General features: G+C 58.8%; 53 protein-coding genes (2 of these 53 only partly in view). 16 read left to right on the top strand and 37 right to left on the bottom strand.

The window, feature by feature from the left end:
- Both R6254_RS15545 and R6254_RS15540 read right to left on the bottom strand, forming a co-directional pair.
- Positions 1-403 carry the start of a glycosyltransferase family 2 protein gene (locus R6254_RS15545; protein WP_318408126.1) on the bottom strand. 416 nt of this gene lie to the left of the window's left edge, so 403 of the gene's 819 nt are visible here — the first part of the coding sequence; it begins with the start codon at positions 401-403; its stop codon lies beyond the left edge, outside the window.
- Positions 393-1865 carry a hypothetical protein gene (locus R6254_RS15540; protein ID WP_318408124.1) on the bottom strand — a complete coding sequence of 491 codons (1473 nt, stop codon included), beginning with the start codon at positions 1863-1865 and terminating at the stop codon, positions 393-395. The genes R6254_RS15545 and R6254_RS15540 overlap by 11 nt, the downstream gene beginning before the upstream one ends.
- Before the next feature lie 196 nt (positions 1866-2061).
- On the opposite strand from R6254_RS15540, the gene R6254_RS15535 reads away from it, so the two are divergent.
- The gene (locus tag R6254_RS15535) at positions 2062-3159 is read left to right on the top strand and encodes an acyltransferase family protein (protein WP_318408123.1); all 1098 of its coding nucleotides are present in this window, start codon (positions 2062-2064) and stop codon (positions 3157-3159) included.
- A gap of 96 nt (positions 3160-3255) precedes the next feature.
- On the opposite strand, the gene R6254_RS15530 is transcribed toward R6254_RS15535, so the two are convergent.
- From R6254_RS15530 to R6254_RS15430, 21 genes are all read right to left on the bottom strand, one after another.
- A complete protein-coding gene (locus R6254_RS15530) occupies positions 3256-3444 on the bottom strand; it encodes a hypothetical protein (protein ID WP_318408122.1) in 189 nt (62 codons plus the stop codon).
- Positions 3445-3715: 271 nt separating this feature from the next.
- Entirely contained in the window at positions 3716-4516 is an 801-nt protein-coding gene (locus tag R6254_RS15525) for a DUF5672 family protein (RefSeq protein ID WP_318408121.1), read from the bottom strand.
- Positions 4513-5154, bottom strand: a complete 642-nt coding sequence (locus R6254_RS15520; protein ID WP_318408119.1) for a LicD family protein — start codon at positions 5152-5154, stop codon at positions 4513-4515. The genes R6254_RS15525 and R6254_RS15520 overlap by 4 nt, the downstream gene beginning before the upstream one ends.
- A gap of 9 nt (positions 5155-5163) precedes the next feature.
- A complete protein-coding gene (locus R6254_RS15515) occupies positions 5164-6696 on the bottom strand; it encodes a hypothetical protein (RefSeq protein WP_318408117.1) in 1533 nt (510 codons plus the stop codon).
- 58 nt (positions 6697-6754) lie between these two features.
- Positions 6755-8566 carry an aminotransferase class I/II-fold pyridoxal phosphate-dependent enzyme gene (locus R6254_RS15510; RefSeq protein WP_318408116.1) on the bottom strand — a complete coding sequence of 604 codons (1812 nt, stop codon included), beginning with the start codon at positions 8564-8566 and terminating at the stop codon, positions 6755-6757.
- A 102-nt stretch (positions 8567-8668) separates the two neighbouring features.
- On the bottom strand, positions 8669-9505 hold the full coding sequence (locus tag R6254_RS15505; RefSeq protein WP_318408114.1) for a class I SAM-dependent methyltransferase: 837 nt from the start codon (positions 9503-9505) through the stop codon (positions 8669-8671).
- A 91-nt stretch (positions 9506-9596) separates the two neighbouring features.
- Positions 9597-10640 carry a pseudaminic acid synthase gene (gene pseI / locus R6254_RS15500; RefSeq protein ID WP_318408113.1) on the bottom strand — a complete coding sequence of 348 codons (1044 nt, stop codon included), beginning with the start codon at positions 10638-10640 and terminating at the stop codon, positions 9597-9599.
- On the bottom strand, positions 10640-12223 hold the full coding sequence (gene pseG, locus R6254_RS15495; RefSeq protein ID WP_318408112.1) for a UDP-2,4-diacetamido-2,4,6-trideoxy-beta-L-altropyranose hydrolase: 1584 nt from the start codon (positions 12221-12223) through the stop codon (positions 10640-10642). The genes pseI and pseG overlap by 1 nt, the downstream gene beginning before the upstream one ends.
- 16 nt (positions 12224-12239) lie before the next feature.
- Entirely contained in the window at positions 12240-14267 is a 2028-nt protein-coding gene (locus R6254_RS15490) for an aminotransferase class III-fold pyridoxal phosphate-dependent enzyme (protein WP_318408111.1), read from the bottom strand.
- A gap of 51 nt (positions 14268-14318) precedes the next feature.
- Positions 14319-14858 carry a GNAT family N-acetyltransferase gene (locus tag R6254_RS15485; RefSeq protein ID WP_318408110.1) on the bottom strand — a complete coding sequence of 180 codons (540 nt, stop codon included), beginning with the start codon at positions 14856-14858 and terminating at the stop codon, positions 14319-14321.
- Position 14859: 1 nt separating this feature from the next.
- Positions 14860-15654, bottom strand: coding sequence for an imidazole glycerol phosphate synthase subunit HisF (gene hisF / locus R6254_RS15480; protein ID WP_318408108.1), 795 nt, complete (start codon positions 15652-15654; stop codon positions 14860-14862).
- A gap of 3 nt (positions 15655-15657) precedes the next feature.
- Complete coding sequence (gene hisH, locus R6254_RS15475; RefSeq protein WP_318408107.1) at positions 15658-16284, bottom strand: imidazole glycerol phosphate synthase subunit HisH; 627 nt, start codon at positions 16282-16284, stop codon at positions 15658-15660.
- Positions 16285-16314: 30 nt separating this feature from the next.
- Positions 16315-17505, bottom strand: a complete 1191-nt coding sequence (locus R6254_RS15470; protein ID WP_318408105.1) for an N-acetyl sugar amidotransferase — start codon at positions 17503-17505, stop codon at positions 16315-16317.
- Entirely contained in the window at positions 17502-18374 is an 873-nt protein-coding gene (locus R6254_RS15465; RefSeq protein ID WP_318408103.1) for an aldo/keto reductase, read from the bottom strand. The genes R6254_RS15470 and R6254_RS15465 overlap by 4 nt, the downstream gene beginning before the upstream one ends.
- Positions 18367-19569: a UDP-4-amino-4,6-dideoxy-N-acetyl-beta-L-altrosamine transaminase gene (pseC, locus tag R6254_RS15460; RefSeq protein WP_318408102.1), complete on the bottom strand. Its 1203-nt coding sequence runs from the start codon at positions 19567-19569 to the stop codon at positions 18367-18369. Before pseC ends, R6254_RS15465 begins: the two co-directional genes overlap by 8 nt.
- Positions 19566-20564 carry a UDP-N-acetylglucosamine 4,6-dehydratase (inverting) gene (gene pseB / locus R6254_RS15455; protein WP_318408101.1) on the bottom strand — a complete coding sequence of 333 codons (999 nt, stop codon included), beginning with the start codon at positions 20562-20564 and terminating at the stop codon, positions 19566-19568. The genes pseC and pseB overlap by 4 nt, the downstream gene beginning before the upstream one ends.
- 36 nt (positions 20565-20600) lie before the next feature.
- Entirely contained in the window at positions 20601-22436 is a 1836-nt protein-coding gene (locus R6254_RS15450; RefSeq protein ID WP_318408099.1) for an ABC transporter ATP-binding protein, read from the bottom strand.
- A gap of 52 nt (positions 22437-22488) precedes the next feature.
- The gene (gene fcl / locus R6254_RS15445) at positions 22489-23472 is read right to left on the bottom strand and encodes a GDP-L-fucose synthase (RefSeq protein ID WP_318408098.1); all 984 of its coding nucleotides are present in this window, start codon (positions 23470-23472) and stop codon (positions 22489-22491) included.
- A 6-nt stretch (positions 23473-23478) separates the two neighbouring features.
- A complete protein-coding gene (gene gmd, locus R6254_RS15440) occupies positions 23479-24600 on the bottom strand; it encodes a GDP-mannose 4,6-dehydratase (protein WP_318408096.1) in 1122 nt (373 codons plus the stop codon).
- A 3-nt stretch (positions 24601-24603) separates the two neighbouring features.
- A complete protein-coding gene (locus R6254_RS15435; RefSeq protein ID WP_318408094.1) occupies positions 24604-26025 on the bottom strand; it encodes a mannose-1-phosphate guanylyltransferase/mannose-6-phosphate isomerase in 1422 nt (473 codons plus the stop codon).
- A gap of 65 nt (positions 26026-26090) precedes the next feature.
- The gene (locus R6254_RS15430) at positions 26091-26450 is read right to left on the bottom strand and encodes a MarR family EPS-associated transcriptional regulator (RefSeq protein ID WP_318408092.1); all 360 of its coding nucleotides are present in this window, start codon (positions 26448-26450) and stop codon (positions 26091-26093) included.
- A 464-nt stretch (positions 26451-26914) separates the two neighbouring features.
- Between R6254_RS15430 and R6254_RS15425 the strand changes: the two genes are divergently transcribed.
- Positions 26915-27475, top strand: a complete 561-nt coding sequence (locus R6254_RS15425) for a sugar transferase (RefSeq protein ID WP_318408090.1) — start codon at positions 26915-26917, stop codon at positions 27473-27475.
- Positions 27476-27511: 36 nt separating this feature from the next.
- Positions 27512-29485 (top strand): polysaccharide biosynthesis protein, encoded by a 1974-nt coding sequence (locus tag R6254_RS15420; protein ID WP_318408089.1) that lies wholly within the window; start codon positions 27512-27514, stop codon positions 29483-29485.
- On the opposite strand, the gene rfbC is transcribed toward R6254_RS15420, so the two are convergent.
- The 5 genes from rfbC to R6254_RS15395 all read right to left on the bottom strand — a co-directional run bounded on the left by rfbC (position 29466) and on the right by R6254_RS15395 (position 34977).
- Complete coding sequence (gene rfbC / locus R6254_RS15415; RefSeq protein ID WP_318408088.1) at positions 29466-30005, bottom strand: dTDP-4-dehydrorhamnose 3,5-epimerase; 540 nt, start codon at positions 30003-30005, stop codon at positions 29466-29468. The genes R6254_RS15420 and rfbC overlap by 20 nt on opposite strands.
- Before the next feature lie 2 nt (positions 30006-30007).
- A complete protein-coding gene (rfbA, locus tag R6254_RS15410) occupies positions 30008-30889 on the bottom strand; it encodes a glucose-1-phosphate thymidylyltransferase RfbA (RefSeq protein WP_318408087.1) in 882 nt (293 codons plus the stop codon).
- A 9-nt stretch (positions 30890-30898) separates the two neighbouring features.
- Complete coding sequence (rfbD, locus tag R6254_RS15405) at positions 30899-31795, bottom strand: dTDP-4-dehydrorhamnose reductase (protein WP_318408085.1); 897 nt, start codon at positions 31793-31795, stop codon at positions 30899-30901.
- Between the two features lie 8 nt (positions 31796-31803).
- Positions 31804-32868: a dTDP-glucose 4,6-dehydratase gene (rfbB, locus tag R6254_RS15400; protein WP_318408084.1), complete on the bottom strand. Its 1065-nt coding sequence runs from the start codon at positions 32866-32868 to the stop codon at positions 31804-31806.
- A gap of 111 nt (positions 32869-32979) precedes the next feature.
- Entirely contained in the window at positions 32980-34977 is a 1998-nt protein-coding gene (locus R6254_RS15395) for an SDR family oxidoreductase (protein ID WP_318408083.1), read from the bottom strand.
- A 225-nt stretch (positions 34978-35202) separates the two neighbouring features.
- On the opposite strand from R6254_RS15395, the gene R6254_RS15390 reads away from it, so the two are divergent.
- From R6254_RS15390 to R6254_RS15375, 4 genes are all read left to right on the top strand, one after another.
- Positions 35203-35715, top strand: coding sequence for a phasin family protein (locus R6254_RS15390; protein ID WP_318408082.1), 513 nt, complete (start codon positions 35203-35205; stop codon positions 35713-35715).
- 112 nt (positions 35716-35827) lie between these two features.
- On the top strand, positions 35828-37105 hold the full coding sequence (locus R6254_RS15385; RefSeq protein ID WP_318408081.1) for a patatin-like phospholipase family protein: 1278 nt from the start codon (positions 35828-35830) through the stop codon (positions 37103-37105).
- A 95-nt stretch (positions 37106-37200) separates the two neighbouring features.
- Positions 37201-37860, top strand: a complete 660-nt coding sequence (locus tag R6254_RS15380) for a TetR/AcrR family transcriptional regulator (protein ID WP_318408080.1) — start codon at positions 37201-37203, stop codon at positions 37858-37860.
- Between the two features lie 33 nt (positions 37861-37893).
- Positions 37894-38667: a tetratricopeptide repeat protein gene (locus R6254_RS15375; protein WP_318408078.1), complete on the top strand. Its 774-nt coding sequence runs from the start codon at positions 37894-37896 to the stop codon at positions 38665-38667.
- A gap of 78 nt (positions 38668-38745) precedes the next feature.
- Here the strand turns inward: R6254_RS15375 and R6254_RS15370 are convergent, their stop codons facing one another.
- From R6254_RS15370 to R6254_RS15345, 6 genes are read right to left on the bottom strand one after another with little or no spacing between them, the layout of a single operon-like run.
- Positions 38746-39843, bottom strand: coding sequence for a M14 family metallopeptidase (locus tag R6254_RS15370; RefSeq protein ID WP_318408077.1), 1098 nt, complete (start codon positions 39841-39843; stop codon positions 38746-38748).
- A complete protein-coding gene (locus R6254_RS15365; protein ID WP_318408076.1) occupies positions 39840-41036 on the bottom strand; it encodes a M20 aminoacylase family protein in 1197 nt (398 codons plus the stop codon). Before R6254_RS15365 ends, R6254_RS15370 begins: the two co-directional genes overlap by 4 nt.
- 34 nt (positions 41037-41070) lie before the next feature.
- Positions 41071-41721: an HAD family hydrolase gene (locus R6254_RS15360; protein ID WP_318408074.1), complete on the bottom strand. Its 651-nt coding sequence runs from the start codon at positions 41719-41721 to the stop codon at positions 41071-41073.
- Positions 41718-43286 carry an ArnT family glycosyltransferase gene (locus R6254_RS15355; RefSeq protein WP_318408072.1) on the bottom strand — a complete coding sequence of 523 codons (1569 nt, stop codon included), beginning with the start codon at positions 43284-43286 and terminating at the stop codon, positions 41718-41720. Before R6254_RS15355 ends, R6254_RS15360 begins: the two co-directional genes overlap by 4 nt.
- A gap of 9 nt (positions 43287-43295) precedes the next feature.
- The gene (locus R6254_RS15350; RefSeq protein ID WP_318408070.1) at positions 43296-44225 is read right to left on the bottom strand and encodes a lysylphosphatidylglycerol synthase transmembrane domain-containing protein; all 930 of its coding nucleotides are present in this window, start codon (positions 44223-44225) and stop codon (positions 43296-43298) included.
- On the bottom strand, positions 44222-45076 hold the full coding sequence (locus R6254_RS15345) for a decaprenyl-phosphate phosphoribosyltransferase (protein ID WP_318408068.1): 855 nt from the start codon (positions 45074-45076) through the stop codon (positions 44222-44224). The genes R6254_RS15350 and R6254_RS15345 overlap by 4 nt, the downstream gene beginning before the upstream one ends.
- 334 nt (positions 45077-45410) lie before the next feature.
- Here R6254_RS15345 and R6254_RS15340 point away from each other — a divergent pair, with 334 nt between their 5' ends.
- From R6254_RS15340 to R6254_RS15305, 8 genes are read left to right on the top strand one after another with little or no spacing between them, the layout of a single operon-like run.
- Entirely contained in the window at positions 45411-47519 is a 2109-nt protein-coding gene (locus tag R6254_RS15340; protein ID WP_318408066.1) for a molybdopterin-containing oxidoreductase family protein, read from the top strand.
- A 5-nt stretch (positions 47520-47524) separates the two neighbouring features.
- Positions 47525-48601, top strand: a complete 1077-nt coding sequence (locus R6254_RS15335; protein ID WP_318408065.1) for an aminopeptidase — start codon at positions 47525-47527, stop codon at positions 48599-48601.
- Positions 48602-48625: 24 nt separating this feature from the next.
- Positions 48626-48958 carry a polyhydroxyalkanoic acid system family protein gene (locus tag R6254_RS15330; RefSeq protein WP_318408064.1) on the top strand — a complete coding sequence of 111 codons (333 nt, stop codon included), beginning with the start codon at positions 48626-48628 and terminating at the stop codon, positions 48956-48958.
- 6 nt (positions 48959-48964) lie between these two features.
- A complete protein-coding gene (locus R6254_RS15325; RefSeq protein WP_318408063.1) occupies positions 48965-49906 on the top strand; it encodes a LysR family transcriptional regulator in 942 nt (313 codons plus the stop codon).
- Positions 49907-49943: 37 nt separating this feature from the next.
- The gene (locus tag R6254_RS15320; RefSeq protein WP_318408061.1) at positions 49944-51152 is read left to right on the top strand and encodes a CaiB/BaiF CoA transferase family protein; all 1209 of its coding nucleotides are present in this window, start codon (positions 49944-49946) and stop codon (positions 51150-51152) included.
- Entirely contained in the window at positions 51149-52093 is a 945-nt protein-coding gene (locus tag R6254_RS15315) for a hydroxymethylglutaryl-CoA lyase (protein ID WP_318408060.1), read from the top strand. Before R6254_RS15320 ends, R6254_RS15315 begins: the two co-directional genes overlap by 4 nt.
- Positions 52090-52482 carry a VOC family protein gene (locus R6254_RS15310; RefSeq protein WP_318408059.1) on the top strand — a complete coding sequence of 131 codons (393 nt, stop codon included), beginning with the start codon at positions 52090-52092 and terminating at the stop codon, positions 52480-52482. Before R6254_RS15315 ends, R6254_RS15310 begins: the two co-directional genes overlap by 4 nt.
- A 59-nt stretch (positions 52483-52541) precedes the next feature.
- Positions 52542-53528 carry a Bug family tripartite tricarboxylate transporter substrate binding protein gene (locus R6254_RS15305; RefSeq protein WP_318408057.1) on the top strand — a complete coding sequence of 329 codons (987 nt, stop codon included), beginning with the start codon at positions 52542-52544 and terminating at the stop codon, positions 53526-53528.
- A gap of 517 nt (positions 53529-54045) precedes the next feature.
- Here the strand turns inward: R6254_RS15305 and R6254_RS15300 are convergent.
- Positions 54046-55572, bottom strand: coding sequence for a wax ester/triacylglycerol synthase family O-acyltransferase (locus R6254_RS15300; RefSeq protein ID WP_318408056.1), 1527 nt, complete (start codon positions 55570-55572; stop codon positions 54046-54048).
- 208 nt (positions 55573-55780) lie between these two features.
- On the opposite strand from R6254_RS15300, the gene R6254_RS15295 reads away from it, so the two are divergent.
- A complete protein-coding gene (locus tag R6254_RS15295; RefSeq protein WP_318408055.1) occupies positions 55781-56035 on the top strand; it encodes an acyl-CoA-binding protein in 255 nt (84 codons plus the stop codon).
- Between the two features lie 146 nt (positions 56036-56181).
- Here the strand turns inward: R6254_RS15295 and nadA are convergent, their stop codons facing one another.
- Entirely contained in the window at positions 56182-57300 is a 1119-nt protein-coding gene (gene nadA / locus R6254_RS15290; RefSeq protein ID WP_318408054.1) for a quinolinate synthase NadA, read from the bottom strand.
- An 8-nt stretch (positions 57301-57308) separates the two neighbouring features.
- Positions 57309-57671 carry the end of a carboxylating nicotinate-nucleotide diphosphorylase gene (nadC, locus tag R6254_RS15285; RefSeq protein ID WP_318408053.1) on the bottom strand. It continues 510 nt past the right edge of the window, so the window shows 363 of its 873 coding nt (coding positions 511-873); its start codon lies beyond the right edge, outside the window — the gene reads right to left on this strand; its stop codon occupies positions 57309-57311.

Genomic DNA, 57671 nt, shown 5'->3' with positions numbered 1-57671 from the left:
GTAACTCAGGCCTTCGCCGGCCCAACAACGCCACAGCTTGGCTGAACCCCTCCGGCAGAAGGTGGTCGTCGCCATTGAGAAACAAGGTGTAGTCGCCGGAGGCGAGCGCGGCGCCCTTGTTCATCGCATTGTAGATACCACTGTCTCGCTCCGAAACCAGAATATCCACGATATCGTCATACCGTGCGAGGATTGCCGGCGTCGAATCCGTCGAAGCACCGTCAATCACGATGTACTGGATGGCCGGCGTCTTGATGCGCCGCACGGATGCAAGCGTCCGTTCCAGCGTAGCCTCGCAATTTCGGGTCACAGTGACAATCGACAACAACGGCCGTGAGCCTTGATCCGAGCCAGTCATTCGCGACGACACATCAGCCGGCGAGCCAGGCACCTCAGACGGCATAACGTGCTCCAACACATTCAAGTTCAACAGCGCCATCTTCGGGCAACCACCTTGACAGTAAAAAGGGAATGAAAAATATCCATAAGTATTCGACAGACAAGATATAGGCGTTGGATGCAGAGCAGATCACGAAGAAAACACTTCCGCACAAAAGGGGCACGGTCATCTGGCGGGGCAGCAACGGCGAAAGCGCCTTTTTCACCCAGCGCAGGTATACGAGCGCAAAAATGGAGATGCCCACAAGCCCGATATGCAGCGCCATGCCCAGGTAAGTCAGCTCAAACCGCCAAGGCTGCTGTTCGGATCGGATGCAGTCCACGGTCACGTATCCCAACCCCTTACCGAACCATGGCTTGATAGCAACTTCCTTGACCAGCGTGGTGATCTGAGCCTGTCGGACAACGGCGCCCAACTTGTCCGAAGCGAGCCCCGTACCCAGGTAGTTTTCCATTGCACAGGCGTTGCTGCGCAATGCGTACAAATTCGCGAATGCGCCTTGCTGTTTCAACATCGGATCAAATGGCATCTGCCTATCCCTGCGCTTGACCGAATCGCCCAGTTCTGGAAAGGAGTTGAACATGGCCTGAACATAAGTGGCCCGTTCAAAAGCTGCGATCTGCGGAAATATCACTAAGGCTAGAGCCCATGGCGCCACCAATTTTGCCGCAGCCCTCAGGTCGCGATGGCGAAATACATGGCAAAGCAGGGTGCACACGCTCAAGGCGGTAAAAAGAACGAGGATGGCCTTTCGCCCCGACAGCAGCGCCATGAGCAAGGCCGCCGTGAACAGCAAAAAGTTGACCCACGACTGCTTGAAGTAATAGTAAGCCGCCATGACGGGAAGCAGAAAAATCAAGGGCGTAATCTGCAAGGTGTAGACCTTGGTGTAGCCATCGGGAAATTGAATGCGAAAAAGGGTCGCGGCCTCCAGCAGCGCGCGCAAACTGCCGCTCTCGGTGAAAAATAAGAAATAGAACACCAGCAGGTTCGCCGCGCATATGGCCTTGAGGGCGGGCTCCATGTATTTCAGCGAAAGCAATGCGAACGCAGGCCGATGAAACACGAGCAAATAGACAATCGGAGCCATCACAAAGAGCGCAAACTCGCTCCTGGCACCAATGTTTCCGCTGGAAAAGCCGTAAATGGCCCCCCATAGCCCCGGAACTATGATCAGCCAGTTAAGCGGCCAGTAACGGTCCCGGCCGAAGCGCTCTAGAAAAATCCTTACTACGCTGATGGCGAGCAAGGCTTTCAGGCAGTAGAAGAACAGTGTCGTACTGGTGTAAAGCAGTGACAAAACCAGCAGCGCCAGCTGCAACATCACAACCCCACGGAGCAGGTATTGGTAATATTTACTTGCGACTATTCTGGCGGCAAACTTGTTGCTTTTCTCGAAAATCTCTTGTACCGAAGCGTGCATATTGAAAATCACTGTTTTTATCGTCTTCGCCGCATCGAACAAGGAGCATATTCAGGGATCGAGAGCGGGTTGCCTCCACTAAAAGCGTATTGATGATGTTACCCCACTGAAGCCCTGGCAACTCGCTCCCGAGTATCAGTTTGGACGCGTCACTCAAACACCTGGGACATCGGCGCGGCCGAGCAAACATCACGCCCCGGGCGATAGAATCGCCGCACTATACAGATCAAGGGTCACCATGGTGAAGGAATGCGCTACTGACACAGCAAAAAGTGGGCAGCATGCAAACAATTTTGATGGTGTGAGATTGCTCGGCGCCCTGTTTGTGCTGCTGAGCCACCAATTCGCGTTGTCGGGGCGCCATGAACCCGAGATCATAGGCTCACACACTTTCGGCAACCTGGGGGTGCTGATGTTTTTCTCCATCAGCGGCTTCCTCATCATGCAAAGCTGGCAGCGGGACCCCCATCTGCCGAGATTCATGGCTCGCCGGCTGCTGAGGATATGGCCTGGCCTTGCGGTCGTAACCCTGCTCACGGCCTTCGCTCTCGGGCCGCTGGTTTACCAGCTGGGGCCGATCCAATACTTCAGGTCTTCTGAATACCGGCAGTATCTGCACGAACTGTACTTCGGCCTCTCCCGCGGCATGCTCTTTCCGAGCAATCCGTTTGTGAGTTCAAACGGATCACTGTGGACCATCCCCATTGAAGTGTGGTGTTATCTGGCGCTCGGCACCGCCGGGGTACTCGGGGTTTTCCGCCGCCGGGAAGCGCTGCCCCTGATCATCGCTTCAAACGTTGTGTACTTCCTGTTCTTTTTCGGAGGACAAGCGGCGGGCACCGCCTATGCAGCCGGATCGCATCTCTTTCCCAGCCTGGTCGCATGGCTGTACTTTGCCGCGATATTTTTCCTGGGCGCGACCATCAATATGTACCGCCCGACGCTTCTCACGACCCATAACAAGCTGGTTATCGCCATTGCATTGACATTGGGGCTGCTTGCAATTGTTTTTGTTGAGTACAGCACTGCGCTCTTCTTCATCGTTCCCATCGTGACAATCAGCATTGCCGTTCGCTCATGGCCGTGGCTGAAGGATGCCGGTTGCTATGGCGATCTTTCTTACGGCATCTACCTCTATGCCTGGCCGGTACAACAAGTCGTCATACTCCTGCTCGGAAAGGACGCTCCCTATTGGCTCTTGGCCGCTTGTTCGTTGACAGGAGCCGTAGCCCTCGCTTTTTTGTCATGGCACCTGGTTGAAAAACGCGCGCTCCTGATCAAGCCGCGAGGCGCACTCCAACGCAATCCCACATTGAATGCGTCGCCCGCCGGTTAGACGCCTGCATCTGCAAGTGACGCGCTCCCTGCCGATTCAACGGCGGCGCCATCAGGTTCGCGGCTTCGACCGACAGACCGACAGGGACAGCCAGCTTCAAATGATGGGCCGACGACCAAAAGTCAAAGCGACAATCCGCTTGATCGCCTTGTCCACTGTGCAATACCCGGTCGTCGGCTCGATTTCATCAAGCTGGGTTCGCATCTGTATCGCCTGCGTCGTGAGGCCCCAGATGAAAATGAACTGCTCCGCATTTCCCGCGCGCTCAACAGAAGGAATGGTCACCTTCTCGGCGACCGGCGTGGTCCTCTTCAGCGCAGTCTGGCACAGGGTGAGCGCCTGAATCTACTGGAAACGTCCAGCTTTATCCGACTGCACCACCATCCCCAGGACGCAGATGGCCGTCACGACGAACACCGTTGCCCCCAAAAACCCATCGTTCTTTTTTTCACGTTCATTGAACCCTCCTAAGACTGCGCAGAACAAGCAGCGCCAAAGCAAACATGCGGAAGTTTCAACGCAGCGTTCACCGAACAACCAACTATGCCGCCGGCATTCAGGCAATGTCCATCTTGAAAGAGCCAAGCAACTCAGACATCGACGCGTCAATCAGATCCGGCTCAAGCTCCCGCATCTGGGCCAGAAGCGGCCTCATCAGCTTTGCATAAAATGCCTGATGGTACTTAGGTAGGCCATGGCAGCCGAAGGGCACATTCTGGCCCGTCATCTCGTAGAGGATGTCAGGATGGGACTCGAACGAAAACCGGGCTGCGGTTTCAAGCGGGCAGCTGCGAAAAACCCGACTACGCAGCCCCCAGTATCCAAAAAACGCATCTTCATTGACGGCCCAACCCGCGGCAGACCGGCTTTCAGTGGTGAGCAGCGCGATGGTGGGCGCCAACCGCCTCAAAGAGAGTCCACCGTTGCCAACACTCACCTGTGTCCCGAATAATTTGAGCAAATAGCCCTTATTTATCTGAGGATGGACCCATTGGCCGGGCACCCAAGGCGCTCCAAAATAGTCAAACGGCATGGCGCAAAAAGATTCAAGGTCGCCATGAAAAAGGAAAGCATCTAACTGATGTATGAGCATCCACTCATACCTGGTCGCAAAAGACTCGTAAAACCGAGGGTCAAGCATCAGCTTGTTGTAGGTTTTTACACTGGCAAAGTAAGCCGGGTCAAAGTTCTTGACCTGGAGTTCAGGCCACAGGCTCAAATAAGCATCCAGACATAAACCCTGAGGCGCAGCCAGGTAGACGTCAGCACGAAAAAAATGCCTCAGGCGCAGTAGGCAGAGCTGCTCAAGGGGAGACAGCCACGTGCGGTACACGGGCACAACGATTGCGTAGCTCACGTAATGATGTCCTTAACATCAAGCCGCCAGTCACCCTTCACCTGCTTGGGAATGGTCCAGTCGTCACCATAGTGCTCCTTGAGCCACTGCTTGATGTTTGCATGAGTGGGGTAGCGTTTTCCGCGAAAGGTCACATAGTCGTGCGAATCGCAATAGTGGTCATGCTGCCTGCGTCCCATTTTGAGTTCGGGCACGAACTGGTAGCCATAACCGTCGCCCTTCTTGTGCCAGAAACATATATCGAAAATGACATGCTCGGCCGAGTAAAAAATCAGCTGTTGGATGACTCCGCGATAGTACAGCTCACGCCCCACCGAGAATCCACGGGCCAAAAAAGCGGCTTTGACAGGCTGCACATCCACTGTCCCGAGGACGCAAACGTCGATGTCGTTGTCGTGCGGAATCAGGCGGTCGTCCCTCACGATCCCGAGAATGCTCCCATCGCAGAGAAAATAGCCGATGCCCAGGGATTCGAGCAAATTGCAGCCCATCTCGAGCGTCTTCTCGGCATGCTCGTTCAGAGGATCTGAGACCTCGAAAGGAAACGAGTAGAAGTCGTTGAAGCCGCGGTATCGCAGCACCAATCGTGACCAAACCGAGTGCACGGAGCGTTTAAGCCGGCGAAGTAGGGAAATCATGTGCGTGCTTCAGTATTCTTGGGGAGATGAGCGCAACGCGCTAAACCCGGGGGCCCCAACCACGGCGATGTACTTCCGGAGTTCGATCGCGATCAATTCTTCATATTCTTCCGCGTGCGCGTCAATCTTGGCGAAGTAGGCATCCCCATGCTGGAGCTCGCGGCTTTCAGCGTGCGACAGATTGAGGAATGCGTGCATGGGAACCCGCGACAGTCTGTGGATGAACATGAACGTGGCTTTGGCCTTCTTGAATGCCTCATCATCCAGCTTAGGCAGAGTGTCAAGATTTTTCAACACGTCAAAGTACCCAGCCCGGGTTTGCGGGTAGATCGCAAAGCCGGCTTCCACATAGGGATTGTCACCCGCCGTGATCGTCGGGATTCTCGCCAACGCACCGAACTCGAAGCCCGCCGAACCCAGGCAAGTAATGGTCGCATCGCCGACGTGACCGATGCTTCGAGAGTCAAAATCTACGCCTTGGGGCATAAAAATCAGGTTGCCTGAGGTGTACTTGCGAACCAAGGCATCCCAGTCAACATCCACAACCGGATAAAAATGAGCGGACGGGTGCTGCTTGAAAATCCAGTTGACGTTCTTGTGCCTGGACGCGAACTCAAGTGTTTCAAGAAACCAGTCGAGAAAGTCGGCGAACAGCATTCCATTGAAATGCGAATGCGGGTAGTCCGTAAAGGCATGCAGCATGACAAAAATGTTTTTCTTCGCTGCATCAAGACAGAAGGTGGACGCGAATGCCTGGCGATCGGAAAACAGTTTGTTGGCAAAGGCCAGTTTGGAATCGGCGTTGTACGAGCCTTTGAACAATTCTTGCTGGATGGACTCAAATATTCCGTCGAACTCCTGCTGGGGAAGGTTCAGCAAAGGTTCAAGATCCGCCACGGTTGTCCGATATTCGTACGACTTTCTTGTTTGGGAGACGATCATGGTTCCGTACTCCCCCCCCCCAAATGAGTACATCGGTATGGATTGCTGTTGACACAGAACCGCCAGCGGTGCGGAGTTGAGTCCGACCCGGTGAGAAAGAAGCACCGCAGCCGGCTTGATCTTCTCGAGCAGCCTGCGATCACGCTCAACCGCCCTCAAGGTGATGTAGATGTATTTGACGAGGCGGCCATCGAGATAATCGACGGTTCCTTTTTGGGAGCCCGCAAGGTACTGGTCATAAACAATGTCGCCCACCAACTCCCCTCGCCAATGAAGACTGACCAGGTCTCTGCGAAAAAACTGATAAAGCCAAAGTGCGGCCGAGATCACGAACAGCCACAGACGCGAACCGGCCGACAGCTTCACGTCTTCAACAATCTGATATTTCTCGAAGTAGCGCGGCAAGACCTCTTTCAGGGTCGACGCCTGCCCAATCCGATTGATAAAAACGGGAAGCAACTGCTTGGCACAAGAGATGATGTGCGTATAGACACACAGTTCATGGAGAGAAACATTGCTTTGGGTCGATTCAACGAGCAAAACGCCTTTGACGTCTTCTGAAGAGGACGCCATGATCGATTTACGCCAGATACTGATCATTGGCAACTCACTCTCACGAGGCCCATACACACGTTGCGAATATGTTCTTCTTCGTAAATCACGCAATACCTTCAACTAAATATTCCCGAATCGCATCCGTCACCCGGAGATTCTGTTCTCGCATGCGTACGGCAATGCGATAGTAGGTCCCGCTCAAGCCCGCTCTGCCCACGATCTTCTTAACAAGCAGCCCCTTTTTATAGCAGTACTCCTCAAAGCCGCGATTCGGTTTTTCCGGTAGCTGGAAAAAAACGAAATTTCCCTGCGATGCGAAATAACGAACATCCATTTCTTCCAGCTGCGACTCAAAATACTCCCGCTCCCGCCGAAGGCTTGCCAACGCGCGCTGGTATTCCTTTTTGTATCTGGGCAGCAGGTCCAGGAAGACCTCAGCACTTGAAGAAACGTTCCATATAGGCAGCCTGCTACGAACCTTCTCGATCAACTGCAGATCTGCCGAGACTAGTACGCCCAAACGCACACCGGGGACACCGAAGCTTTTTCCAAAGCTTTTGATGATTAGAAGGTTTTTGTGCTCATTGACGATGGCCTCGGTGAGCAGCGTCGCATTAACGCTGGAGAAATCAACGAACGACTCATCAACGATCAACTTGCGGCCTTGTTTGGCGAGCTTCGGCAGCACTTCAAGAAGTTTTCCCGATTTGCAAAGCTCTCCCGTCGGATTGTTAGGATTCACCAGAATAATGTCAGCGGCAGATTCGTTGACCATGCCATCAAGCGCAGTTTCCAGGCTGGTGGCCGGAAACTCGCGCTCATAGACTGACAGCCGTCCACCGATGAGGCGCTGATACTCCAGAAAGAAGGGCGGAGCAATGATGAATTGACGATCTTTCAGCTCATCAAAAAGGGCAAGCATGATCTCGGATGCGCCATTGCCAACGACAATTTGCTCCGATTCACAGGGCAAAGACTTCGCGACAATTCGCGAAATGACCGAAAGTTTTGAGGGGTATTCGCGAAGGGCACCGCCAAGCTCGTTGCACAACTCGTTCATCATCCCTTGCGTAGGGAAGAACGGGTTCACCAACAGGGTCAAGTCGTCGACAAACCTGTATTTCCAAAATCCTCCAAAACGCTGGACCAAATTCCGGGCAGCATCGCCGGATGACGTCGCAATGAGTTCGGCTCTTGACAGATCTTCTTCGTCGTCAATCTCCGCCCAGTGCCTTTCGTCAATGACGTAGGACACGAACAAGCCCGGCGTGACCGGAGCAATGACCTTGAGCACATCCTCGTAGTAAGCATTTTTTCCAAATGCATCAACATATGCGTTGATGAAATGCGAGTAGATATCTCGCAGAAATTTGCCTGAGAACTTGTACCAGTTGACTGTTTTGAACAACTGATCGATGGGGTAAAGATGTACGTCGGCTTTTGCCACAAACCCGCTTATTTCCTGCTTGTCTGCCCCGACAGTGACACAGGTGCCATCCATCCAATAACGAAATGGGCTAACCAGCACGATGTTTTCCCGTGTATCCCGCAGGAAGTCGACGGCAACCGAACGCTCAATCCACAGGTCACTCTCAACCAACACAACTTCTTCGTAATCTCCCAGGACGGGAATCGCGAGTTTTAAAGAGTAGATGTTGTTGGTCGACGCAAAAATAGGGTTCTCGATGAAGCGGATGTCCAGGTCAGGGAAAACCTGTTTCACGTGCTGCACCAAATCCTCGCCGCGGTAGCCCACGACAATGAAAATTGTCTCCACACCGCCGGCTTGCAGGGACCGGATGGTGTAGTCGATCAATTTATCGCCGTTGACCTCGACCATGCATTTGGTCCGGTCTTGGGTATATTTTTTCAGCCGGGATCCTGTCCCCGCCGCGAGTATGCATGCGCACTTCATAAATTAATCCTAAGTAACCGATATATTCACGTAGCTGCGGACGCCAGAATTCGAAAACGCCTGACGCACGCTGAATTTATTTGAGCGCCTCAATGAGACTTCTCATTTCTTTCCAAGCAACAAGAAAGAGGGCCGGTACTTGCGATAAAGCACCGGCTTGCTTTTGAACAATTGGTATTCGAAGCGAAATTTTTCAAATTCATTTTCCGCGAACTGCTGGATCATTTCGGGGCTAGCCCAGTACCCGGGGAATGTGGGAACCTCAATTTGCTTTCCACCCAGCAGTTCGCCGGCGGTCAAGGGAAGGGGCTGGGCTTTCGGCTGATAGCCGATGAGTTTCTTGACGAGATTTTTGATTGGCGTCAAAGCCGTCTGCCGAGGTATTCCCCGCATTTGATCGTAGTACCAATCGATCGGCGTATCAATCAGGTACAAGGCTCCACCTCGCCTGAGCAATCTGCCACACAAGGTCAGAAATTTTTCGAAATACTCGGTGGACGGAAAATATTGAATAACGCTGTGTAGATATATCAGATCATAAGTGCCTGACTCTCCAGGGCCGGCTGCCGAAGCTGCAACGAACTCATCGAGGTCACCCGTGAAAAACTCTGCGCTTGGCACATTGCTGCTTGCATGGCGAATCTGCTCTTGCGAAAAATCAATGCCAAAAAGCTCAAGTTCGGGCCGCAGCGCCTTAAGCACTTGTAGGATTTTCCCCGTACCACAGCCTATCTCCAGTACACGGCGCGGGCTGGTTACATCTTCGAGCATGGCATCAAGTCCTCCGAGTACATAGACGCCGACCTCCTGATAAAGCGTTTCAGGCAAGGGATTTCCACTGCCGTCCACCCAATGGTCTTTGCAATTGTCAGGGGCATTTTTCCCGACGATGTCCCAATACTCTTTGGCCTTGTTAGGGCTTTCAGCAGTAACGCTCATTCGAAACTCCAGACTTGTGAACACCTAACTTCCTGCATCACCGCAACTTGTTGATAGGCTGGGGTCTGCGACCACAGCAGCTTCACGCTGATCACCCGAGCAAATCCCAGCTCATGGGGGCGCCTTTTTTGATGTCCTGATTCACTTTTCGCCCCAGCAACAACTCATAGTATTTGGGAGGAAGCCCCAAGCCAGGGCGAACGCAGCGAAGATTCTCGCGCGTCAGCATATCGCCAGACTTCAGATCTTCTGAAATATAGATAGAGCGCCTGAAAACCAGTGATTTCTTTTCCGCTTCGCTGGGGCCGTAGGTGATACGCCCCAACGACTGCCAAGCACGCTCGGTCTCAATCATCAGCGACTGCAGCTCCGCAGGCTCCAGAGAGAAGCTGCTATCGACGCCGCCGTCGCTGCGCCTGAGGGTGAAATGCTTTTCGATCACCGTGGCGCCATGGGCCACTGCCGCGACCGATGCGCCTATGCCCATGGTGTGGTCAGAAAGGCCAACTTCGCATCCGAACATTGCGCGCAGATGAGGAATGGTCAGCACATTGCTGTTTTCTGGCGTAGAGGGATAAGTACTGGTGCACTTCAGCAACACCAGGTCGCGGCAACCCGCCTGACGCGCAGCTCGCACCGCCTCGTCGATCTCGGCGAGCGTCGCCATGCCCGTGGAGATAATCATCGGCTTTCCGGTAGCCGCTACCTTGCGGATCAGCGGAAGATGAATGTTCTCGAAGGAGGCAATCTTGTAGGCGGGAGCATCCAGGCTCTCGAGAAAATCGACGGCGCTTTCATCAAACGGCGTGCTGAAGCAGAGCATGCCCAACTCTTTGGCGCGCTGCATGATGGGTGCGTGCCACTCCCAGGGGGTGTAGGCGAGCTTGTACAGGTCGTGCAGGCTCTTGCCCTTCCATAAACTCAACTCATCATTGATGAAGAACTCCCCTTCATTGATCGCCAGCGTCATGGTGTCGGCGGTGTAGGTCTGCAGCTTTAGCGCATGGGCGCCGGCCTTGCCCGCTGCCTCGACAATCTCAAGCGCGCGGTCAAGCGACTGGTTGTGGTTGCCGGACATCTCGGCGATCACAAATGGCGCTGCGTCCCCGCCAATTTTTTGGTGGCCTATTTGCATCATGGTCCTTCGTGTATGGATTGGGCTGGCCGGACTTGCACCAGCCGTTTCATCGTTGTAATTTTGAGTCGCACGTCAATCGAGGCGTCAAATCCCAGTGATTCAAATATCTTCAGCGAGGCACGATTGTCGTCTTTCACGCGGCCGATGATCGAGGCATCTCCGACTTCGCCAGTAAACGTGGCTAGCGCCTGTTCAAGCATCTGGCGCCCGAGTCCCAGGCCGCGAAAATCCGGCGACAAGGCGTAGTGCACTTCCCAGGCGCCCTCAAACCGCTCGAACCGGATCTGGCCTGCTGGCACACCCTCGGCGGTTTCGGCAATATAGATCCGGCAGCCGGCGGTATTTTTCAACCGGCGCTCAAACCATTGGCGATGCGTTGCCGCGTCGATCTGGCCCGGCATCAGTGCGTTGCGCCGGGTTGCCGGGTCATTTGCCCATTCAAGTAGCATGTCTTCATCCGCCGAAATGGCGGGACGACTGCGCAGAGCAACAGCCCCCGTCGAACTCAGCGCCGCACAAACGCGCTGCACGCCGCGACCGTCCACCACCGAGAGGCATTGCTGCGACCAATGCTCGTTCAGACCATCGCCAACGATTTCAGCGAGTTTCGATGCGATCGTGGCCTCATCGACATCCTGATGACATCCGAGCGAGCAAGCCAAGCCTCGCTTGCCCAGCTCCGCCGCAATAGGAACCTGGTTGTCTGCGATCGCAACCACGATGGAGGGCAGGCCGAGGCAGAGCCGCTCCCAGCTTGTCGACCCACCGGCACCTATCCCGAGGCTGGCCGCTTCGATCAGCGGCGCAAGTGTTGGCAGCCGGTCATGCAAATGAATATTGGGGTGGTTCGCGGCCTGTTGGCGAATTGCTTCGGCATGGATGCCATTTCCCACCACCAGGTCAACGTCGATATCATTTCGCCCCAGACGCAAGAAGGCGCCGAGGCTGCGTCCCGCCAAGTTGTCCAGGTCCGCACCGCCGAAATAGATCAGGATGCGCCGCACAGCCCCTTTTTTGACACTGGCGCGCTGATGCCGTTCGGCGTAGCCGGACTGCAGCAGCGCGTAACGCGGACCCAATAGCTGCAGGCAGGAGGCTGGCAACCTGGCGTCGTAACGAACCTCCATCTTTGCCACAAGGTTCTGGTCGAGCAGTACATCGCAATCGTGCTGCCGGTCAGCGAGGTCGTCAATCACCATGATGCGGCCAACAGCCGGCCTCAGGCGTCCTTCCCAGCGCTGGTCAATTCCATAGTGATCGACGACAAGCCAGTCCGGCTTCCCCCCCATGGTCTCGACAACGGCCAGGGTTTGGGCCGCATCCCTGGCACTTGTGGCACCTAGCCAGCCGGCGTGGGCGAGAGACGCTTCACCGGCGGCGTCCAGCCCGTCGCAACCATCGAGCAGGTGCACCGCGAACCCCATTTCAAGGATCAAGGCGCCAAGATGGCCGGCGTGCTCGCGGCACACGAACGACACGACTGCTCCGCGCTCGCGCAGCGCTTTTGCCAGCGTCAGGCAGCGCATTACGTGCCCCGTGCCGACTATCAACGAAGCGTCTGTGCGAAAGACAATGTTCATGTGCGATGCAACGGCCTCAATTCAGCCGTTTGAAACCAGCGTGGCAAACTGGGCCCTTGAGCAATGCGTGAATGTCGCGGCCATCCTCGCATTCACGTATCACACCAAAAATAGGCGCCAATGCGTCGAAGTAGCCGTCAATGACTTCAGGCGTGTGCTCCGTGCAGGCGTAAACACTGTTGCTGGCCAGATAACCTTTAGCCAGCATCTCCTGCGTGATGAAGGTCTTGTAGGCCAGCGAGTTGGCGCCGGCAATTGTGAAGCCTGCGAGCGCCGGCATGCCCCACTGCTCCAGTTGCAGACCGTGCTGAACGGCCAACTGGGCCCAATGCTGTTTGATGGTGTTGCCCACGGCAGTAATTACGTCCCATGACTTCTCGCGCTCCATCACCTCCAGTGTTTTCAGTGCGGCGGCCGGTCCGATCCGCTCGGTCCAGAAGGTGCTGCTGATGAAGGTCCCTTGCGCGGCTTCCATGATCTCTCGGCGCCCGATAGTCCCGGTGATGGCATAACCATTGCCGAGCGCCTTGCCGAACATCGCCATATCAGGCTCGACACCGTACAACGCGTGCAGGCCACCAAAGGTCTGTCGAAAACCGGAAGTACATTCGTCAAAAATCAGCACAATGCCGTTGTCGGTCGCGAGCTTGCGCACTTTCTCAAGAAACCCGTCCTCCGGGCCCATATTGCGCGAAACTTCCATTTTGATCACGCCAATTTCGTGGTTCTTGACAAGCGCTTCCAGTTCCGGAAAGTTGTTGTACCGGAAGGGCAACACGCTGCCTCTGAGATGCTGCGGCACGCCCTTGGGCTCCAGGCCGGGCAGCAAATGCCCCGCGAGGTTCTGTTCGTCTCCCAGATTGGCGGCCAGGTACCAGTCGTGCCACCCGTGATAGCCACAAATGGCGACCTTGTCGCGCCCCGAAGCGGCGCGCGCAATGCGGATCGCCACAGCATTGGCTTCGCCGCCGCTACGCGCCAGGCGAACCATGTCGGCCCAGGGATGCAGTTCGACCAGGCGCTCAGCCAGATAGACCTCCTCGGGGCAGTTGAAAGTGGACATGTTTCCCGACGTGACCGTCTGGTGCACCGCCTCATCCACTTCCGGGTGCCCGTAGCCGAGCGTGTTGGTGCCTATGCCCATGATGGACATGTCGATGTACTCTTTGCCGTCCAGGTCCCACACTTTGCAGCCTTTGGCCTTGCTGAAGTAGGCGGGCCACTGGTCGGGAAGGAACATTTCCGCCCGCTTGGAAAGCAGCATGTTTCCGCCAGGTATGACTTGTTTGGCGCGTTTCCAGAGTTTCTGTCCGGTACCCATAATCGATCCTTCGTTGCGAAGCAGGTTCTTGTTGATATGAAAAATGTCAGGCTGACTGCGCTGCAATTGCAATACTTGCTTCCAGCCGAAATGAATATCGGGCGAAAAATGGGTGAACACTTTGGTCATCACCTCATAGTCCGCCGACTCGTCTACGGTCCAGCGCAGGCCCGACAGGTCGTCATCGTGTTGCAGGCCGGCTTGCTTGAACTGGCTATTGGCCCGCAGGTAGGGCGTGACATGCTCCCGGTCAAAGGGCAGCGCCGTTTCGCGTGCCGCTTTTTCAAGCGCTTGCGCAGTAAAGACCTCGATATCCAAACCATCCGGAAAGGTCGGCGGAGACACGTTGCTCAAATAGTCTGCTTTTGACGCTTTGAACAAACCAATGGCCTCATCGACCAATGCCGGATCAACCAGCGGGCAATCACCAGTGATGCGCACCACCACGTCCGCTTTCGCAAGCCGCGCGGCCTGAACGTAGCGGTCAAGCACGTCATCCTCGCTGCCGCGGTAGCACCTGAATCCCAGCGCATCCACATGGTCAACCAAGGGCTGGTTGCACGCATCCACCGAAGTCGCGACCATTACCTCATCGACTTCCCCGGCTCGCGCCAAGCGGGCCAACAATACTTCAATCATGGGAACGCCGTCAATCGGTTTCATGACCTTGTTAGGTAAGCGGGTCGACCCCATGCGCGCCTGCACAATGGCCACGGTTTTCATGCGCGCCCTCGAAGCTTGCATCGAATCAGTATTTTTAACATGAGATCATCATCATTTAAAAAACCGCCCCATCAACACCAAGTCTTCCGCTTTACCATCAAGCAGGAACTGCGCTGGTCGCACGCCTTCGACGAGGAAACCGGCCTTTTCGAATGCCTTCCGACTGCCAACGTTGGAGGCATAACAGCCGGCAGTCAGCTTACGCAGCTTGAGATGCGTTGCGGCAATCGCAGAGACCGCCTCGATCGCCGCGGTGGCGATGCCTTTGCCCCAGGCTGTCTTGTCACCGATCAGAATGCCGATGTCACCGGTTTCATGGTGCGGGTCTATGGGGCCGAGCTTGATGTTACCCACGTGCCGACGCAATTGGTGGCTTGTGATGCCCAGAAAAAGATTGCCGCTCGACGCCAGCACCGAAGCAACGAAGGCTCGCGTCGACTCCACGGTATGGGGCGTAAATCGGCTTTCAAGGTATTGGTTGATTTCAGGGGTGTTGAGCCAGGAAACATAGCTGTCCGTGACATGCTCTGGCGTCAGCACGAACAAGCTGCCGACTTCCCCCATCGAAATATGCGGCAAATCAATGTACATGTCAGGTTCCGATCCGGATGGGAATGCCAGCGCTTCTCACGTGGGCGCGCGCCTGCATGGGGTTTTGGTCCCTGAAACAAAAGAAGGTGCCAGCCGCGACGGCCTCGGCGCCTCCCGCCAGGAACCCGTCAATGAAATGCTGCGCCACGCCACAGCCACCCGAAAGAATCACGGGTACATCCACGGCGTCGGCAACATCTCTTCCGAGCGCAACATTCAGCCCACCGCCCTGCCCGTCCCGGTCAGCGTCGGTTAGCAAAATCTCTCCGGCGCCCGCCGCGGCCGCCTGCCGGGCCCAAGCCACCACATCCAGGCCGGTGTTGACCGAAGCTTTATGAGTGAACACGACGCTTTTCTGAAGAACGGCATCGTAGCGAAAATCAATCGATACAACTACGCATTGGGCCCCAAAGCGTTCGGCGGCCCGGGTGATCAGCGCGGGATTCGATACCGCAGCGGCGTTGATCGAAACCTTGTCGGCACCACGTTCCAGCAGCAACGAAAAATCGTCCGGGGTCTGAACGCCCCCACCAACCACAATAGGCATGAATGTTTCGGATGCCAATTTTTCGATCACCCCCAAAAGCGCGAAATCCTCGCCAATGGGCAGGCTGTCGATATTGAGCACGATCAATTCGTCGGCCAATTGGGCTTCATATACCTTGGCCTGGGAGACCGGGTCTCCCACCTCGAAAATCTGATCGAAATTACGAGTCGTCACCAGGATGGGCCGCACCAGTCGACCATAGGATTTATTCTTGATCAGTAGCTTGGGAACAATTCTTTTCTTGAGCATCGTCTACATCGCCAGAAATGATTTGAGCAGGCGCATTCCCGCTGCCTGGCTTTTTTCCGGGTGAAATTGCGTGGCGACCAAGTTGCCCCGCTTGATCAGTGCGCTGAAATGCTGGCCGTGGTGCGTCGAGCCAATCTCGCGTCCCAGCCTGGGCGCGTGGTAAGCGAAGGAGTGGTCAAAGTAGAAGTCCACCGACTCGCCCTCCTTGAATAAACCAAAGGACTCTTTAAAGAGCACCTCGTTCCACCCCACATGCGGCACGTGAATCGCGGGTTGCCCGGCTGGCTTTTCCAGCTTTTGCACAGTGCCCCCAATCCACCCCAGGCCGGCGTGAGAGCCGATCTCTTGGCTATGGTCGGCCATCAGTTGCATGCCCACACAAATACCTAAAAGAGGTTTTTCATCGCGTAGCGCCCATTCTTCGATTCCCTCCAGCAAGCCGCTTGCCCGCAACCGGCCCGCGCAGAACCCGAAAGCGCCTACGCCGGGCAAAACGAGGTGGGAGCAGCCGTCAAGGTCTTGAGGGCGGCGTACCAGGATGGACGCCACATCAGCGGCCTCGACCGCGTTCACCACCGAACGGATATTGCCGGACTGGTAGTCGACGATGCCCACGACTTGCTTGTTCACCAAGCGTCCGTCCCGGCAGAGCCCACGCGTTCAAACATGGCGGGATTTCCAGCGGATCACCTGCGCCTCGGCATCCGCACGGTCCATGGCACCATCTTTGTTCCAGCGCTCAAAGTCCGCCATTCTCTGGCCGGGCAATGTCTTCTGGGGATCGTGGGCGTAAGGGGACACTTGGTGCGCCATGGCAATTTCCATGAACTCCTGCTCCGTCAAGCCGACAAACTCGAGAAATAGGTCCAGACTGGGCGGCCGGTGGCCTTCGTACTCGGCAATTAGTTTCTCACCGTCTTCCTTCTTGAGGCGCCCATGGCGAATGTCCAGGGCCACCAGATGCGAGGGCCGGGAATAGCCGCGCTTGATGTACTTGATGTAGTCGCGAACGCCCTGCATGTAGCACTCGATCTTTTCGTAACTGTACTCAGGCGGCACATTTTCGACTTGATCCCCCTTCCAGCCGAGATCGCGTTGGATGATTTCAGACTGCTTTTTGACATCCCACTGAATGTAGGATCCCAGACACACCGAGCGATAGCCCAAGCCGCGCAAGTCTTTGCCCGGAGGGTATTTGTAAGGTTTCAGGTCCCTGGGGTCCAGCGCACCTTCCAGCCGGATGAACATGTCGTCCGAGGTGATGCCTAGGTTGACATACCTGTTAAAGCGCTTTTCATCCACCTCTTCAGGCTGGCTGTAGTCATAGTAGGCCGTGTATTCAGCGGAAGGTTCGCCCCAAAAAATCAGGGGAACTTTCTTCTCAAGGGCGACCCACATCGGATACGAAAAAATCCCGGTATGGCAATGCCAGCAGAAATCACCTTTTTCCAGAAAACTCTGAAGCATCAGCTTCTGGACAACCTTCCAGTTAGGGGTAAAGGTATGCATGTCCACACCCAGCTTTCGCATGGTGCGCTTGACGTTGTCATCAAGATTGGGCCGCATGAACCCATGGTCGAAGCGGACCACCAACGGCTTGAGACCGTATTCCTTCACGAGGTAGTTCAGTGTCCAGGTGCTGTCTTTTCCGCCGCTAAAAGGAACGAGACAGTCGTAATCGTATTTACCGCGATACTCCTCAACCAGCGCGTCAAGGTCCTTCTTGCGCTGCCCCCAGTCGATACTGCCTTTTTTGAAGTCCTGCTGATTGCAGATGTTGCAGACACCCTGAGCGTCAAAGATGATCGTCTCGTGGGTTTCGGGAAGGTTGCATTTGGTACAACGTTTCATTGTAGTTTCCATTGAGTGGGATTAATTAGACGCAAGTCCGAAGACTCTAGAGAATTGGGGAAATCGATCAGATCTGCGGTGGGAGCGGAGAGAATTTCAGCCAGATGGCTCGCACCGTCCACGCCAACGATGACTCGGTCAATTTCGGGATGGGATAACGCAAACATCAAGCTTGCTTGCAGAGGACTCAATTGCTCCTCCGCCAGCCACTCATCCCATTTCGACCACAAATCCTGCCAACCGGCAAATTCTGCCGGCCGCTTTTCAGCCGGCTGCAACAACAGGCCTTGCAGAAACACCGAGCGCACGTGGACCTCCGTGCCGTCTTGATACATGCGTTCCAGCCAGCCGGAACTGGCCAGTCGGCGGTCAAACACATTGAAAGGCGACTGAACAAGATCGAGCCGAAATTTCGGCCACAACGCGTCCAGTTCATCAGGCCCATAGACGGACACGCCGATCTTATCCACCAGCCCCTCTTGTTGCACATCGCGCAAAGCAGCATAGAGGGCCGCCCCGCGCGGATCAAGAAGTTGCTGCGAGCGATGCAGCAACAGGCCGTGCAGCTTGCCCACCCCGAGGCGCGAGAGCGAACCCATCAATGCAGCACGAACCCAGCCCTGAATGTCGGTGCAGGCGTCGGGCAATGACGGCAACTTGGACACCAGTTTCCACTCCTGCACGCCCAGGGATCCCAGCGTTTTCTCGCTGTCACCATAGGCTATCGCGGTGTCCAGGGTATCCATGCCAGCGGTGCGAGCCCGGCGCAAAACTTCGCCCGCTTCACCCGGATCGATTTGCCCGAGCTGATTGGCAATGCCATAGGCCATGCCAAACTGGGCCGTACCGAGAGCTACACGACTATGCATGGCCGAGAACATTCCTCACCGCAAGCACCACGTCATCCTGCTGCTCGAACGTAAGGGTCGGAAAAAGGGGCAGCGAGATCGCCTGGCTCCCGTGGGCTTCAGCTTCAGGAAATTGGCCCGCAGTAAAACCGAGGTCCTGGTAATAGGGCTGCAAATGCACCGGCATGTAGTGCAAATTGACGCCAACGCCTTTCGACCTGAGCTCATCAAAAATCTGCCGATGCGTCTTGGGCGTTTGCGCCGGCTGAATCCGCACCACATACAGGTGGAATGCGGAAATATTGTGATCCAGAATGGTGGGCAGGGTCAGCGGCAGATCGCCCAATTTCGCGTCATAGCGCTGCGCAAGCAGATTGCGGCGCGCCACATAGCTTTGCAGGCGCCCGAGTTGGCTGACGCCGAGAACGGCTTGGATGTCCGTCATGCGGTAGTTGTAGCCAAGCTCCTGCTGTTCGTAATACCAGGCCGCGGGACACACCAGCGCGGATGCCGATGCGTTTTCGGTGGTCGCTGATGCCCGGAATCGCTGCGCATCCCGGGTTATGCCATGACTTCGAAACAAGGCCATCCGTTCGGCCAGTGCGGCGTCGTTGGTGAGTGCCAGCCCCCCCTCACCCGTTGTGACGATCTTGACGGGGTGAAAACTGAAAATCGTGATGTCCGACCAGCGACAGCTGCCGACGGGCTCTGCACGATGCGACGCTCCAATCGCGTGCGAAGCATCTTCCAACACCTTGAAGCCAAACTCTTGTGCCAGCGCCCAAATCGCCTCCTGGTCAGTCGGCTGGCCGCTGAAGTGCACAGGCACAACGATCTTGGGCAATTGCTGGCGCGCTCTCGCGTCGATGAGCTTTTCGCGCAAGCAGGTAACGCTGATATTCCAGGTATCCGGATCAATGTCGACAAAATCCACCTCCGCGCCACAGTAGCGACCGCAATTGGCGGAGGCTACGAACGTGTTGGGCACCGTCCAGAGGCGATCCCCGGAACCCAGGCCGAGTGCCAGGCAGGCGATGTGCAAGGCCGAGGTGGCACTATTCACGGCGACCGCGTAACGCGCGCCTACATGCGTCGCGACAGCCTGCTCGAATCGCGGGATTGTGGGTCCCTGCGTGAGAAAGTCCGAACGCAGGACCTCAACCACGGCATCGATATCCGCCTGGGAAATGTCTTGCCGGCCGTAGGGAATCATCATTTGGCAGCGAGCTGATTGAAGGACAGTATCTCTTCGATGCTCAGGAAATGTGGGTTTTTCCCCGAATGGTACTCAGTGCCCTGCTCAACAACTTCTCCTCTTTCGCCAACTCCATTCACTGAAAAATCCGCGTACCTCGAGAATTGAATGGTGGGTTTGATGACGAAGTGATCGGAAAATTCAAGCGTGAGGTGTGAGTCGTCCGCAGGGCACATGATCTCGTGCAGCTTCTCGCCGGGACGAATTCCGATGATTTTGTGAGGAAGTTGCGGCGCCATGGCGGTCGCTAGGTCGGACACATTCACCGACGGAATTTTCGGCACGAAGATTTCCCCTCCGTGCATCCGCTCGAAATTCTTGAGGACGAAATCCACACCTTGCTGCAAGGTAATCCAGAAACGCGTCATCCTCGCATCAGTGATCGGAAGATGATCGGCACCGCTGTCGATCTGTTTCTGAAAGAAAGGGACAACCGATCCTCGCGAACCCACGACATTGCCGTAACGCACTGCAGAAAACCGCGTCTTGTGTCCGCCGGCCACGTTGTTGGCGGCGACAAACAGCTTATCGGAAACCAGCTTGGTCGCGCCGTAGAGATTGATCGGGCTGGCAGCCTTATCCGTCGACAGCGCAATGACTTTCTCCACGTCGTTTGCCAAAGCCGCGTAAATCACATTCTCCGCGCCATGGATATTTGTCTTGATGCACTCCATCGGGTTGTATTCGGCTGCCGGCACCTGTTTGAGCGCCGCAGCATGAATGACGTAATCAACGCCCTTCATAGCCTGTATCAGCCGCTCCCGGTCCCGTACATCACCGATGAAATACCGCATGCAGTCCTGATTGAAGTCCTGCTCCATTTCGAACTGTTTGAGCTCGTCGCGGGAATAAATGATCAACTTGTTCGGCTTGTAACGCTCAAGTATGGTTTTGACGTACTGTTTACCGAAGGAGCCGGTACCGCCCGTGATCAGGATGTTTTTATTGGTGAACATGTTTTTTTATGCGTGGGAAAGATGGGTAGGACTTGACTAGCCAAGCAAGGGCTCTTGGCTGGCCGCAAGCGCCATGCGCTGAAAACTCGGGCTGCCGGCAAGTAGCTCTTCATAGGATCCTTGAGCCACGAGCTTGCCGGCCTCAAGCTGAACAATGGTGTCGCAGTTGCGTACCGTGGTCAATCGGTGCGCGATCATCAGGATCGTCAGCTCCCGGTCGAGTCCTTCAATGGCGCTCATGACGGACCGCTCGGTTGCACTATCGAGCGCACTGGTAGCCTCGTCAAAAACCAGCACGCTGGCCTGCTTGTAAAGTGCACGCGCAATGCCAATACGCTGACGCTGCCCGCCCGAAAGACGTACGCCACGCTCACCGACAAGTACGTCGTACCCCTCGCGGCTATTCTCAATAAATTCGGCAATCTGAGCCTGCGCCGCAGCTTGCCGAACCCGGTCCATGTCTATTGCACCTCTGGGAACGCCAAAAGCGATATTCTCGGCAAGGGTAGTGTCAGCCAAATAAATGCCCTGAGGCACGTGGGCGATGGATCGCTGCCACGCGCCTATCGTCGTACCGGCGATGATCTGACCGTCCACAGAAAGCGCGCCCTCAGAGGGCAATAGCAAGCCCATCAGCAGATCAAGAGCGGTACTTTTCCCACTGCCGGTGCTTCCAACAAAACCGATGCGGGAACCTTTGCGAATCGTCAGGTTTAAGTCGTTGAGAACCAGCGGGCCGGTAGCAGCGTAACGGAAACTGACGTTGCTGAATTGGATATTGTCGCGCAACTGCAAAGGCGCTGGTTGCTTGGCCAGTAGAAAATCCGCCGGATACGGTTGATCCAGCATTTCCAGCAACCCGGCCAGCGACGCCTGACTGCCTGTAATGCCGGCCCACGCACTGTAGCTGAGCTGCAGCGCCGGCAGCAGGCGCTGCGCACCCAAGGCCAGCGCGCCCAGCACCGGCAGAGCAACAGCCACGCCACCGGGCTGCTGGCTCAGGCCATAAGCGAGCGCCGCGATCAAACCCATGCCCACCGCTTCGACCACAAATCGCGGGCTGGCTGCGATAAACACATTGTTGCCCTGCGCCCGGCGCAGCGGATAGTCCGCCTGCCGGTACACTTGGCTGTAGACTTCCTGCGCTCCGTCCAGCAGCACGTCGCGTATACCGCCCAACCCCTCCTGCAGCGCCTTGATGACTTGCGAGTACTCATGGCCGATGCGGTCGCTGTTTCGACGCAGGCGACGCCTGGCGATCCAGCTGATCACAAAATAACTGGTCCCAAAACCCGTGATCGCCACCAGGGCCACCATCGGGTTGATCACCATCAGCGTCACTGTGATGGCCACAAGCAGAATCGATGAGCTGACTAGTGTCAGCAACTGATACAGCACGTTCACAGCATCCCCAATTTTGTTGGTGATGCTGCTAATAACTTCACTGCTGTTGCGCGAAACGTGCACCGGGTAAGGCTGGTACAGGGTTCTGCGATACACCTCAATACTCAGATCCGCGCTGCTGGCGAACGCCAGCCGAGTCGTGACCCATAGCACCAGCATGCGAACCGCTCCGGCGACGACCGCTGCGGTAACAAACGCGATGGTCAAGGGCAAAACGAGTTGATCTGCCGATGTGATGCCCCAATCCCTTGCAACGCTCGCGACAAACGGCCGCGTGAAGAGTATCTCGGGCGAAACCAGCACGCCAATGAAAGGAAGCACAATCCCCAAGCTGACAACCTCCGCGGCCGCGCTAATCACCGTGAGCCCCGTCAGAAGTGCAAACTGCCGCTGCCGGCGTTTGCTCAGATGCCCAAGCAAGCGCCACAACAAAGTCGGCACCGAATCATGCGCAACTGGGACGTTCACCATTTGGCTCCCGGCGTGACACATGAGCAAGTAAAGCAAGGGTGCGGCATTGCTATGCGCGCCCGTCCGACGGCACCGATTGCGTACCGGCAAGAAAGGCCTGGTAGGTTTCTTCCAGTCCAGCGCGCAGAGGAATGCCGGGCGCCCAGCCCAATGACACGAGCCTCGATACATCGAGCAGCTTTCGCGGTGTGCCGTCGGGCTTGGTGTTGTCAAATTCGATCCGCCCCTGAAAACCAACCACCTGCATGACGGTTTTGGCCAACTCACCAATGCTCAGTTCCTCGCCGCTTCCTACATTCAGGTGGGACTGCATGGGCTGCGTGGCGGCCTCGTAGCGCGCGGGCTCGAGGTCCATCACATGCAGGCTGGCCAATGCCATGTCATCGACATGCAGGAATTCACGTTGCGGGGTGCCGCTTCCCCAAATGGCCACTTTTTCGATCTTAGCGATCTTGGCTTCGTGAAAACGTCTGATCAACCCGGGAATGACATGGCTGTTTTCGGGGTGGTAGTTGTCGCCCGGGCCGTACAAGTTGGTTGGCATGACGCTTCTGTAGTCTGTGCCGTGCTGGCGGTTGTAGCTTTCACAAAGTTTGATGCCCGCTATTTTTGCGATCGCATAAGCCTCGTTGGTCGGCTCAAGCTGGCCCGTCATCAGACTGTCTTCCCGGATGGGCTGGGCGGCCAAGCGCGGGTATATACACGACGACCCGAGGAACAACAGTTTGCGTATGTCATGCCGCCAAGCCTCATGGATGATGTTCGCCTGCATCATCATGTTTTCATAAATAAAGTTGGCCGGATAGCTGTTATTGGCGTGGATGCCGCCAACGCGCGCCGCCGCAAGGTATACCTGCTCGATTTTTTCACTCGAGAAGAACAGTCTCACCTGCGCCTGGTCCGTCAAATCGAGCTCGGCATGGGTGCGCGTGACGATATTGCGATAGCCACGCGACTTCAGCAGACGAACAATGGCCGAACCGACCATCCCACGATGGCCGGCGACGAAGATGCGGGCATTCAGATGTTCCATGCTTGTTTACTTCTCGAGGGATATCGCCACGCTGTAGCCGTGACGCTTCAAAAGCGCATGGCGCCGGGCATCCTCAAGATCTTTCGCAACCATTTCCTGCACCATCTCGGCAAACGTCGTTGTCGGCGTCCAGCCAAGCTTGACACGCGCATTGGTCGGATCTCCCAGCAGCGTTTCCACTTCGGTAGGGCGGAAATACTTGGGATCGATGGCCACGATGACCTGCCCCACCTTGGCGCCGCTCGCATTATCCGAAGTTATCGCGGCGATCACCCCTTTTTCGTCCACACCGCGGCCTTGCCATTCGATTTCGATACCCAGTTCGCGCGCCGCCACCTCAACGAACTGGCGAACCGAGTACTGCACGCCGGTCGCGATGACGAAATCTTCCGCTTGTTCCTGCTGCAGCATGAGCCACTGCATCTCGACGTAGTCGCGTGCATGCCCCCAGTCGCGCAGCGCATCCATGTTTCCAAGGTAAAACGACTCCTCAAGCCCCTGCGATATGTTCGCCAGAGCACGGGTGATTTTTCGAGTCACGAAGGTCTCTCCGCGACGCGGAGACTCGTGATTGAACAGGATGCCGTTGCATGCATAGATGCCGTAGGCCTCACGGTAGTTGACCGTGATCCAGTAGGCATAAAGTTTAGCCACCGCATAAGGGCTGCGAGGATAAAAGGGCGTACTCTCGCGCTGCGGTATTTCCTGCACCAGCCCGTAGAGCTCCGAAGTTGACGCCTGGTAGAAGCGCGTCTTTTTTTCAAGCCCCAGTATCCGAATAGCCTCCAGCAGCCGCAGCGTCCCCATGCCATCGACGTCAGCCGTGTATTCGGGCGATTCAAACGATACAGCTACATGACTCATGGCCCCCAAGTTGTAGACCTCATCGGGCTGCACCTGCTGCATTACACGCATCAGATTCGACGTATCGGTAAGATCGCCGTAATGCAGAAACATATGCGGATTGTCCGAATGGGGATCCTGATAAATGTGGTCAATACGCTCCGTATTGAAAAGCGAAGCCCGCCGCTTGATGCCGTGGACGTCGTACCCCTTGGCCAGCAGGAACTCTGCCAGATAGGAGCCGTCCTGGCCGGTGATTCCGGTTATCAGCGCTACTTTTCTCATTGTTTATACCCTGCCATATACGTCGTTAAATCGCTCTATATCGTCTTCACCCAGGTAGCTACCGGACTGCACTTCAATCATCTCGAGGTCCATCTCCCCCGGGTTTTCAAGCCTGTGGATTTCGCCGATGGGAATGTACGTAGACTCGTTCTCCGCCAGCATGAAGGTTTCCGAACCTTTGGTCACAAGGGCACGTCCCTTGACAACAATCCAATGCTCCGCGCGGTGCCTATGCCTTTGCAAGCTTAGGCTGCCGCCCGGCTTGACATTGATTCGTTTGACCTGGAACCGTTCACCGCAATCAATGCTGTCATACCAGCCCCAGGGCCGTGACACCTTGCGATGCAACGTGGCTTGAGGGCTGTCCACCGCTGCCAGCTCGGCTACGACGAGCTTGACCTGCTCGGCATGGGTGGCCGCGACGACCAGCAGCGCATCGGGCGTATCAATGATCAAAAGGCCATCGGTACCCAGCGCCACAACGGGCCGTATCGGCGCGTGGATGAAAGTGCGCGTGGCATGCACTACCAAACCTTGCCCGCCGACCCTGTTGCCCTGGGCATCCGGCGGCGTCAGCTCGGCAACCGCATTCCAACTGCCAACGTCGCTCCAGGCCCCAGAAAAAGGGATGACCACCACATTGCTATGCCTCTCCAGCACGGCGTAGTCGATGCTCTCAGGACGGCAGGACGCAAAAGCGCTGGCCTCAGGCCTGATGAAATGGCCGTCCCGGCTCGCACCAGCCATTGCCGCCGCGCATGCTTCCAAGATATCAGCCGCATGCTCCTGCAGGGCCACAATAAGCACTGACGCCTTCACCAGGAAAATGCCGGCATTCCACAGGACATTCCCTTGAAGAATCAGTGCTCCCGCCTTATCAAAGCTTGGCTTCTCGATGAACCGCGTGACCGCGAAACCTTTGTCTGGATTCGCCGTACCGCGTTCGATGTAACCATAGGCAGTACTAGGAAAAGTGGGGACCACCCCGAAAGTAACAAAAGCACCGTTGTTCGCGGCCTCTCGGCCCGCCTCGACCGTGGCAACAAAACCCGAAACATCCGGAATATGGTGATCCGCAGGACAGAACAACAACAAGTCGTCGGCCTTGGCACGAAGGGCGGCCAACGCCATCGCAGCAGCGGTATTACGGGCCACCGGCTCAAGAATGACTTCGGCAGGCACACCGGCACTTTGCATCGCCGCACCCACTAAGAATCGATGATCTTCCGCCGCAACACACATCACCGGTGCGCCTCCCCATGACGCACCAAGCTGCGCCACCCGCTCCAGGGTGAGTTCGAGCAGACACTTACCTGCAATCAAAGGAACGAACTGCTTGGGAAAGCTGCTGCGCGAAAGCGGCCACAATCGGGTGCCGGATCCACCACAAAGGATTACGGCAGTAATAACCGGTTTATCGCTCATGAGTCAGAATCCGAAAGAGTAATTAAGAGTGCCACGGCCGGCATACGTTGCAGACAAGTGACGGGTCATAGCCTGCCACTTAAATGAACGTCAGCGCAATCCTCTCCAACTTCCCGTTTCAGAAGTTCGATTTCACGATTCAGACTCTCATACTCAGCCAGCTTTTGACGAAGGAAGCGCGCGGTTAAATTCGCCTTCTCGGCAATACCGAGCGGTGTCAGTAGATATGCGTAGGCAAGCTTATTCTGGCTATTGCGAAAGTTCTGCACCTTGATGAGGCCCTTCTCCACCAAAGCCGTGATGCAGTAATTGGCTTTACCCAGACTAACTCCCAACGCACCAGCGAGATCGCGTTGATTCATACGGGAATTCCCCACCAGCAGCCGCAAAATTTTCAGGTGGTTTTCTTCTTGGGGATTGGACATCAGTGGAGCTTTCAACGAAGTTCAGCACTTCCCCCACCTACCGACGTGCTACTAGTGCGCGCGAAAATGTCTCGGGAAAGCCATCTGTTCAGCAATTGAACGAAGTATAGCCTGACGATACGGACGTAGCCACTCAAGCTGAATGCACCGCCCCTTTTGGCCAGTCGAATACTCGCGGCACCGCTGACCGTAGGAGCTCTTCTGGAGGGCTCTGAACAAATTACCTGCCAACCTGCGACCATAAACGATGGTTAAAATCGTCGGCGCGCGAAGCACAAAGTCAAAGCGCTTCAGCCTAAAAGCTCTTGTGCGTTAAAAACCACCGGATCGGACCATCTAGACTTGTAGCTAACCGGTCACCCGAGAGCATTAGGGCGTCATCCAATGGTGTTGGCGGGATGTTATATCTCGACCACGCCATCTTTTGCAGCCAGTTTTGTACAACCTTGCCATGAGATTTTGGTTTGAAACGCTTGTTTGATATTGCGCTGGCTGTCGGAGTGCTGTGCGTACTTGCACTGCCTCTTTTATTACTGGCACTGGGAGTTCGGGCGACCTCGGCAGGTCCAGCCTTATATTGGTCCGATCGCGTTGGCCAACGCAATCGAGTATTCCGCATGCCCAAATTTCGCAGTATGCGCATTGGAACTCCGGTGGTCGCGACTCACCTGCTTGCTGATCCTTCGGTACATCTCACGCCAATCGGCGCATTTCTGCGCAAAAGCAGCTTGGACGAACTCCCGCAAATCTGGAGCATCTTGATCGGCGACATGAGCTTTGTAGGGCCGCGCCCGGCCCTATTCAATCAAAGCGACCTCATTGAGTTGCGAACGCTGCATGGGATCGATGCCCTGCTGCCTGGACTGACCGGATGGGCCCAGATCAACGGACGCGACGAACTCCCCATACCTGACAAAGTGGCCCTGGATCTCGAGTACCTGAAACATCAATCCCTGCGGTTCGACATTCGCATACTATGGTCGACGGGAATGAAGGTATTGCGACGCGACGGCATATCTCATTAATTCAAAATGCCCGCCGGGGTTTGCCGTACAACACAAATGATAAAAACCAAGTTATTGAGCCAGCCGCGACGCATCAAGCAATTGGTCGTACTATTTTTCGATGCCCTCATGGGCATTGTCGCGGTTTGGGCAGCGTACTCATTGCGGTTGGATACACTGCACTGGCCCCGTAACACCCACCAGTGGGGGCCTTATATTCTCGCCCCTTTGCTCGCAACGCCAATCTTCTGGCGCAACGGTCTTTACCGCGCCATATTCAGGCACAGCGGTATGGCGGCCATGAGAGCGCTGGTTCTTGCCGTCTCGTTATATGCGGCGCTGTTTTTTGGGACGCTGCTGCTAATGGGATGGCCCGATGTGCCGCGCTCCATAGGGCTCCTTCAACCACTCATCCTGATGCTTCTGGTCGGTGGCTCCCGAGCGGTCGCACGTCAATGGTTGAGCGGCCTTTCCAATGGACAGCGCCGCGAGATGAGTGTCAGTCGTCTTTTGATTTACGGCGCCGGGTCTGCAGGCGTTCAAATCGCCGACGCAATCGCGACTTCGCACGAATTCAAGCTGCTTGGTTTTATTGACGACAGCCCCACGTTGCAGGGATTGACCATAAATCATGTGCCGGTCTATGCGCCTTCCGAATTACCGGACCTGATTGAAAAATGCAACATCACCGACATGTTATTGGCGCTGCCTTCAATTACGCGCGCCCGTCGCAACGCTATTCTGAATGAATTACAACCATTGCCGGTTCACGTGCGGTCTCTACCCGGGCTGACCGACCTTGCCCACGGCAGGGTCGCGCTGGCCGACATCAAAGATCTGGATGTTGAAGACTTGCTCGGTCGCGATGCCGTGCCGCCTGACCGTGCGTTGCTCACGCGAAGCCTTGCAAACAAAATCGTGCTGGTCACGGGAGCTGCCGGCAGCATCGGCAGTGAGCTGTGCCGCCAGATACTGCAGGAGCAGCCTACCCGCCTGATTTTGGTAGAGCATAGTGAATTCGGTCTCTACAGCATTCAGCAAGAACTTCAGCCGTTTTGCGAACGCTTTGCCACTCGTTCCGGCATTTCGATCGAGCTTGTTCCCTTGCTGGCAAATGTGCGCGACTACCAGCGCATGCTGGAGATTTTCCGCACCTACAAACCGCACAGCGTCTATCACGCCGCGGCCTACAAACACGTACCGCTCGTCGAGCACAATCCGGCCGAAGGCATAGCTAACAATGTATTGGGTACGCTCAACACGGCGCGCGCCGCAATCGAAACGGAAGTCAGCCACTTTGTCCTCATATCGACCGACAAGGCCGTAAGGCCGACCAACGTCATGGGAGCAAGCAAGCGCCTCGCCGAGTTGGTACTCCAGGCGCTGTCAGCCACACCCAGGCTGAGTTTCTATACAGACGGTAATCAGCAAGTGAACAATATCACGCGTTTTGCGATGGTCCGTTTCGGCAATGTACTCGGCAGCAGCGGCAGCGTCGTGCCCCTGTTCCGGCGGCAGATCGAAGCTGGCGGGCCTATCACCTTGACGCACGCAGATGTTACCCGCTACTTTATGACCATTCCCGAAGCTGCCCAACTCGTGCTTCAGGCCGGTGCCATGGCGGAAGGCGGCGAGGTATATGTGCTTGATATGGGTGAGCCGGTAAAGATCATTGATCTGGCCTGCCGCATGGTCAAACTTTCGGGCTTCACGGTGCGGGACGAGAACTGCCCTGATGGAGATATCGCCATTGAGATAAGAGGCTTGCGTCCTGGCGAAAAGCTGTATGAGGAGTTGTTAATCGGCGACAACCCGGTGCCGACCATCCACCCTCGTATCCTCAAGGCCCACGAAGATTTTGTACCCTGGGAAGAATTTCATACTGACATCGAACTGCTGAAGCAGGCCATTGCAGCCAACGACACTGCGACTCTGCGGAGCATTTTGCTAAAGCGTGTGAGCGGATTTACGCCCGACGTGCAGGGCTGCGACTTGCCGGACTCGCCCGCACCTAAAATTCGGCGGTCTTGAAAGCCTGGCCAGCACCATCCTTGCCAGAAAGCACCGGATGACCATCAAGAGGCCAGTCGATTGCCAACGTGGGGTCGTCCCATGCGATGCAGCGCTCCTGTGTGGGAGCATAGTAATCAGTGGTTTTATATAAAAAGTCGGCACTCTCACTGAGCACCAGAAAGCCATGCGCAAGGCCAGGCGGCACCCAGAGCTGCCGGTTGTCGTGCTCGCTCAATTCCAGGCCGACCCATTTTCCGAACGTGGGTGAGGCAGAACGAATATCAACGGCCACATCAAAAACAGTCCCACGCACCACGCGAACAAGCTTGCCCTGTGGCAACTCCAGTTGGTAATGCAACCCCCGCAGCACGCCTTTTGCAGATCGGCTGTGGTTGTCCTGTACAAAGGTGTAGTTGGTGCCAGTCGCCACATTGAAGTCACGCTGATTGAAACTTTCCAAGAAGAACCCGCGCGGGTCGCCGAACACGCGAGGCTCAATGATCAAGACATCCGAAATAGCGGTAGACGTTACTTTCATTGCTAATTGCGCTCTTTGAGTAAGCGCAACAGGTATTGACCGTACCCGTTCTTGGCCAGAGGGCTCGCAAGTTTTGCAAGTTGCTCATTGTTGATAAACCCGTTGCGCCACGCAATTTCTTCAGGGCATGAAATCTTTAGCCCCTGGCGATGCTCCAGCGTCGCAATGAATTGGCCGGCGTCGAGCAGGCTGTCGTGCGTTCCGGTATCGAGCCACGCATACCCGCGCTGCATGATCTGCACCTTCAGTTGGGAGCGTTCCAAATAGACTTGGTTGACGGCCGTAATCTCAAGTTCGCCACGTGCGCTGGGCTTGATCGATCGGGCAATCTCGACAACCTGCGCGTCGTAGAAGTAAAGGCCCGTCACGGCATAGTTACTCTTTGGCACCGTCGGTTTTTCTTCTATGCTATTGGCCCGACCATTCGAATCGAACGCCACAACACCATAACGTTCAGGGTCCTGTACATGGTAGGCGAACACCGTCGCCCCAGACGCTTCGGCATCAGCATCCATCAGCAACGTATGTAGATCGTGCCCGTAGAAAATGTTGTCACCCAGCACCAACGCACTAGGAGCACCATCAAGAAATTTCTCCCCGATGATGAATGCTTGGGCCAGTCCGTCCGGACTGGGCTGCACCGCGTACTCGAGATTGAGCCCCCATTGGGAACCGCCCCCCAGAAGTTGCTCGAAACGCGGCGTGTCCTGAGGCGTGCTGATGATCAGTATGTCGCGAATGCCCGCGATCATGAGTGTGCTCAGCGGGTAGTAGACCATGGGCTTGTCATAGACCGGCAGCAACTGCTTGCTAATGGCCAGTGTGGCGGGATGCAAGCGTGTGCCTGAGCCGCCTGCGAGAATAATGCCTTTGCGTTGGGTCATAGGGGGTTGTCAGTTAGTTTCAGCCAGCATCCGGGCAACGCCGTTTTGCCAAGCGGGGAGCTGCAAGCCAAACACGCCGCGAAGTTTGGTGGTGTTCAAACGCGAATTATGAGGACGTGCGGCTGGCGTTGGGAAAGCTGATGCGGGAACGGGGTCCACGGTACCGGGTGAGACTTTGAGCACCGCACCGCCTTGTAAAGCACAGTCGACCACGAATTGCGCATAACCGTGCCATGAAGTCTCACCTGCGGCCGCCACGTGATAGATGCCGGCCACGCTTGAGGTAGCGCCTCTTAACACAGAACGCAGCATGTGAGCCGTGACGTCGGCAAGCAGGTCCGCCCCGGTCGGGGCACCGAATTGGTCGTTGACGACCGTCAAACGATCGTATTCTGCAGCCAGGCGCAACATGGTTCTGGCAAAGTTGCCACCCCTTGCCGCATAGACCCAGCTTGTGCGCAAAATCAGGTGCTTGGCACATCGCATCGCAATAAGCTGCTCACCCTCCAGCTTGGTCCGACCATAGACGCTGAGCGGACCAGTGGGATCTGCCTCTTGCCAGGGTTTGCTGCCGCTGCCGTCAAACACGTAGTCCGTCGAATAATGCACCAGCCATGCGCCGACTGCCTCGCCAGCCTCCGCAATCACGCCCGGTGCTTCAGCATTGATGACGCGCGCGCTACCTACATCGCTTTCGGCTTTGTCGACGGCCGTATAGGCAGCGGCATTGACGATAACGTCAGGCCGGATCTGCTGCACCGTATCGCGAATTCCGCTCAGGTTGGCGAGGTCGCCGCAAAAGTTTTTGCTGTGGCGATCCAGTGCCACCAGCTCGCCCAGAGGCGCCAGGCTGCGCTGCAACTCCCATCCCACTTGTCCGCTCTTCCCGAAAAGCAGTATCTTCATATCCGCGCTCAGGGGGCAGCCGTCACATACTGGACCTCGACCCAGTCACGGTATGCACCGCTTTGCACGTGCGAAACCCATCCCGGGTTGTCCAAGTACCACTGCACGGTCTTGCGGATACCGGAGTCAAACGTTTCGACGGGCGTCCATCCCAGGTCAGTCTCGATCTTGCGGGCGTCAATCGCATAGCGGCGATCATGGCCAGGCCTGTCTTTGATGAATACCACCTGCTCGCGATAGCTGCCGCTGCTGCGCGGTCGCAGCTCATCCAACAGGGCGCAGACCGTCTGGACAATCTCGATATTCGGTTTTTCGTTGCCGCCGCCTATGTTGTAGGTCTCGCCAGGTTTGCCGGCTTCGAGCACGCGGCGGATTCCGCTGCAATGGTCCCGGACATATAGCCAGTCGCGCACCTGCTGACCGTCGCCGTAGACCGGCAGGGGCTTGCCGGCCAGGGCATTGACGATCATGAGCGGGATCAATTTTTCGGGGAAGTGATAAGGGCCGTAGTTGTTAGCGCAGTTGGTGGTAAGCACTGGCAGGCCGTAGGTATGGTGATAGGCCCGGGCCAGGTGGTCGCTGGCGGCCTTGCTGGCCGAATATGGGCTGTTCGGCTCATAGCGGTTCGTCTCGCTGAATGCCGGATCAGCCGGCCGCAAGGAACCATAAACCTCATCGGTGGAGACCTGCAAGAAGCGGAACTCGCCTCGGGCACCAGCTGGCAGGCCGGCCCAGTACTGGCGCGCGGCTTCCAATAGGCGAAAAGTGCCGACGATGTTGGTCTGGATGAATTCTTCGGGATCCGCGATGGAGCGGTCCACATGCGATTCGGCCGCAAAATTGACGATGGCCCGCGGTTGATGCCGGGCCAGCAGCTCTGCGACTAGTGCGCTGTCGCCGATGTCGCCCCTGACAAAAACATGCCGTGGATCACCCTTCAGGGGCGCCAGGGTTTCCATATTGCCGGCGTAGGTGAGTTTATCCAGGTTGAGCACCGGCTCGTCGGTGCTTGCCAGCCAGTCAAGAACAAAATTGGCGCCGATAAACCCGGCCCCCCCTGTAACCAAAATCATGCGCTCACCCTTACGTATGCCGGTGCCGCATGGCACCGGTTTGTATTATGCCTTTGACCTCGCTACGCAAGCCGCGAGGCCAGCCGGTGGCAACTGTCGGGCGCAGCATCCCTAGAAGTGAATCCCACGCATCATCTGCTGCAGCGCCACAGCTTCCGGCGACAAAGTCTGCTTAACCGGTTTGTCACCCGGCTTCGCGCCCTTGGCGGCCGATGAGTCGGGAAACATGCGAAAACTGGTATTCATGGCAATCTGCGCAATACGTGGCACCAGTGCATGCATGACCTGGCCGGTAATGCCCAGGCGGGTGGCAATACGCACCGGTTTGAAAATACAGGCCTGCGCAATCAAATCTGCGGCCTCTTCGGGCGAAAGTGTTGGCACGTTGTTATACAGATTGGTGGGCGCAATCATGGGCGTACGCACCAGCGGCATATTGATGGTGGTAAAGCTGATGCCGACATCGGCAAACTCGCTGGAGGCGCAACGCGTCCAGGCATCAAGCGCCGCCTTGCTGGCCACATAGGCCGAAAAGCGCGGCGCATTGGTCAACACACCGATCGAGCTGATATTGACGACATGGCCTTTGTGTTTGGCCACCATGCCTGGCAAAAAACCCATGGTGACACGCAGGCAGCCGAAATAATTGAGTTGCATCGTGCGTTCAAAATCGTGGAACCGGTCGTAACTGGCCTCGATCGCGCGGCGAATCGAGCGGCCGGCGTTGTTGATGAGGAAATCAACGCCGCCGTGGTTGGCTATCAGGGTTTGCACAAAACGGTCGCAATCGGCCATGTCGGCGATATCGGCTGCGTAGGCGATGAAGTGATAACCCTTGGTCTTGGCTTCCTTGCAGGCTTCGTCCAGCTTGTCCTGGTCGCGGCCGCAAATGACGGTGATGGCGCCAGCTTCGGCAAACTTGTGGGCCGCTGCCAAGCCGATGCCTGACGATCCGCCGGTGATCAGCACCACCTTGCCATTGACCGTGCCCCTCAGCGAACGGTCGATATGCAGGTCGGGATCGAGGTGGCGCTCCCAGTAGTCCCAGACACGCCAGGCGTAATCTTTCAGGTTGGGGCATTCAACGCCCGACCCCTTGAGAGCGGCCAGCGTTTCGCGGCAGTCGAAACGTGTCGGGTAATTCACAAAAGTCAGCATGTCCTCGGGCAGGCCGAGGTCGGCCATGATGGCATTGCGCACACGCCGCACCGGGGCCAGCGCCATCAGGCTTTTCTTGACGCCGCGCGGAATAAACCCCAGCAAGGCCGCATTGACAAAAAGATTCATCTTGGGCGCATGCGCGGCCCGGCTGAAAATGTCGAGCACGTCACCGACGCGGTAACCCACCGGATCAACCAAGTGGAAACACTTTTTGGCAATACTGGTCTTGTGGCTGATGTGGTCCAGTGCATCCACCACAAAATCAACCGGCACGATGTTGATGCGCCCGCCTTCCAGGCCCACCGCCGGCATCCATGGCGGCAACAGCTGGCGCATACGCTGGATCAGCTTGAAGAAATAATACGGCCCGTCAATCTTGTCCATTTCGCCGGTGGTGCTGTCACCGACCACCATGGCGGGACGAAACACCGTCCACGGCACCTTGCATTCCTTGCGAACAATTTTTTCGCTCTCGTGTTTGGTCATGAAATACGGGTGTTCGTAGTTCTCGGCCTCCTCGAACATGTCTTCGCGGAACACGCCTTCGTAAAGGCCGGCCGCCGCGATGGAGCTCACGTGGTGGAAGTGCCCGGCATCAATCGCCTTGACGAACTCCACGGTGTGGCGTGTGCCTTCGATGTTGACGGCAATCTGGCTGTCTTCGTCGGCGCCCAGGTCGTAGACCGCGGCCAGGTGGTAAAAATGATCGATCTGGCCCTTGAGCTTTTTGACGTCGTCAGCGGCAACCCCGAGCTTCTTGGCCGTCAGGTCGCCATAAACCGGGACGGCCCTGGCGGCGCTGACGCCCCAATACGCACGCAAGGCCTCGACCTTGCCGACACTTTCCTGGCGGATCAGGAAATGCACGGTGGCACCTTTGCGCTCCAGAAGCTTCTTGACCAGACGTTTACCGATGAAGCCTGTGGCTCCCGTGACGAAATACTGCATTGTGTTCTCCGCTAGACAACTCTGGACCAGTCTGGATTTTTGCCCAAACCCTCTGGACCGCTGGTCAGCAGAAACCCGCGCCCCGCCTGGTTTTCCATAGAGGCTGGCCCCTAGCGTTCTAGAAGCACACCCCTAAATCTGCGCGTCCGCAGGGCTTACATTTCCTGCTGTGTGCAGCATTCATGCGACGCCAATCCACCAACCACCTACCGCCAGGAGTTCCCCATGGTCAAGAAATTGCAAAAAATGAGCGCCGACAAAAAATCCGCCCCGCAACTCACTGGCGCCGTCAAGGAGTCCGCGCAACAGATCTGGCTGGCTGGCTTGGGCGCTTTTTCGAAGGCACAGGAAGAAGGCGGCAAAGTGTTTGAGACCCTGGTCAAGGAAGGCTTGTCCATCCAGCGCAAGACCCAGGCTGTCGCCGAAGAAAAAATCTCCACGGCCACCAACAAGATGGCGACCATGGCCACTGACATCACCTCCAAGGCCGGCCACCAGTGGGACAAGCTGGAAAACATTTTTGAAGAACGTGTGGCCAAAGCCCTGAACAAGCTGGGTGTGCCTTCGGCCAAAGACGTGGATGCCCTGATCGCTCGTATCGACGAACTCAACAAAAACGTGCAGAAAATGAGCGCCAAGCCGGCCACCGCGACCAAAGCGGCGCCTCGCGCCGCAGCCAAGTCCACAACACGCAAGCCTGCCACCAAACGCGCACCCGCTGCCCGCAAGTCAGCCTAAGGCCCGAGTACCCCGGCTAAAAAAGGACGTTCCGGCGTCCTTTTTTTACGCCTGCCTTTTTCAAACAAATGCTGCGTCGCAGCAAATTCACCCGCCACCGACGCCGACACCCATGACCTCAGCCAAACCTTCTCGACGCCAACCACCCCGCACCGGCCCGCGCATCGCCTTGGCACTGGCCGGCGGCGGGCCCTTGGGCGCAATTTACGAAATTGGGGCGCTCTGCGCGCTGGACGAGTCGCTGCAAGGCCTGTCGCTGACCAGGCTGCACCACTATGTCGGCGTCTCGGCCGGCGGCTTTCTGGCCGCCGGCCTGGCCAATGGCATGACACCGCGCGAGTTATGCGCGGCCTTTATTGAAAATGACCAGCAGACGTCCGACCTGTTTGACCCGGCCTGGTTGCTGGTGCCCGCCTACGGCGAGTTTTTACGCCGCGCCGTCATGCTGCCTGGCCTGGCCGCTTCGGCCCTCTGGCGCGCCACCCTGGGACGAAAATCCCTGGTGAATGTGCTCGAACAACTGGGCCCGGCCTTGCCCACGGGCATTTTCTCCAACGAAGAGGTGGACCGGCGCCTGAGCCGCCTGTTCTCCAAGGAAGGTCGGACCAATGATTTCCGCCAGCTCGCCACACGGCTGACCCTGGTCGCCACCAACCTGGACAGTGGCGAGGCTGCGCCTTTTGGCCAGCCCGGCTGGGACCATGTGCCGATTTCCAAGGCCGTCCAGGCCAGTTCGGCCCTGCCGGGCTTGTTTCCGCCTGTGGAAATTGACGACCACTACTACGTCGATGGCGCGTTGAAAAAAACCCTGCATGCCGGCGTGGCAATGGACGGCGGCATCGACCTGATGTTGTGCCTCAACCCCCTGGTGCCGTTTGACTCGACCCGGGCACCCGAGTTGTCGATGGCGCAGCGGGTGATGCGGCGCGGCCTGCCCAAGGAAAGGCAGGCCATCCCGCGTATCGTCGATGGCGGCCTGCCCGCCGTGCTGAGCCAGACCTTTCGCTCCATGATCCATTCGCGCTTGGAGCTGGGCATGAAACATTACGAACATGCCTACCCCGACACCGACATTGTGTTGATAGAGCCGGACCAGCGCGATGCCGACATGTTTCTGGCCAATACCTTCAGTTATCGCCAGCGCCGCCAGCTCGCCGAACAGGCTTACCAAAAGACCCGTGCCTTGCTGCGTTCGCGAAAAACCACTCTCTCGGCCAAGCTGGCACGCCACGGCATCGCGCTCGATATGGCTGTGCTGGAGGACCCGCGGCGCCACCTGGTGAGCGCCCCGCCCATTGCTACGCGGCTGGGCCGCGCCATCCACTCACTCGAAGAAGTGATGGAAGATGTGAGCCATGCGCTGCAACAGCCGACGGGCCGCCCGGCCTGAGCGAAGCGGAACAGGTAGCACCGACCCACGGTGATTCCCTACTTCCAACACCTCGGTCGGTCGGTTAGAGTAGAAAAAAATACGAGGTAGACACCATGGCGAAAAAAGCGCCGCGCCGAACTGCTGAACGCATCCTGGAAGTGACGCTTGATCTGTTCAACCGCTTCGGCGAGCCCAATGTGTCGACCACACTGATTTCCGCCGAACTCAGCATCAGCCCCGGCAACCTGTATTACCACTACCCCGCCAAAGACGAGTTGATCAACTCGCTGTTTGACCGCTACGAGCGGGGGCTGAGCGAGCTGCTCAACGCCAGCGACAGCGTGCGTGATGTCGAGGACGCCTGGTTTTTCATGCATTCGCTGTTCGAGCTGATCTGGCAATACCGCTTTTTGTACCGCGACCTGAACGACCTGCTCAGCAAAAATCGTCGCCTGGAAACCCACTTCCAGTGGGTGCTGAAAAACAAGACCCGTTCCGTCAAGGCCATGCTGGACAGCATGAGCCGGGCCAATGCCGTCAGCATCGATTCACGCGAGGTTGAAGCCACCGCCACCAGCATGGTGGTGGTGTTGACATATTGGCTCAGCTTCGAATACGTGCGCGACCCGCGCAACGCACTGGAGCCCGCCAACGCCCAGGCCGCGCTGCTGCGGGGCGCGCACCATGTGCTGAACTTGTTGATCCCCTACCTGGAGCCCGGCCAGCGCATGCACCTGCAGGCGCTGGTGGGCGCTTACAGCCAGCCTGCCTGACCCATTCAAAATACCTATTTCAAGGAGAGATCGATGGCCAAATGGACCGCTTTTCCACACACCGGCGACTACGCCTTCGATGCTGCCAGCCTGAAAAAACACTGGGCGCGTCTGCACCAGGGCGATTGCGAAGCCTTGCCCAAGGAAGCCGCCGTGTTGCAAGCCTGGGTGTTTTTTCACAATGGCGAGTTCCAGAAAGCCGGGGAGGCCGGCCTCAAGGCGGGCGGTGCCGGCATCACGGTGGCCAACAAGGCCACCAGCATTTACGCCAACTACCTCGAAGCCAAGGAAAAAACCAAGCTCGAACTGTTCATGGAAGTCGCCGCACGGGCCGAGGCCCAGCAGGCGGACAACCCCAAGGACGCCAACGCTTATTACTGGCAGGCCTACGCACTGGGCCGTTACGGCCAGGGCATCAGCGTGGCCAAGGCGCTGGCCCAAGGGCTGGGCACCAAGGTCAAAAATGCGCTGGAACAAGCCATCCGCCTGTCGCCCAAACATGCCGATGCCCACATCGCGCTGGCCGCTTTTCACGCCGAAGTGATCGACAAGGTTGGCTCACTGATAGGCGGTATGACCTACGGCGCGAAAAAAGACACCGGCCTGTCCCTGTTCCGGGAGGCCATCAAGCTCAACCCACATTCGGCGATTGCCATGATCGAATACGCCAATGGCCTGGTCATGCTGGAAGGCGACAAAAAAATGAAAGAGGCCACCAAGCTGTATGAGCAGGCCGCCGCCTGCCAGCCGCTGGACGCGATGGAGCGGCTGGACGTGGAGATGGCCCAGGCCGAGCTGGAAGACTGAATCGGTGGGGCAAGGCGCAGACGCTATATTTTTTATAGCTATCTGCGCCCATGCTTAAAGGGCTGGAGCCCTAAAACCTTATGAACTCAGGCCATCCACCGCCTGGAACAGCGATTGCCGTGCCTGGCTGATGATCTGGCCTTTCCAGGCGTCGGTATCGACATAAAACGCATCCATCATTTGCGCCTTGATCTGCGTGGCCAAGGCCGGCGGCGCATCACGGTGGATGTTGAGCCAATGTTCGCCGCGCAGCGCCTGCATCATCTCGAAAGGCGGCAAGGTGCCATATTCCATCGCAATGCCGGTGTATTCGGCGTCCGGGCATTCCTCGTAGATGGAATTCCACATCAGGCCGGTCAAAAAGGCCGAGCTGGACGAGCCGTCGTAAATCGAGGTGACCGGTGTGGTCCCGCCGTTGTCCCACCAGGCCCGCGCCCGCGCCAAAGCCGCCTTGTCATCGCGGCAGGCGCAAATACGTTCGCCAATACCACTGGGGCCCAGGCCGGTGTGGATGTCTATCCACGCCACGCGACTGGCGTTTTTGCCGTAGGTCTGCAACACCTTGCGCAAGGTCCGGTTGCTCCAGGTCGGCGCGGTGCCGCCGAAAAACAGGCCTTCCGGAAATTCATGCTGGCCCCGCGTGATCGCAGCCTGGTAGGCGTCCATGCCTTTTTCGCTGATGTAACGGCCGGTGGCCGCCGCATTGGCCTCGGTCGGCGGCCACTCGTCGGGCAGCAGCAAGGGCTGCAACTCGCGGTAGGCCTCGTTGACCGGCAGCGGCTGCGAGAAGTCCTGGAAGTTGCGGTTCAGGTCCACATTTTCATGCGTGGTGCGCCGGACATGCGAAAAACCGTAAGGATTGAGCGCATGCACATACAACACCGCCACACCTTGCGCCGTAGCCTTGGCACGCCACTCGGCGTCATGCAGCGCAAACACCTGCACACCGGAACCGCAATAACCTTCAACGCCGTGACAGGCGCTGCTGACAATCAGCAGCGAGCGGGCATCGGCCGGGCCGTCGCGCACCACGTCCATGGCCAGGACTTCGCCGTCGCGTCCGGCTTCGGGATGCAACTGCGATTCCACGGCCAGGCCAGCGGTGGCCGCGGCCTCCAGGAACTTGACACGGGCTTCGGCATAACTTTTGGAAAACGCCTGGGTCACGCCTATCATGCGGCGTCCTTGGCAAACCAGCCTTCAGCCAGTTGCACCCAGAAGGTCGCGCCCAGCGGAATCAGGTCGTCGTTGAAGTCATAACTCGGGTTGTGCAACATGCACGGCCCGCCGCCATGGCCCATCTCGCGGTGTGTACCGTCGCCGTTGGCAATAAACACATAAGCGCCCGGCTTGACCTGCAACATGTAGGAGAAATCTTCCGCGCCCATGGTCGGCTCCTGGTCCACCACTTGTGCGGCGCCGACGATGCTGGCCATCACCTCACGTGCAAACGCGGTTTCATTGGGGTGATTGACCGTGGGCGGGTAGTTGCGCTTGAACGCAAATTCACATTCAGCGTCATGCGCGGCGCACACATGTTCGGCGACCTGTTTCATGCGTTGCTCGATCATGTCCAGCACCTCCATCGTGAAGGTGCGCACCGTGCCCTGCAACTCGCAGCTGTCGGGAATCACGTTGGTGGCCTCGCCCGCATGGATCATGGTGACCGAAATCACACCAGCATCGACCGGCTTTTTGTTGCGGCTGATGATGGTCTGGAAGGCCTGCACCATCTGGCAAGCCACAGGCACCGGGTCGATGCCATTGTGCGGCAGCGCTGCGTGGCCGCCCTTGCCGCGAATGGTGATCTTGAACTCGCTGGTCGAGGCCATCACCGGGCCCGGGCTCGCGGCAAAGGTGCCGACCGGCATGCCCGGCCAGTTGTGCATGCCAAACACGGCATCCATGGGGAACTTGTCGAACAAGCCGTCCTTGATCATCTCGCGCGCGCCGCCACCGCCCTCTTCCGCCGGCTGAAAAATCAGGTACACCGTGCCGTCGAAATTGCGGTTTTTCGCCAAGTGTTGCGCGGCCGCCAGCAACATCGCCGTGTGGCCGTCGTGGCCGCAGGCGTGCATCTTGCCGGGGTGTTTGCTCGCATGGTCGAAGGTGTTGAACTCCTGCATCGGCAAGGCGTCCATGTCGGCGCGCAGGCCGATGGCACGGTTCGAGCTGCCATTTTTGATGATGCCCACCACCCCCGTGGTGCCCATGCCCCGGTGCATGGGAATGCCCCATTCGGTGAGTTTTTGCGCCACAACATCGGCGGTTCGCACTTCTTGAAAACACAGCTCGGGATGCGCGTGAATATCCCGGCGCACGGCGGCAATGCCGGCGGCCTGGGTGACGATGGAATCAATGACTTTCATGAAAACCTCTGAAGAGTCGGGCCTGCCGCCACTGCTAGTTGGCAGAAGCTGGGCGAGCCCGGGGTTGGCCTTTGTACCAAGCGTAGTCTGCCAGATTTAGCAGGGGCACGTCACCGCGGGAATCCCCATAGACATGCAGCACCAGAGCTGCATTCAGGCCTTGATTTGCCAACCAGGCCTGCAGGCGCCGCACTTTTTCCTCGCCATAACAGTTGGGCGTGGCCAGGTATCCGGTGAGTGCGCCGTCCTTCACTTCCAACTCGGTGCAGATCACGGCATCCAGGCCCAACATCTCACCGACAGGATGCAGATAAATGCCCAGCGAGGCGCTGACCATCACACAACGATGGCCTTGCCGCTGGTGCTGCCGCATTCGCGCCAGCATGTCTGCTTGCCATTGCTGAGGCAAATAATTCGCCACAAAATCGGCAGACCACGACGCGATCTCAGCTTCGCTGCGGCCACCCAGGCTGAGCTTCAACAGCCTGGCCTTGGCTTTGTGGTTGCTCATCAGGCGGCAGGCGTAAGCCGCCAGCCAGGGGCTGCAGAGCAGCAAGACGCCCAAAAATCGCGGCCAGCCCAGGTAACGCGCCAGATAAGGCAACAAGGTGTCACGCCGCGTCAGCGTGCCGTCGAAATCAAAGGCGGCGACTTCCAGCGTCGGCTGCGCAGTCGCGTCTGTCAAGGCAGGGGTTTCTCGCATCGCACCTGACCACACAGGCGTTCACAAAACGGGCAGCCTGTCATGGGCAGCCAGGATGGGATGTTGTAGTAACGCTTGTAAATGGTGGACAAGACCCCGCTTTTGTAAGCCGGGTAATTGAAGTTGGCGCCTTCGACCGCGTAAAAAGGCACGCCGTCCTGCGAGAAGTGGAGCACCTGCACGTTGTCAAAATAAGGCGCGTAGTCCTCCAGCCGCGGTGGAATCCCCATGTGGATGATGCGCACGGTTTTGCCCTGGTAGATTGAAAAATCAACCAGCATGTCGTCCTGGCGCGCATGGAAATTACCCGGGCCAAACACCGGCACGTAGTCGCGCAAGCTGTAGCCGTAAATCGATGCGGGTGTGTAGGCGTTGGCCATCAGCACCACGCCGGGCGCTTGCACCTGCTGCAACATGTCCGTGGTTTTGTAGCTGCGGACGATTTGCGGGTAGAGCGGGATTTTTTTCCAGTCCGCCAGCGAGGTGCTGTACAAGCCGGCCACGATCAACACATGCAAGGCTGCAAAAGCCGCCATGCCCAACGCGCAGGACTTGAGCTTGTCCAGCGGCAGGGCAAAAGCCAGCAGCGCAAAGCCAAAGGGGTAAAACGACAAGACCCAGTGCAGGCCCACCACTTTTTTGAACGCCAGCAAGGCAAAAAACAGCAGGGGCACCAGCACCACACAAGCCAGCAGGCGTTGCTGGCGCGACACCGCGGCCAGCGCCTTGCGCTGGCGCCAAGCCAGCCAGGTGACGGCCGGCGTGGCCAGGTAAACCAGCATGGCCACATAAAGCAGCGGCTTGTACCAGGCAAAGGCCTCACCTTCGTTGCGGTTGTAGAGGTTGAACATGATGTTCGACCAGCCGTGCGACATGTTGTAAGCAATGTTGATGGCCGGGCCCGGCAAGGCACACAACACCAACACAACAAAGGCGGCCCAGCGCTCGCGCCGGTACAGCACAAAATAAACCAGGTAGGTCAGGCCCAGCACCACCGAGAAATATTTGGACAAAAAGGCGCAGCCCAGGAACAAACCTGACAACGCATATTGCACCCAGGCCGTGCTGTCCAGGCGCTCACGCCGTTCGGCCCGCAACAACAGGGCGACGGACAAGACCGACCAGAAAATCAGCGGCGTGTCGGTGGTGATCAGGACGTTGAGCCAGTTGATAGGCGCCAGCCAGAACAACACCACGGCCCAAGCGGCACGTGTTTTGTCCAGCGGCGATAGCGCCCAACCGACCAGGGCGCCCAGTGCCAGAGGCAGCATGACCACGGGCAGGCGAATCGACCAGAGCGTGTCGCCCAAGGTCGCGCGCATCAGGGCGATCAGCCAGCCGACCATGGGCGGATGGTCGTAATAACCCCAATCCGGGTAGACCCCCCACCAGTAGAAAAAAGCCTCGTCACCGGTGATCGGGAAAGTCGCCGAAATCCAGAGCCGCAGCGCCAGCGACAAGACACCGACGGTGATCAGCCAGCGGGTGACGGAGAAAGAAGAAGCGGCGGCGGTCAAAGCGGCAAAAATGCCGGGACGTTGGGTCATGTGTAAAAACTACCTGAAACTGATTTCGTGGCGAATGGCGGCACTATAGACCAGTGCCAGCGCGCCTATGGCCACGGCCAGCCACAAGGTCACCACCCGGACCTGCACCGTGATGCCTAAGGCCAGCGCGGCGCTGGCGCCCTGGCTCACCAGCAAACCGGCCAACAAGGCCTCTGTACCGCCCAAACCGGCCGGCAACAGCGACAAGGCGCCACCGACCATGGCCACCGCATAAAAGCCGGCCGCCTGCAGCACGCCAAGGGGCAAACCGGCTTCGCGGCACAAGAGCCAGACGGCCAGGCCCTGCGCGGCCCAGGCCAGCAGGGTCAGGCCCAGCCACTGCAGCGGCCGGGTCGCCAGGCAGCGCCAGGCATCGTGCAGCCAGGCCACACGCGGCAGCAACAGCCCGCGAAACTTGAACATCAGCGCCAGCACCAGCAGGCCGGCCAGCCCGGCCACCAGCACCAGGCTCCAGGCCACACGCGCCCCGCCCAGTTGGAGCAGCCAGCCCAGCACCGGCAGGCCCATCAGCAGCAGGCACAACAAATCGGCCAGCCGCTCGGCGCCAAAAATCGCCAGGCTTTGTGCGGTGCTCAGGGGGTTGCGCGCCAGCAGCAGGCCACGCGCCGCCTCGCCGATATTGCCCGGTGTCGGCGTGAAGGTGTAACCCGCGAGGTAGAGGCGCAGCCCTTGCAACAGGCCCAGGGGCCGGCCGTAATGGGCCATCCAGAGCCGCCAGCGCAGGCCGCGCAGCAGGTAGTTCAAGATACACAGCGCCGCAGCCTGCAAGCCGGCGAGTGACCAGAGCCGCTGCAGCGTGGCCCCGGGGCCGTCCCCGGAGACGAGCAGCGCCACCGCGTAGGCCGTGGCGGCCGCCCCCCCGACCAGCAACAGTTGTTTGAGCGGCAGGCGGCTGGCCGGCCGGTCCGCCGCGTTCAAAATCGGCGTCCCAGAAACACCATCAGCCAGGCCGCCATCGCCAGCAGGATCCAGGGGTCACGCAGCAGGTCGCGCGACACGTCTTCGCCCCGCCCGCGGTGCACCTGGTAGGCATAACGCAAGAGCGCAAAAATCACGATGGGCACGGTGTAGACCAGGCGCTGGCCGTGTTGCTGCAGCGCTTCGGTGCTGGTGGCGAACAGACTGTAGGTGATCAAGGTGGCGGTCATGGTCACGGACATGAACATGTCCAGCAGGGCCGGCGGGTAATGCTCCAGCACGGCCCGCTGGTTGGCCTCGTCGTGAAAACTCTCGGCCTTGCGTTTGGAAAATCCCAGGAACAGGGCGATGAACAGCCCCGTCAGCAACAACCAGCGCGATGGCGAGATACCTACAGCCAGGGTGCCGGCCAGCAGCCTGAGCATGAAACCCGAGGCAATGATGCTCACATCCACCACCGGAATCTGCTTGAGTCGCCAGGAATAGGCCAGGTTCAGCGCCACATAGATGGCCAGCAGCAGCAGCAAGGTCTTGTTGCCCACCGCCAGCCACACGCCGGCCGCCAGCAGCAGCGCCGCCAGCACCAGGGCGGCCGCCGGCGACACAGCGCCGCTGGCCAGCGGCCGGTGCCGCTTCACCGGGTGGCGGGCATCCCCGTCGCGGTCATGCCAGTCATTGACGATGTAAACCAGGCTGGAAAAACAGCAAAACGCGGCAAAAGCGGTGATCACCTTCAGCGACATCGGCCCGTCCTGCCAGTTCTGGCTGAACACCAGACCGGCGAACACAAAAGCATTTTTCAGCCATTGGTGGGGCCGCATCAGGGTGGCAAGGCTGAGCAATAAACGCATGGGAAATAAGCAGGGGTGAGGGGATGCCGGCGCACGGGACAGGACCGGTCGGCGTCAAGCATAACTGACATGGCTGCCGGACTGGCGACGCAGACCAGTGCCTGCAGCGCCGTCGGCTCATTTCGGCCTGATTTATGCAATACATTGGCCTTCAGCCCTTACCTCATATGCGCCATCAGCTATAAAAACAATAGCGAATTGCAGCCCAACCTGAAAACCGGCAGGCAACGCCCCCTCCAAGCCACCACGATGACTCCCTTGCCACCGCCGTGCCCGCCAGCAACAAGGCCGCTACGATAAGGGCTGCCCAGGCAAAAAAACCATTGTTTGATTCATGAACCCCACCATCAGCCTCTCCCCCAGTCCCGGCCCCGGCGTGACGCCAGAAACGCTCAAAGTCCGCGGCGCCTGCCCGCATGACTGCCCGGACACCTGCGCCCTGCTGACCACGGTCGAAAACGGCATCGCCCTCAAGGTCCAGGGCAACCCCGATCATGCACAGACCGGCGGCGTGTTGTGCACCAAGGTTGCGCGTTACACCGAACGCAGCTACCACCCCGAACGCATCCTGCAGCCGCTCAAACGTGTAGGGCCCAAAGGTTCGGGTCAGTTTGAGCCCGTCAGTTGGGATGCCGCGCTGGACGAGATTGCCGCCCGGCTGCAGGCGATTGCCGACCGCAACCCCGAGGCCATCGTCCCTTATAGCTACGCCGGCACCATGGGCCTGGTGCAAAGCGAAAGCATGGCGGCGCGTTTTTTCAACCAACTGGGCGCCTCCCTGCTGGACCGCACCATCTGTTCGGCGGCCGGCGGCGAGGCCGTGACGCAAACCCTGGGCGGCAAGGTCGGCATGAAGGTCGAATTTTTTGCCGAAAGCCAGTTGATCATCATCTGGGGCAGCAACTCGATTGCCAGCAACCTGCATTTCTGGCGTTATGTGCAAGAAGCCAAACGCCAGGGCGCGCGCGTGGTTTGTATCGACCCGCGCAAAACCGAAACCGCCGAAAAATGCCACGAACACATCGCGCTGCGGCCTGGCACCGACGCCGCGCTGGCGCTGGGCCTGATGCATGAGTTGATCGTCAACGACTGGCTGGACCACGACTACATCGAAAAACACACGGCCGGCTGGGAGGCCTTGAAAGAACGCGCGCTGGGCTGGCCGCCGGAACGCGCCGCGCAAATTTGCGGCGTGTCGGTGGAACAAATCAAAACCCTGGCGCGCGATTACGGCAACACCAAACCGGCGGCGATACGCCTGAACTACGGCATGCAGCGGGTGCGTGGCGGCGGCAATGCGGCACGCGCGATTGCCTGCCTGCCGGCGCTGACCGGCGCCTGGCGGCAACGCGCAGGCGGCCTGCTGCTCTCAAGCTCGGGCATGTTCCCGGTCAACAAGGCGGCGCTGCAGCGGCCCGACCTGTTGGCCGGACGCTGGCCGCGCACCATCAACATGAGCACCATAGGCAACGACCTGCTGAAGGACAGTTCACCAGCCTTCGGCCCGAAAATCGAAGCGCTGGTGGTTTACAACAGCAACCCGGTGGCGGTCGCGCCCGAGTCCGGCCAGGTGGTGCGCGGTTTTGAACGCGAAGATTTGTTCACCGTGGTGCTGGAGCATTTCCAGACCGACACCGCCGACTACGCCGACTTCATCCTGCCGGCCACCACCCAGCTCGAACACTGGGACATCCACGCCGCCTACGGCCACACCGATGTATTGCTGAACCGCCCGGCGATTGCGCCGCTGGGGCAGGCCCGGCCCAACACCGCGATTTTCCGGGCGCTGGCCACGCGTATGGGTTTCACCGATCCCTGTTTTGCCGACGAGGACGAAACCCTGTGCCGCGCAGCCTTCAGCCACCCGGACGGCGACAAGGTGGACTTCCAGGAATTGTTGGCCAAAGGGTTTGCCACCCTGCCTCTGCCCGATGCCCCGTTTGCCGACGGCCACTTTCCCACACCTTCGGGCAAATGCGAGTTTTTCAGCGAGCGGCTGAGCAAACAAGGCCTGGACGGCCTGCCCGACCATGTGCCCAACTACGAAACCGCCGGCTCGTCGAGCCTTTACCCGCTGGCCATGATTTCGCCGCCGGCGCGCAACTTCATGAACTCCAGCTTCGTCAACGTCAAAAGCCTGCGCGACATCGAAGGGGAACCGCTGCTGGAGATCCATGCCGACGACGCCGCGGCGCGCGGCATCAGCAGCGGCGTCGTCGTCAAGGTGTTCAACCAGCGCGGCGAATACCGCTGCAAAGCCGAGGTGTCTACACGCGCCCGGCCCGGCGTGGTCCACGGCCTGGGCATCTGGTGGCGCAAGCTGGGGCTGGACGGAAGCAACGTGAATCAGCTGACCAGCCAGCAGCTGACCGACCTCGGGCGCGGCCCGGTGTTTTACGACTGTCTGGTCGAAGTGCAACTCGACAGCGCCTCCAGCCTCTAAAGCGGGTGTTTAGCTCACTCCGCACTTCTTTGGCCTTCGCGGCGCTGCTGAGCCTGAGCGGCTGCAGCAGCACGGCGTATTACTGGCAGTCGGTCAGCGGCCACCTGCAGGTGATGAATGCGGCGCGCCCGGTGCAGGACTGGCTGGACGAAAGCCAGACACCCGCCCCTCTCAAGGCCAGACTGGCACTGGCCCAGCGCATACGCCGCTTTGCCGTCAGCGAACTGCAACTGCCCGACAACGCGAGTTACCAGCGTTATGCCGACCTGCACCGCCAGGCCGTGGTCTGGAACGTGACGGCGGCGCCTGCCCTCTCGCTCCAACTGCAGACCTGGTGTTTTCCGGTGGCCGGCTGCGTGGGTTACCGCGGTTATTTTGACGAGGGACAAGCCCGTGCCGAAGCCGCGCGCCTGCAAGCCCAGGGCCTGGACGTCGCCGTGGCAGGCATCCCCGCCTACTCCACCCTGGGCTGGATGAACTGGGCCGGCGGCGACCCCTTGCTCAACACCTTTGTCGCTTATCCCGAGGGCGATCTGGCGCGCCTGATTTTTCACGAGCTGGCGCACCAGGTGCTGTATGTCAAAGACGACACTGTGTTCAACGAGTCTTTTGCGACAGCCGTCGAACGCCTGGGTGTGGTCCGCTGGCTGGCCGCATCCGGCTCCGCCAGCGCGCAGCGCGACTATGCGACGCTGGAAGCCAGGCGCCAACAGTTTCGCGCGCTAATCCAAGCCACACGCCGCCAGCTGGCTGACATTTATGAAGAAAATCAGGCCCCAGCCCTTACCCCTCCTGCGCAACTAGCTATGAAAAAAGTAGCAATTGAGCACTTCCAGGCGCGTTATGCGGACCTCAAGGCCGGCTGGAGCGGCCCGGCCGGCAACACCAGCGCTTATGACCGCTGGGTCGCCCAGGCCAACAACGCCTCCTTTGGCGCCCAGGCCGCCTACGACGAACTGGTGCCCGGCTTTGAAGCGCTGTTTGCGCGCCAGGGCGGCCACTGGCGGGCGTTTTATGATGAGGCCAATCGACTGGCCCGTTTGCCCAAGGACGAACGCCAGAAAATCCTCGCTACACGCTGAAGCCACACACACGGAGACCCCACCATGGCCAACATCCATATCGAACGCAAACACAGCCTGGGCCTGCTCGAAGCGCGCAAAGTCGCCTTCAAGTGGGCCGAGATGGCTGAAGAAAAGTTCGACATGGCCTGCACTTACGAAGAAGGCGAGACCGCCGACCTGGTGAGCTTCACACGTTCCGGCGTCAGCGGCGAACTCAAGGTCACGCCGGACCTGCTGGAAATCGACGCCCAACTGGGTTTTCTGCTCGGCGCCTTCAAGGACAAGATCGAAGGCGAGATCGTGAAAAACCTCGACGCGCTGCTGGCCCAAAAAGCGCCTGCCGCCAAAAAAGCCGCCGCGAAAAAGAAAGCCTGAGCCGGCGTGGCCAGTGCCGCCTACAACCTGGCGAGGTTCGACCTCGTCTCCATCCGCCTGGCGGTGGCCTGCGCCCAGACCGGCAGCCTGACCGCTGCCGCGCGTGACTCCCACCTGGCGCTGGCGGCTGCCAGCCGGCGTATCCGCGAGCTTGAAGGCGCGTTGGGCGACACCTTGTTCGAGCGCCATGCGCGTGGCCTGCTGCCCACGGCGGCCGGCCGCGTTTTTGTCAAACACGGGTTGACCCTGCTGCAAACCATGGAGCACCTGAGCGGCGAACTCGCCGACCTGCGCCAGGGGATTGCGCGCCACATCAGCCTGTGCGCCAGCAGCGCGGCCATCAGCCAGTTCCTGCCGACCTTGCTGGCGCAATACGGCCAGCTGCATCCGCAGGTGCGTGTGGACCTGGAAGAACAGGTCTCGGAAGCCGTGGTGACCACGCTGCGCGAAGGCCGGGCCGATGTCGCCGTGTTTGTCGAAGGGCCGGACACCACCGGCCTGGCCACCCGGCTTTTCCGCGAAGACGAACTGGTGCTGGTGCTGCCCGCCAAGCACCGTCTCGCCGGCAGCAAAACCCCGCTGGCCTTTGTCGATACGCTGGACGAGGAATGGGTCAGCCTGACCGCCGGCGCCGCCATGCTGCAAAAGCAGCAACAAACCGCCCTGGCCGCCAACCGGCCGCTCAAGCTGCGCATGCAGGTGCGCAGCTTTGACGCGGTCTGCCACATGGTGGCCTCGGGCCTGGGCATTGCGGTCTTGCCCAAAGGCGCCAGCCTGCCCATCGTGAAAGGCATGAAACTCGCCTGGCGACCGCTGGCCGACGCCTGGGCGCAGCGCCGCCTGCTGGTGGCCACGGCGGCCGGCCAGAATGATGCGGGCATCCTCGCGTTGGTGGATTTTCTGGCCGAGGCTTCGCAAAACGCGAAGCCCAGGCGCCGCAAGCAGTAATGGACGTCCACGCGCCGCAGCGGCACACTCCGCGGCCATGGACATCTCCTCTTCCTCCGCCGGCCCCTTGGCGGGCCTCAAGGTTCTCGAGCTCGGACAACTGATTGCCGGGCCGTTTGCCGCCAAAACGCTGGCCGACTTTGGCGCCGACGTGGTCAAGATCGAACCGCCGGGCGCGGGCGACCCGCTGCGCAAATGGCGGCTGCTCAAGGACGGCACCTCGGTCTGGTGGCAGGTGCAGTCGCGCAACAAACGTTCGCTGGCGCTGGACCTCAAGATGCCCGAAGCGCAGGACATTGTGCGCAAGCTGGCGACCGAGTCCGACGTGTTGATCGAGAACTTCCGCCCCGGCGCCATGGAAGGCTGGGGCCTGGGGCCTGACGACTTACTCAAGCTCAACCCGCGCCTGATCATGCTGCGTATCAGCGGTTACGGCCAAACCGGGCCTTACCGCGACCGGCCCGGCTTTGGCGTCGTGGCCGAAGCCATGAGCGGCCTGCGGCATCTGACCGGCGAGCCCGGACGGGTGCCGGTGCGCGTCGGCGTCAGCATAGGTGACACCCTGGCCGCCTTGCACGGCGTGATCGGCATCCTGCTGGCGCTGCAGCACCGCCATGCCTCCGGCCAGGGCCAGGTGATCGATGTGGCGCTGTACGAAGCGGTCTTCAATTGCATGGAAAGCCTGTTGCCGGAGCACAGCGCTTTCGGCGCAGTGCGTGGCCCGGCCGGCAGCGCCCTGCCCGGCATCGCACCCAGCAATGCCTACCGCTGCAAGGATGGCGGTTATGCACTGATCGCCGGCAACGGCGACAGCATTTTCAAACGCCTGATGGCGGTGATAGGCCGCGAGGATCTGGGTGCCGACCCGCTCCTGTCTGACAACGCCGGCCGTGTGGCACGTGTGGCCGAGATCGACGAAGCCATCGGCCAGTGGGCCGCACAGCGTACGGTGGACGAGGTGCTGGTGCTGCTGGACAAAGCCTCGGTGCCGGCAGGCCGCATCTACAGCGTGGCCGATATTGCGGCCGACCCGCATTACCAGGCGCGCGGCATGTTGGGCCAGGTGTTGATGGACGACGGCAGCAGCCTGATGGTGCCCGGCATTGTGCCCAAGCTGTCGGCCACCCCGGGCGGCCACAGGCGCAACGCCCCCGCACTGGGCCAGGACAGCGACGCCGTGCTGCAGGAGCTCGGCCTCACCCCGCAACAAATCCAGGGTCTGAAAGACAAGGGCATCGTGTCATGAAACAACGCATTTATTTCAACGAAGTCGCCACACGCGACGGTTTCCAGATCGAGCCAACTTTTATCCCGACCGACACCAAGGTGGCGCTGGTCGACGCCCTGAGTGAATGCGGCTACGCCAAGATCGAGGTCACCTCCTTCACCTCGCCCAAGGCCATCCCCATGTTGCGCGACGCCGACGAGGTCATGGGCCGGATCCGCCGCGTACCGGGTGTCGAATACACGGTGCTGGTGCCCAACTTGCGCGGTGCGGAGCGCGCGCTGGAGGCCAAAGCCGACGAACTCAACCTCGTCATGTCCACCTCCGAGACACACAACCTCGCCAACCTGCGCATGCCCATGGCGCGCAGCTTTGCGGCCCTGTCGGAAGTGATCCAGCTTGTGGCTGGACGCACACCCATCAATGTCTCGCTCTCGTGCTGCTTTGGCTGCCCCATGGAAGGCGATGTACCGCTGGAAAGCGTGCTGGACTGGGTCAGCCGTTTTGCCGACCAGGGCGTGCGCGGCGTGACCATTTGCGACACCACCGGCATGGCCCATCCAGCCCAGGTCAGCCGCATGGTGGAAGCTTTGCAAGCGCGCTTTGCCGAACTGCAACTGACCCTGCATTTTCACAACACGCGTGGCATGGGCCTGGCCAATGTACTGGCCACGGTGCAAGGCGGTATCACGCGTTTTGACGGTTCACTGGGCGGCCTGGGCGGCTGTCCTTACGCGCCAGGCGCCAGTGGCAACATCAGCAGCGAAGACGCCATCCACATGCTGGATGCCATGGGCTACGACACCGGCATCGACCTGCCCAAGCTGCTGGCGATTGCGCGCCAGATGCCGGACATCGTTGGCCATGAAGTCCCCGGCCAGGTCGCCAAGGCCGGACGGATTGGCGACCTGCATCCGGCGCCGGCCTTTGTGGCGGAGCTGCGGGAACAGTTCGCGTTGTGATCAACCGTATCGATCATCTAGTGCTGACCACGGCCCATGAAGCCGCCTGCGTGGACTTCTACACGCGGGTGTTAGGCATGGCGCTGGAAAGTTTTACCGGCGGCACACCACCGGTCGAACGCAAGGCCTTCAAGTTCGGCCAGCAGAAAATCAACCTGCATGTCAAAGGCGCGGAGTTCGAACCCAAGGCGCATCTGCCGGTGCCGGGTTCGCTGGACCTGTGTTTGATCGCCAGTGTTCCCTTGCAAGAGGTCATAGCCCGGCTGCAGCGGGCACACTGGCCGATTGTCGAAGGCCCGGTCCTGCGCACGGGCGCCACGCAAAAAATCCGCTCGGTTTATGTCCGTGACCCGGACCTGAACCTGATTGAAATTTCCGAACTGGCCTGAGGGCCAGCAGCACCACTTTTGTATTTCTTTTTCCCATCCAAAACTATCCGGAGACAAACATGACCCCGATTTCAAGAAGAACACTGATCACAGGTGCAGCCGCAGCAGCCACCACCGGTGCCGCGACCTTCATGGGCAGCGCTTTTGCACAGTCCGCAGGCCGGCCCATCACATTGGTGGTGCCCACCCCGGCGGGAGGCACCACCGACATTTCGGCGCGCCTGCTGGCCGAACCCCTGGGCAAAATCCTGGGCGTCCCGGTCGTGGTGGACAACCGCGGTGGGGCCAACGGCAACATCGCTGGCCAGATGGTCGCCCGCGCACCCGCCGACGGCAACACCTTCCTGGTGCAATATTCGGGCTACCAGAGCATCACGCCGCTGCTGCAGCCGGTGGCAGGTTTTGATCCCGGCCAGGACCTAAAAGCCATCGCCCACCTGATTGATGCGCCACAGCTGATGGTGGTGCGCAACAATTTCCCGGCCAACACCTTTGCCGAGTTCATCAAATACGCCAAGGCCAACCCCGGCAAGGTCAACTACGCGTCCAGCGGCAACGGCTCGCTGCAACATGTGACCACGGAATTGCTCAAGGACCTGACCAAGACCTACATGACCCATATTCCGTACCGCGGCACCGGTCAGGCGCTGACCGACTTGCTCAGCGGCACGGTGGACTTCACCATCACCACACCGCCGCCCCTGTTGCCGCATATCCGCTCCGGCAAACTCCGGGCGCTGATGGTGACAGGCCGCACGCGCCTGGCGGCCCAGCCCGATGTCCCCACCGCCACAGAACAAGGTGTGCCCCTGGTCGCGTCCTCCTGGTTTGCGGTGTATGGCCCGAACGGCATCCCCAGCGAAACATTGGCCCGGGTTACCGCCGCCATCAAACAGGTGGTGGAGTCCGAGCAGTTCCGTAAACGCGCCGAAGAACAAGGCGCCAAGGCCGTGTTTCTGAACGGCACGGAACTGGCCAAACTGGCCAGCGATGAACGCGGCATGTGGGGCCGCATCATCAAGGTGTCGGGGATCAAGGCGGATTGAGGATTTCTCGGGTCCGTTTCCGGCATCACGCTGCGTTTGCAGTTTGCCGCTGGCAGTAGGACTGACTCCCCACTCCCACCCCTAACCCCTCCCTCGCCCCGCTGGGCGATGGAGGGGGACTTCATTTGGCCGCGTGTGCTGCGCTCGCGTGCATGAATCGCAGTCTCTTTGCAGCCGATGCACCACAGTGTCCCTTTGCCCCAGCACCTCCACCATACAAGCACCGCAGGTTGCCCCGTAGCGCAGCGCAGGGACGCAGACAGCGGGGTCGCCTTTTCTTTGCTTACTTTCTTTTGGCGAAGTGTATGGACCGTCCACCATGTGCACGGTCCATACAGCGAAGCAAAAGAAAGTGAGTTGCCGCCGGGCAACCCCGGCCTGCAGGCAAACAACAAACAGCAGAATCAAAGAAGACGTTGAAGAAACCCGTCTGAAACGAGAAGAACGCTATAAATTCAATAGCTGCTGGCGCCCGAAGGATAAGGGCTAGAGCCCTAAAAAGCTTAAGGATTTGCCTTTATTCGCCCCAAGGCAACATCAAGGTCACGATAGACAGTTTGGCAAACTCCGGCACAAACTCATCAATGATGCGTTGCGGATCGGGACACAAGGTGCTGTCGGTGATCACGCCAAACTGCACACCACCGCCGTAACTCAGAATCGACACCCCCAGCCCGACATCGCCAGACTGCGGCACCCAGAACATGCTTTGCTCCAGGGTGGCGCCGCAGAACTTGAGTTTTTCGCGCGGGCCCGGCACGTTGGTCATCACGGCCGTGGTTTTTTTGGAGAACAGATTGAGCATGGCGTCCTGCGCCGGCTTGATCAGCAAGCCGGCAATCGCCAGCAGGCTGAAGGCCAGCAGTGGCTGGTAGCTGCCTTTGAGCGCGGCCATGCGGCGGCGCACTTCATAAACACGCTCAATCGGGTTGTCGACACCAATCGGCAACACCAGCGGTACCAGGCCAAAACGGTTGCCCAGCTTGTAAGCCTGCTCCATGGGCCGCAGGTTGACCGGCACCATGGCGCGGATCTCCTGGCCCTGGACGTCATCGCCATGGGATTTGAGGTATTCGCCGATGGCGCCGGCCACACAACTGAGCAACACATCGTTGATCGAGCAGTTCAGCGCCTTGCCCACGGCCTTGACCTCGTCCAGCGGGATCGGCTGGCACCAGGCAACTTTTTTGGTTTTACCGGGTTTGCCCTTGAGCCGCGTTTTGGAGTCGTCCGGCATCAGCGCCAGCGCCGCGCCGTCTTTCAGCACCTGCAACATCACCTTGGCCATGTCCAGCGAGCCCGCCATGCCTTTGTGCGGATCGCTCAGCAGGTTCAGGGACTTGACGGCACCCTCGCCGGCGGCGCCCAGGGCCTTGACCGTCAGGTCGGTGAAGGGCTTGAGCAGCGTGTCGGCGATCCAGTCCTCGGCACCGCCGCTGCTCGCTTCTTTTCTTCTGCGTTCAGGCGGCGGCAGCCCGCCGTCCACCAGGGACATGGTCACCGAAATCAGCGCAATGCCGTCGGCGATGCAATGGTGGATGCGCACAATCATGGCGCTGCCCTTGATACCGTCCGGCCCGGTGTAATCCTCGACCAGATGGATTTGCCAGAGCGGGCGTTTGCGGTCCAGCGGCTGCATCGCCAGTTCGGCGACGCGGTCCTGCAACGCTTCCTGCTCCCGGCCTTTGGCCACCTTGGGCAGTTTTTCCGCGATGACGTGGTTTTTCAGGTCAAAGTAGCGGTCGTCCACCCAGGTGGCGCCGGCGGCGTCTTCGATCACACGCTGCTTGAAACGCGCGTATTTGAGCAAGCTGTTTTCGAGGCGTTCACACACGGCCGCGTGGCTCACGCCGGGCTGCAGCGACCAGACGCCAACAATCATCATCAGGTTGGACGCGGTGTCCATGCGCAGCCAGGCGGTGTCCACCTTGCTCATGCGTTCGCCGGACAAGCCCAGGGTCCCGGATACGGCACGTGTCACGTTTTTTTGCACGTTCTGCGCGACTTTTTTGCCTGCGGCCTGGGCCGATACGCGTGTGACCATAAAAACTCCAACGTCATTGAAAGGTACGAAGTGGCCATTTTTCGCAGGGCCGCCCCAAGAAAAATGAACCCCCTCGGGGACAGCGCAGTACACCCAGTGACAAGCGTGGGGGTGATCTCTCTATTTTGCAGGTAAGGAGATGGCTAAGATACCGGGCAGTTACCCCAAGCACCTCTTTGGTGACCCCTTCCAGAAACGGAGCCTCTTCATGTCAGATCTCAAAGCCGCCTTCGATAAAGCCATGGCCGATTCCAAAAACCTCAGCGAGCGGCCCGACAACGCCACTTTGCTGAAAATTTATGCCCTCTACAAGCAGGGCAGCGCCGGCGACAACGCCGACAAAAAACCGGGTTTTGGCGACATGGTGGCCCGCGCCAAGTGGGACGCCTGGAACGGCCTGAAGGGCACCTCGTCGGAAGAGGCGATGCAGCAATACGTTGACCTGATTGAGTCCTTGAGCTGATTCCGCAGTGCGATTTGAGCCTGCCGGGTCTCGGCCCGGCGGCTACCTCGCTATCTTTTGCCTCGCGGGGCCTGTGAAGGCTTGGAGGCGGGCGCCACGAATGCGCCCGGCGGCCAACCGCAAACCGCCAATGCCGCGTGAAGCGGCTAAGCCGCCCCCATCCTCGGAACCAGCCCCCCCGCAGGCTGCCCCGCTTTCAACGCCGCGGTAAACGCCAGCATGCGGTCTATCGGCAAACGTGCCCGCAGGCCCAGCGCCGGGTCCACATGCACCTCCGGGTTCAAGGTCTGCAGTGCCTGCGCCACGCCAGCCAGCCCGTTCATCGCCATCCAGGGGCAATGTGCGCAGCTTTTGCAGGTGGCACTTTCGCCGGCCGTTGGCGCTTCGATGAAAATTTTTCCAGGGTTCAGCGTGCGCAGTTTGTGCATCATGCCGCTGTCGGTCGCAACGATGAACTCCGGTGCGTCCATCTCGTGCGCAGCCTTCAGGATGGCCGAGGTCGACCCCACGGCATCGGCCAGCGCGATCACATCGGCGGGCGATTCGGGGTGTACCAGCACCCTGGCCTTCGGGTGTTCTTTTTTGAGCACCTCCAGCTCGAAGGCCTTGAATTCGTCGTGCACGATACAACTGCCGTTCCACATCAACATATCGGCGCCGGTTTCGCGCTGGATGTAGCCGCCCAGGTGTTTGTCGGGCGCCCAGAGAATTTTCTGGCCCTGCTCTTTCAGCGCCCGCACAATGTCCAGTGCGCAGCTCGAGGTCACCAGCCAGTCGGCGCGCGCTTTCACCGCGGCGCTGGTGTTGGCGTAGACCACCACGGTGCGGTCCGGGTGGGCATCACAAAACGCGCTGAACGCGTCCACCGGGCACCCCAAGTCCAGCGAACAAGTCGCCTCCAGGTCGGGCATCAACACGGTTTTTTCGGGCGAGAGAATTTTGGCGGTCTCGCCCATAAAACGCACGCCCGACACCACCAGCGTGCTCGCTGCATGGTCCCGGCCAAAACGCGCCATCTCCAGCGAGTCACTGACCAGGCCGCCGGTTTCTTCGGCCAGGTCCTGCAGGTCCGGGTGTACGTAATAGTGCGACACCATGACCGCGTTGCGCTCTTTGAGCAGGCGGCGAATCTGGTCTTTCAGGGCCGCGCGTTCATCGGGTGCTGGCTCCACCGGCACACGCGCCCAGGCGTGACGCGTCGGGCACGCGGGTTGTTCGTAGTCGATGCGGATCAGGGGATGAACAGGGTTTTGTACGTCAGTCATGCCGGGACTCACAGTTGCGCAAAACGCATGGAAAAATCAATCGCCTTGATGTCTTTGGTCAAAGCCCCGATCGAGATGCGGTCCACCCCGGTGGCGGCAAAACCGGCCACGGTGTCCAGGCTCACACCACCCGAAACTTCCAGAATCGCCCGCCCTGCCGTGATCTGCACCGCCTCACGCAACTGGGCCAGGGCCATGTTGTCCAGCAGAATCATGCGGGCGCCGGCCTCCAGGGCTTCCCGCAACTGGACCAGGGTCTCCACCTCGATCTCAACAAACGCCGCGCGGCCCGCCACCTCGGCGGTGCGTTGCAACACGGCGCTGATACCGCCGGCCGCTGCAATATGGTTTTCCTTGATCAACACCGCGTC

It is taken from the genome of Polaromonas potterensis (assembly GCF_033446725.1).
In the GTDB taxonomy this organism is placed as follows: Bacteria; Pseudomonadota; Gammaproteobacteria; order Burkholderiales; family Burkholderiaceae_C; genus Polaromonas.
Note: the sequence above shows the minus strand (reverse complement) of the source record. Positions and strands in the feature narration are given on the sequence as shown.

Bases quoted from the DNA above. Each gene is read 5' to 3' on its own strand.
- R6254_RS15375 (WP_318408078.1), top strand. From the start codon at position 37,894: ATGGCCAAATGGACCGCTTTTCCACACACCGGCGACTACGCCTTCGAT.
- R6254_RS15395 (WP_318408083.1), bottom strand. From the start codon at position 34,977: ATGCAGTATTTCGTCACGGGAGCCACAGGCTTCATCGGTAAACGTCTG.
- R6254_RS15430 (WP_318408092.1), bottom strand. From the start codon at position 26,450: ATGTCCAATCCCCAAGAAGAAAACCACCTGAAAATTTTGCGGCTGCTG.
- R6254_RS15380 (WP_318408080.1), top strand. From the start codon at position 37,201: ATGGCGAAAAAAGCGCCGCGCCGAACTGCTGAACGCATCCTGGAAGTG.
- R6254_RS15305 (WP_318408057.1), top strand. From the start codon at position 52,542: ATGACCCCGATTTCAAGAAGAACACTGATCACAGGTGCAGCCGCAGCA.
- pseB (WP_318408101.1), bottom strand. From the start codon at position 20,564: ATGTTCACCAATAAAAACATCCTGATCACGGGCGGTACCGGCTCCTTC.
- R6254_RS15505 (WP_318408114.1), bottom strand. From the start codon at position 9,505: ATGAGCGTTACTGCTGAAAGCCCTAACAAGGCCAAAGAGTATTGGGAC.
- R6254_RS15420 (WP_318408089.1), top strand. From the start codon at position 27,512: ATGATAAAAACCAAGTTATTGAGCCAGCCGCGACGCATCAAGCAATTG.
- nadA (WP_318408054.1), bottom strand. From the start codon at position 57,300: ATGACTGACGTACAAAACCCTGTTCATCCCCTGATCCGCATCGACTAC.
- pseI (WP_318408113.1), bottom strand. From the start codon at position 10,640: ATGCAAATAGGCCACCAAAAAATTGGCGGGGACGCAGCGCCATTTGTG.
- R6254_RS15390 (WP_318408082.1), top strand. From the start codon at position 35,203: ATGGTCAAGAAATTGCAAAAAATGAGCGCCGACAAAAAATCCGCCCCG.
- rfbA (WP_318408087.1), bottom strand. From the start codon at position 30,889: ATGACCCAACGCAAAGGCATTATTCTCGCAGGCGGCTCAGGCACACGC.
- R6254_RS15300 (WP_318408056.1), bottom strand. From the start codon at position 55,572: ATGGTCACACGCGTATCGGCCCAGGCCGCAGGCAAAAAAGTCGCGCAG.
- R6254_RS15515 (WP_318408117.1), bottom strand. From the start codon at position 6,696: ATGATCAGTATCTGGCGTAAATCGATCATGGCGTCCTCTTCAGAAGAC.
- R6254_RS15295 (WP_318408055.1), top strand. From the start codon at position 55,781: ATGTCAGATCTCAAAGCCGCCTTCGATAAAGCCATGGCCGATTCCAAA.
- rfbD (WP_318408085.1), bottom strand. From the start codon at position 31,795: ATGAAGATACTGCTTTTCGGGAAGAGCGGACAAGTGGGATGGGAGTTG.
- fcl (WP_318408098.1), bottom strand. From the start codon at position 23,472: ATGGAACATCTGAATGCCCGCATCTTCGTCGCCGGCCATCGTGGGATG.
- R6254_RS15510 (WP_318408116.1), bottom strand. From the start codon at position 8,566: ATGAAGTGCGCATGCATACTCGCGGCGGGGACAGGATCCCGGCTGAAA.
- rfbB (WP_318408084.1), bottom strand. From the start codon at position 32,868: ATGATTTTGGTTACAGGGGGGGCCGGGTTTATCGGCGCCAATTTTGTT.
- R6254_RS15535 (WP_318408123.1), top strand. From the start codon at position 2,062: ATGGTGAAGGAATGCGCTACTGACACAGCAAAAAGTGGGCAGCATGCA.
- hisF (WP_318408108.1), bottom strand. From the start codon at position 15,654: ATGCTCAAGAAAAGAATTGTTCCCAAGCTACTGATCAAGAATAAATCC.
- rfbC (WP_318408088.1), bottom strand. From the start codon at position 30,005: ATGAAAGTAACGTCTACCGCTATTTCGGATGTCTTGATCATTGAGCCT.
- R6254_RS15340 (WP_318408066.1), top strand. From the start codon at position 45,411: ATGAACCCCACCATCAGCCTCTCCCCCAGTCCCGGCCCCGGCGTGACG.
- R6254_RS15470 (WP_318408105.1), bottom strand. From the start codon at position 17,505: ATGAAACGTTGTACCAAATGCAACCTTCCCGAAACCCACGAGACGATC.
- R6254_RS15355 (WP_318408072.1), bottom strand. From the start codon at position 43,286: ATGACCCAACGTCCCGGCATTTTTGCCGCTTTGACCGCCGCCGCTTCT.
- pseC (WP_318408102.1), bottom strand. From the start codon at position 19,569: ATGATGATTCCCTACGGCCGGCAAGACATTTCCCAGGCGGATATCGAT.
- R6254_RS15490 (WP_318408111.1), bottom strand. From the start codon at position 14,267: ATGAAAACCGTGGCCATTGTGCAGGCGCGCATGGGGTCGACCCGCTTA.
- gmd (WP_318408096.1), bottom strand. From the start codon at position 24,600: ATGAGAAAAGTAGCGCTGATAACCGGAATCACCGGCCAGGACGGCTCC.
- R6254_RS15330 (WP_318408064.1), top strand. From the start codon at position 48,626: ATGGCCAACATCCATATCGAACGCAAACACAGCCTGGGCCTGCTCGAA.
- R6254_RS15435 (WP_318408094.1), bottom strand. From the start codon at position 26,025: ATGAGCGATAAACCGGTTATTACTGCCGTAATCCTTTGTGGTGGATCC.
- R6254_RS15465 (WP_318408103.1), bottom strand. From the start codon at position 18,374: ATGCATAGTCGTGTAGCTCTCGGTACGGCCCAGTTTGGCATGGCCTAT.
- R6254_RS15365 (WP_318408076.1), bottom strand. From the start codon at position 41,036: ATGAAAGTCATTGATTCCATCGTCACCCAGGCCGCCGGCATTGCCGCC.
- R6254_RS15520 (WP_318408119.1), bottom strand. From the start codon at position 5,154: ATGATTTCCCTACTTCGCCGGCTTAAACGCTCCGTGCACTCGGTTTGG.
- R6254_RS15320 (WP_318408061.1), top strand. From the start codon at position 49,944: ATGGACATCTCCTCTTCCTCCGCCGGCCCCTTGGCGGGCCTCAAGGTT.
- pseG (WP_318408112.1), bottom strand. From the start codon at position 12,223: ATGAACATTGTCTTTCGCACAGACGCTTCGTTGATAGTCGGCACGGGG.
- R6254_RS15315 (WP_318408060.1), top strand. From the start codon at position 51,149: ATGAAACAACGCATTTATTTCAACGAAGTCGCCACACGCGACGGTTTC.
- R6254_RS15485 (WP_318408110.1), bottom strand. From the start codon at position 14,858: ATGTACATTGATTTGCCGCATATTTCGATGGGGGAAGTCGGCAGCTTG.
- R6254_RS15385 (WP_318408081.1), top strand. From the start codon at position 35,828: ATGACCTCAGCCAAACCTTCTCGACGCCAACCACCCCGCACCGGCCCG.
- R6254_RS15345 (WP_318408068.1), bottom strand. From the start codon at position 45,076: ATGCGTTTATTGCTCAGCCTTGCCACCCTGATGCGGCCCCACCAATGG.
- R6254_RS15370 (WP_318408077.1), bottom strand. From the start codon at position 39,843: ATGATAGGCGTGACCCAGGCGTTTTCCAAAAGTTATGCCGAAGCCCGT.